Below are 54,930 nucleotides of genomic sequence, written 5' to 3' on the forward strand. Positions count from 1 at the left end.
GAGCGCAGCGAAGCAATCCAGAAATGTATCCGCAGAAAAATTCTGGATTGCTTCGCTGCGCTCGCAATGACGACCTCGGACGTCATTGCTTTGCCGCGAAGAGCAATTCACCCTGTGAGCAGAATGATTTGGGAGGAGATCCGATGACGCCGCTCGAGAAAATTAAAGCAATGAAGATGCCGTTTGCCGAACTCAAGGGCGTCGAGTTCGTCGAGGCCGGGAAAGATCGCGTGGTGGCGCGGATGACGGTCAGGCCTGATCTCTGCACGCTTCATCACACCATCCACGGTGGCGCCGTGATGGCGCTGGCAGATTCCGTCGGCGCAGCGGCCACCGTGATCAATCTGCCGGAGGACGCCAAGGGCACAACCACGCTCGAGAGCAAGACCAATTTTATCGGCGGGGCCAAGGAGGGAACAACGGTGATCGCGACCGCCACCCCAGTCCACAGAGGCCGGCGGACCCAGGTCTGGACCACCCGGCTGGAGACCGAGGACGGCAAGCTGGTTGCCGTGGTGACGCAGACCCAGCTGGTCCTCGTGTGAATACGGGGGCTTGATTCCATTAACGAATTAGTGGCCCCCGTGCCCGAAACTTTGGGCAGGTTCCGGTCTTGAAAAGTTTGTTGCGATGCACAATATTGGAGGCCTAGGGATTCGAACGCCTCCTCGAGGGACACCAAGAGGAGTTTTGACTTGTCACTCGCAGCAGATTTTGGACTTGAAGTAACCAACCGCCCGAAGTCCGTTCAGGGCTACGTGCGGACCTTGAGCCAGCAGGAAGAATTGCCGCTTTTGCGCGATCACCTGCTGAGGCTCGATGCCGAAAGCCGGCACGACCGCTTCAACGGTTTTCTCGACGACAGTTTTATCGAGCGTTACGCCGCCCGCTGTGCCGAGGACGGCACCGTTATTGTCGCCTATATCGTCGATGGCGTGGTCCGCGGTGCGGCCGAGCTGCATCCGCCCGAGGGCGATTCGCTGCCCGAGGTCGCCTTCAGCGTGGAAGCTTCGGCGCGGCGCCAGAACGTCGGCACCGTGCTGTTCAGCCGCCTGATCGCGGAAGCGCGCTGGAAAGGCTACAAGCGCCTGCGCATCACCACCGGCGCCGAGAATCACCCGATGCGCGCGCTCGCCAGGAAGTTCGGGGCGCATCTGCAATTCCGTCATGGCGAATCGACCGGCACGATCGATCTCGCCAAGGCGCCTGAGGACGAACTCGCTGATCTCGCGGCCTCGCCATTCAGGGCCGGCCGCGCTCTTATCAGCTTCAACTCGACCTGCTGGAAGATCATCTCCAGCATCTACGGCAATCGCGCCGCCTGACCTGAAAAATCCGATTGGAATCAAAAAAGCGGACCGGCAAAACCGGTCCGCTTTTGTATTGTATGTAGGGACTAGGCCGTCAGGTGCCGGTGCGCTTGTCGTTGCCGAAGCGGCGCACGACACGGCGTTCGACCACCACCGAGCGCTGCGCACCCTGTTCGCCGGCGATCACGCGGGTCGAGGTGATGCGGCTGTTGGTGCGAACCTGCTTCTTGACCTCGGCCTGGACGACATCGAGCGGCATGCCCATCAAGGCTGCGGCGATCTCGGCCTGCTGCTCCTGATCATCGGTGATGCCGACGGCGGCGAAGATCGCCTCGTCTAAGGTCGGGGGATCGTGGCGCACGCGCCGCGTGCCATATTTGGTATTCCAGTCTGCGTTCATAACGGCCTCGTTTCGATGCCGGGATACCTAGTGCCGTCTATGTTGCATTGCAATATGAAATCGGTGTGGCATCTCAGCTATGCACCGGTTGGGTGTCAGGGTAGTGACGGGAGACCGGCAACATCCGCAACCCGCTGTTGTGGCCAGCGTTTCAGCGCCGCCTGGCCAGCTTCCGTCAGCCCGTAGATTCCCCGCTCGGTGCGTTCGAACCAGCCATACACATTGTTAAGCATGATCTTGCCGGCATCGGGACAGCGCCGGCGCAATTCGCTGACCCGCCGCGGGCCTGCCGCGAGCTCCGAGGCGCAGGCCAGTGCCTGCTGCCGATAGGCCGTCATGATCGGCGCGCGCGTGCTGCCGCCCAGCGCCGGATCGCCCTGGCGGCGCTGATGCTCTGCGACCAGGCGCGAACGGACCTTCGGCTCCCGGCGTGCGGCTGCCGTCGGCGGCTTCACCAGCACCTCGACCTGACCGCGGTCGGTCACCCCGAGCATGCCGAAGCCGAGGCGGCGACAGAGATTGCGATAGCGTGCGTCGGTCTCGCGTCCCTTGCCGCGCGCTGACATCTTTGCGGCAATCCAGACCTCATCGCCGGCCGGTGCACGATCGACCGCCTGAAGGATCAGCTCGAGATTGAAGGTCAGCTTGAGCTCGCCGATCACCACCACCGGAGGATCGCCGGCGCTGAGGCCCACGAGATCGCAGCCGCCGATCTCGCCCTTGACCGTGAAGCCGAGCTCTTCGAGGAAGCGTTTGACAGGCAGATAGAGCGTGGTTTCCAAAGGAAGCTTCCGAATGTCACGTTCGATCGGAGAATCAGTCTGCGTCAGTTTAGCCCCGGAATGGACTTAGAGCTCTGCGCCATTTGATCGGGAACAGATGATCCGGCTATCCTGCGGGTGGGACAATCGGGCGCTTCACGAAGATGACCATCAGGAATGGGCTCTATCATATCCGCATCGAAATGCTGGATGCCGTCCAGGGCGGCAACCAAGGCGTCATGGTGATGCGCGACGGCACCATGCGGGGCGGGGACTCATTCTTCTTCGCCTACGGCAGCTACACCTCGGCCGATGGCAAGTGGAAGGGCGAGCTGACCAACGAGGAGCATTCCCCCTCGTTCGACGAGCGCCCGGTGTGGGGCCGCAAGGTCGTGACCATCGGCTTCAGTGGCACTTACAATGGCGAGACCGCGTACGGCGAGGGCATCGCGCTCGCCGGCAAGCAGAGCATCCGTTTCAGAGGCCATCTCCGGCTCTTGGTGCCGGATTGATTACACCCGCCCGCCAACCGGGATCAGCGCGCCGGTGACGCCGCTGGCGGCATCGCTGGCGAGGAACAGAATGACTTCGGCGAGTTCCTGCGGTGTCACCCATTTGGCGAAGTCGGCCGTCGGCATGTCGGCGCGGTTGGCCTTGGTGTCGATGATCGAGGGCAGCACCGCGTTCACGGTCACTTTGCCTTTCCACTCGCTCGCCAGCGCCTCGGTGAGCCGGTGGACGCCGGCTTTCGACGCCGCATAGGGGCCCATGCCGGAGCCGGCCTGAAGCGCGCCCATGGCCCCGATATTGACGATGCGGCCGGCCTTGGACGCGGCCAGATGCGGCAGGGCCGCCTGCGAGGCGTTGAGTGCCGTCAGCACGTTGAGCGCATGCATGCGCTGCCATGTCTTGACGTCGCCGTCGCCGACGGTCTCGAAGACGAAGCCACCGGCGATGTTGACCAACACGTCGAGCCCGCCAAAGTGTCTCGCCGCCGCCTCGACCGCCGTCTTTGCTTGTGCTGCGTCGGACAGATCGACGCCGCCGATCTCGATGCGCTCAGGCATCGCGGAGATTTGCGATGGCGCATGGTCGATGCCGGCCACGCGCGCGCCGCGTGCCAGCGCGGTCTCGGCGACCACCTTGCCGAGCGCGCCGAGTGCGCCGGTCACGATCAGAACCTTGCCTTGCATCATTGTTCTCCCGGCACGGCCGCTTAAGATTTACGGCCGCCTACGATTGCAGATAGCGCGCCTTCAGTGCGATCCGCTCCGGTGTGCCGAGCTCGAGACCGTCGCGCAAGTAGGTTTCGAGATCGCCATACTCGCTACCGACGGCCTCGAAAGCAGCCGCAAGATACGAGGCCTCGACCTTGCCGATCGCGTCGAGAACATCGGCGGGAAGATCGGAGACGTTTGATGCGTCGCGCTTGTAGTGCTGGTTGGTCAGCAGATAATCCTCGGCAATGACGTCATCAGATACGCCGAGCGCATGCAGGATCAGCGCGCTGGCAAAGCCGGTGCGGTCCTTGCCGGCGGTGCAGTGGATCACGAGCGGCGCGCGGTCCTCCAGGAGATGCCCGAACAGGTTGCGAAAACTGGCCGTGTTGTGGCGTACATAGTTGCGATAGGATTCGCGCATGAGTTCGAGCGCGACCGGCGCGGTCAACCTGCCCCTGCCGAGCTCGGCGCGCAGCGCAGCCACGACTGTCGGCTCGATCGGCAGCGAATGCACGGCGATCTCGTTGACCACGCAGACACCCGCCGCGCGTTCCTCGACGCCGCGAAAATCGAAGGCGCTGCGCACGCCCAACGCGCGGACGATCTCGATATCGGCAACAGTGAGCTGGCCGAGATGGTTGGAGCGGAAGATCTGCCGCCATCGCGTGATACGGCCATCTGCGGTCGGATAGCCGCCGAGGTCGCGAAAATTGCTGGCGCCTTGCAGGGCGAGATGGCGGGCAGGGAAGTCTTTCATGGAGGTGTCTTGTCAGGCATCTGAAACGGTCTGTGATCACCTGCGCGACCATATAATCCCGCAATCAAGTCCGGAATGGAAAAGGGCCGAAACACCGTTGTTTCGACCCTTTTTCGAACTGACGCCGGGCATCGAGAGACCGCGGCGGTATTGAACCGAACGCAGGCATCAGCGATCCCATTTCGGCTTGGCTTCATCGACTGCTTCCTGATGGTACCAGCTGCCGCTGCAAATCGTCTCGTTCACGGGGAGCGAGGCGTGGTTGGCGGGAAGGCGGGTCTCACCGTTGCGGCGCCCCCCGAGAGCCGAGCGGCCCCCGACCGGGAATTGGTAGATCTGTGCAGATCCGTGACTCAGTCCATTGTTCATCATTGCGGTATCTCCCGAGATCGCAGCGCTGGGCCTCCATGGTGCGCCCGACTCGTTGGCTTGTGGTTACTGGAATCCCCATATCGGCCGTGCATTCCGAAATGCAAAGTGCTGAAAAGGAAATCACCCTTGGCCTATTTTGTAGGCAGACTGCATTCTGCTTCCTCTAAGGCAGCGCTCGGGTGGCTAACGCGTGGGCCGTTGCGAAGGTTGCGGGCGACGGTCGCAGTCTTGGCGAATATTGCCCGACGTTGATGCGCGTTTAGCCGGCAACCTTAAACCCGGGTCGGCCTGCTTCAGAATCGGGCGATTTCCGCGGGATTTTTGCGATGCAGCTTCACGCAAAGGTGCGCCGCTATGACGCACGGCGCACTGGCCGATCCGCCGGGAGGGAAGAGGGGGCCGGCGGCGGTGTAAAACCTCCCGCGCTGCGGCCTTTTGGCACGTTAAATGCTTGGAAAGGGTCGGCCGATGTTGGCCGGGTAAACAATCGTGCGGGGGCCTGCGGCCCCCACCTTTCGCATCATCTACAGAGAGGCTCAATGACCAAGTATAAGCTCGAGTACATCTGGCTCGACGGATATACGCCGACTCCGAACTTGCGCGGCAAAACTCAGATCAAGGAATTCGCGTCGTTCCCGACGCTCGAGCAGCTTCCGCTCTGGGGCTTCGATGGCTCCTCCACCCAGCAGGCTGAAGGCCACAGCTCCGATTGCGTGCTGAAGCCGGTCGCGGTGTTCCCGGATGGCGCCCGCACCAACGGCGTGCTCGTGATGTGCGAAGTCATGATGCCCGACGGCAAGACCCCGCACCCGACCAACAAGCGCGCCACCATCCTCGACGATTCCGGCGCCTGGTTCGGTTTCGAGCAGGAATACTTCTTCTACAAGGACGGCCGTCCGCTCGGCTTCCCGGCCTCGGGCTATCCGGCGCCCCAGGGTCCGTACTACACCGGCGTCGGCTTCTCGAACGTCGGCGACGTCGCCCGCAAGATCGTCGAAGAGCATCTCGACCTCTGCCTGGCTGCCGGCATCAACCATGAAGGCATCAACGCGGAAGTCGCGAAGGGCCAGTGGGAATTCCAGATCTTCGGCAAAGGCTCCAAGAAGGCCGCTGACGAAATGTGGATGGCCCGCTACCTGATGCTGCGCCTGACCGAGAAGTACGGCATCGACATCGAGTTCCACTGCAAGCCGCTCGGCGACACCGACTGGAACGGCTCCGGCATGCACGCCAACTTCTCGACCGAGTACATGCGTACGGTCGGCGGCAAGGAGTACTTCGAGGCGCTGATGGCGGCCTTCGACAAGAACCTGATGGACCACATCGCCGTCTACGGCCCGGACAACGACAAGCGTCTGACCGGCAAGCACGAGACCGCGCCCTGGAACAAGTTCAGCTACGGCATTGCCGATCGCGGTGCTTCGATCCGCGTGCCGCACTCCTTCGTCAACAATGGTTACAAGGGCTATCTGGAAGACCGTCGTCCGAATTCGCAGGGCGACCCATACCAGATCGCTTCGCAGATCCTGAAGACGATCGCCTCCGTGCCGGCCGACAAGAAGGCCGCCGCCTAAGATCCTCCCGGCCCGGGCTGGGGGGCTGGCCCGGGTTGGACTTCGATCCGCCGAAGCCGAAAGGCTTCGGCGGATTTTTCATTTTGCTGACAGCCGTTGCGGAGACTCATCGGACCTCATGGCCGGAAACTTGTCCATCGCCGCCGAAAGCGGGATAGAGTGCGTCTGGGTGCGCGCAGGGCCGGGGACGGCTGGTGTTTGAAGGCTTCTACAAGGTGAGATTTCAGCTCGGCGACCGGGTCGGCCGGAGCGTGATGCATGCCGGCAACGGCAAGATGCTCGGCGGCAATTCGGCCTTCGCCCATATCGGCACCTACGTGAAGACCGAAGCCGGCGTCGACGTCGTGATCAACACCGTCCGCCACAACCCCGATCCGAACTATCGCGCCATGGCGGGCACGGACGATGCGACGTTGCTTGCCAAGGGCTGGGCCGACGGCGATCTCTATCGCTTCAAGGGCGAGCTCAAGGAGCTGCCCGGCGTACCCTTTCAGTCGTTGATGACACCGATCACCGAAGACGAGATGCCGATCGCCGGCGGTGTCGGCGAGGCCGGTATCGCCGACGGGCTCTACTCGGTGCATCTGCGCATGCTCGATGGCGTCGACGGCGGTCTCACCGGCGTGATGCTGCTCAACAAGGGCCGCATCCTCGGCGGCGATGCATCGTTCTATTATCTCGGCAGCTACACCGCCGCCAACGGGCGCTGGAAGGGCCAGATCCTCAATCAGGAGCACACGCCGGCCAAGGACGATCCGATCTTCGGCGGCCACGAGGTCGGCATCGGCTTCTCCGGCACCTATGATGCCGAAGAGGCGGTGGTGGAGGCAACGGCGCTCGCCGGCAAGCGCAGCCTGCGCCTGACCGCCGCGCTCAAGCTGATGCACCGCGCCTGATCGTCACGGGAATCGCTGATGGAAACAATTCGCATGCTCTCGACGCTCGGCCTGATGGGCGCGATGCGCAGCCTCTCCTCCGCGTACGAGACCGCGACCGGCGTCCACATCGATGCCGATTTCGCGCCGACGCTGGCGCTGCTCAAACGGTTGCGCGACGGCGAGGCCGCCGATCTCGTCATCCTCACCCGCGAAGGGCTCGACGAGATGATCGGCGAGGGCCGTGTGATCGCCGAGAGCGCTGCCGATCTCGCGCGCTCCTTCGTCGGCATCGCGGTGCGGGCAGGGCAGGCACATCCCGACATCGCCACGGCATCCGCACTGCGCAACACGCTGCTCGCGGCGCGGTCGGTGGCCTATTCGCGACTGGGGGCGAGCGGGGTCTATTTCGCCCGGTTGATCGCGCAGATGGGGATCGCGGAAGAGATCAACGCCAAGGCCACCATCGTCGAGCAGGGCTTTACCGCGGAGCGGCTCGTGAGCGGCGAGGCCGACCTCGCGGTGCAGCAGATCAGCGAGCTGAAGCAGGTCGAAGGCATCGAGGTGGTCGGCCCGATCCCGCACGATCTGCAAACGCCGGCCGTGTTCTCCGCCGGTCGGATGACAAACGCCGAGAACGCCGACGCCGCTGACCGGCTGCTGCGCTATCTGGCATCGCCCGAGGTGGTCCCCGTGCTGCGCCAATCGGGACTCGAGCCTTGAATTTGCCGAGACTGCGACGCAACCTGGCGTCCATGCGGACTTTCCTCGTTGCCATCCTTCTCACGCTTGCGGTGCCGTTGTCGGGGCATGGGCAATCGGCCGACCTCGTGCTGTGCGACCGGGTCGCGGCCGATCCCAGCGATCCCGACAAGCCGGCCGACGTCAGGGGCGCGACCGAGATTGCGGCCTCCGACGTTGCGACCGCCATCAAGTTCTGCAAGCAGGCCGCGTCGTCGTCGCGGCGCGCGATGTTCGCGCTCGGCCGCGCCTATGCGGCCAACCGGCAACCGGCGGACGCGATGGCAGCCTGGCGCAAAGCTGCCGACAAGGGATCGAGTGCGGCGATGGTCGAGCTCGGCGTGGCCTACGGTACCGGCTCCGGCGTCGCCAGGGACGAAGCGCAGGCGCGGAAATTGTTCGAGAAGGCGGCGCAGGCCGGCAATCCCCGCGGCATCAGCAATCTCGCCGCGCTCGGCGGCAGCGGCGGTGCCGCGCCGGCCGATCCCGCACAGGCGCGCGCATTGCTGGGCAAGGCCGCCGAGACCAACGCGGAGGCGCAGTACCAGCTCGGCATGATGCTCTCCGAAGGCACGGGCGGGGCGAAGGACGACGCCGCGGCGCGCGCGCTGTTCGAAAAGGCTGCCGGGCAAAACCATCCCGGCGCGCTGGAGCGGATGGGCGCCTTCGCGCAGGAGGGCCGCGGCGGGCCAAAGGACAAGGACGCCGCGAAATCCTACTACGAGCGCGCCGCAGCGCTCGGCGACGAGGATGCCAAGCAGGCGCTGGAGCGGCTGCGCTGTCCCTATGCGATCAAGGACAAGCAGGGCAAGCTCGTCACCACGCTGTGCTTCTAAAGCCCGATGAACGCGCTGTAGATTTATTTGTGAGCATGATCTTTTCGGGAAACCGCTGCGCATTTTTCCGGATCATGCCGTAGCGCCTCGGCCGGCGGGTTCGAAGCCGGCTTTGGTGAGTGCGCAAGGACCGTTCGCGACCGGCCAAACAAAAAAACTCGAAAAACAACCCCATGCACAGTAGCCAAGTGGTTGAAATCACAGGCCTGCAAATGGTGTGAAATCGCCATATGCGGAATTGCCGAAATTGCTTGCGCCGTCGGGCAAAACAGGCGCATGATGGCATCATGGCAGGGCGTGGCTTCGCGAATGGCCCTGCGCGAAAAAGCCCGATGGTCTTGATGCGATGGCAGTGCTAGGTAGCGCGTGCTTTCCTTATGATTTTGCGGGTCACTTGCGTTGCTGGACGGGCTCTACAAGGTTGAATACGGCGTCAACGATGCCTTCGGCCGCAGCATCATGTGCATGCATGATGGCAAGCTGCTGGGCGGAAATTCGGCCTTCGCGCATCTCGGAAGCTATTTCGAGCGCGACGGCGAGATCATCGCCGAAGTCATCACCGAACGGCACAACGACGATCCCAACTACAAGCCGCTGATGGGGGCTGATGTCGCCGCGATCGGCGCGCGCGGCCGACTCGTCGGCAACCAGATCCGTCTCGCGGGCAGCGCGGACACGATGCCGGGCGCCGGTTTCTGGGCCAATCTCACGCGGCTCGATGACGAGGGGTTGCCGCCGCAGGGGACGATCGGTCCAGGCGGGGTGGTGAACGGGCTCTATGCGATCCATCTGCGCGCGCTCGACGGCGTCGATGCCGGGCTCTCCGGCGTCATGCTGCTGATGGACGGCCGCATCCTCGGCGGAGATGCGTTCTTCTACTATCTCGGCTCCTATTCCTCGGCTGACGGCCGCTGGAAGGGCGAGATCCTCAACCAGGAGCATACGCCGGCAAAAGGCGAGAACCCCGTGTTCGGCGGCTATGAGGTCGGGATCGGCTTCTCCGGAACCTGCACGGCGGACAGCGGCGAACTCGAAGGCATCGCGCTCGCCGGCAAGCGCAGCCTGCGGCTCGCGGCCTCGCTCAAGCTGATGCGGCGGGCGTAGGGCGGTTACTCAAAGATTTGGGATCTCCGCTCGAGAGGCTCAACAGGCCTGACGTCCGAGCCGCGGCAATGTCGGCAAGTGACCCCCAAGCGGACATATCGAAATCAGGACAGATCGAAACGGCCGAGACGAGAAGCACTGCGGCTCAGCTAGGGAAGTCCTTTTGTCATCGTAAAGGGATTCAACCCACGTTCCGCAAGGGCAGCCCACGAAGCTGCGCCAAGATGTGACAATCGGAAATAGTTTCGCGGCTTGGTCGGGTCGGTGTCCAACACGAACCCCGTCGGTAACGCGCGGACAGTCGTGGCATAGAACCCACCATCGGGCGACCTCTGGGATTCGATGACAGCGATCAGCGATTCTGCCCTCTTCGTCTTGCCGAGCAATTTCATCAAGAGAGCCATTTGGCTCGTACCTTCGGTCCACACACCGTCTCGGTCTTCACCGTAAGAAAAGCCTCCGCCGACACTCATTCGCTGTTCGGCGGTCGTCATTGCCGATGCAAATTTCCCGGCCGCTCCGTGAAGCGCTGTTAAAGGCCAGATCTGGGCATCCAGAGCCAAAATCGGATTATGCGTGACACCGTCTTCAGCGGTTCCTGCGGCGAAACAGACGCACCCCGGATCCCACATCGTATTTACAAAGTACTCGGCAACCGTTGCCTTATCGCGCCAGCGCGAATCGCCTGTGCGGATCGCAAGAAGGCCAAACGCGGCGGCGAGGTCAGTATTATGTTCAGTCGATTTCCACGTCCGCACTTCCGGCGTCGGTTCGTGCCCAAACGTACCTCCCGTGAAACCGCCAGTACCGCGCGTATCGGCCCATTGCGCGACCCAAGCGCCAAGCCGCGCTGCACCATCGCGAAACGGGGAGCCGGTGTTCACATCATCAATCGACAGCAACGCCAACATGGCCCATGCCATGTTACCAACATCGCTTCCCACCTGATATCGATCCTCCAACCATTCGTTCCGATTATTGTCCCACCAACCCGGAAGTTTGGCGGAGCCATTCGCCACCACACCCGCGGCGTAAGCGTTTCGGAGCCGTCCATCATGCCAGGTCCGGTCATTATCGACGGCCCAGAGGATCGCCGCGCCCATCCGACTTGCTTTGTCTCGCTCACCGCAACCGACCAACGCGATGACGGCCACCGCATTGTCATAGAGGTATGCGGCGCCATGGAGAGGCCCCGATTCCACGGTCGGATAGCTGGGCAAAAACAACGGCCCTGGCTGCGCCTTATCAATTTGACTAGCGAGGTACCCGCATGCAGACGCTTCCGGTGTTGCCAAAGCCCGTAGTGGAGCGGTGGCTAAAATGATTATGAAGGTCGTTACGATCCATACGAAGGTTTCTATTCGGGCCACTTGGCCGTTCTCCAGGGTGGACGATGATTCTATATACCCATCGGCGAAGTCTGGAAGTGGCCCCATCGCAATCGCGCTTGCGGTGCCCGCTCATGTCCGAAGTTGAGGGTAGACCGCCCGCCCTGACTGCCCACGGCCGAAACCGGCGCTATTGACCCACCGCGGAGTCCGACGCATCGAGCTCCCCCCGAGGGTGTGGACGGTCGGGTTCCGATACTCGGAACTCATCGGGATCGCAACGGGATTCACATGCCTTAATGAAGCCGCGCACGACCGCTGCTTTAATTCGCGGTTCGGTAGCGAATTTGAGTAATGGGGGCGATCATGCAGGACTTTCAAGCTGAGCTGGCCTCTCGGCTCAACGACCTCTATTGCCGGCTCTCAGAACTGGAAAATCTTCGACTTCAGATCGAAGATGCGGAGCGATGCCATCGGGCTGTGATTGCACCGCCGCCCCTCGCAACTATTTCGCCGTCAAGCTCGAAAAGAGCCTGCACTTCGCTGAGGGAGCGGACGCGCTTTTGACCACCCGTGGCGGACATCGCTGTGTTGAGCTATAAGCGCAGGAGCGAACGTCCTTTTGGCATCATCTGATGGAGCAGCAAGGTCAGTGGCAGGTCGCTGGTAGTGCGCCCGAAGTGTACGAACGGGAGTTGGTCCCGGCTGTGTTTGGGCCATGGGCCCCCGTCCTGATAGACCTCGCTCGGCCGAAGCTGGGCGAACGCGTAGTCGATATTGCTTGCGGCACTGGAATAGTGGCGCGCCTCGCGGCGGTGAAGGTGGGCCCTACCGGGATCGTGACGGGCATCGATCTCAATCCTGGCATGTTGAACGTGGCACGATCGCTCGGGATGGCCGATGACGCTGCCTCGGTTCAATGGCAGGAGGCCAGTGCAGACAAACTGCCGTCCGCTGACAGCGCGTTTGATATTGCGTACTGCCAACTCGGCCTCCAGTTCTTCGCCGACAGACCAGCTGCTTTGCGCGAAATGCGCAGAGTTCTATCTTCAAGGGGAAGGCTCGCCCTCATGGTGTGGTGCGGCATCGATCAAAGTCCCGGGTTTGAATCTTTAGCCAAAATACTGGAGCGCCACATCGGTCCAGCGGCGGCCACAATCATGCGAGCTCCATTTGGACTCGCCGATGCCGATGAGCTGAGCCGACTTGTCGCTGCTGCGAACTTTCAGGATATCACGGTTCAACGGAGGGTCGGTGCCATCGAGTTTCCATCCGTCGAACGATTTGTATCTAGCTATGTTGCGGGTTCGCCACTGGCCAGTCATGTATCGCAAGCAAGCGAGGTGGCTCGCGAACACCTAGCCGAAGATACCAAGTTGGAGTTGGGAAAATACGTGGGTAGTAGCGGGTTATCGTTCCCGATAGCAGCTCACCTACTCACCGCAACCGCTTGATACGTCCGCTGCTGGCATGGCCCTTAGCGGACCGCTGGCCTAGCCGCGCGGCCCCCGAGGGAGTGGATGATCCGCCGGTTTGCACGGGAACTTTTGTGCACTTTTGCACTTATCAGTCCTGCCGCGATGGTCGCGCTGATCAAGCGCTCCATCGAACTCCTCCAAGCATCAGCTCCTAAAGTTCAAAGCCGAATGCCATCCGGTCGTCGACCTCCGAGCGATGCACCGTCCTGAGGGGAGTGAACTTCATCCATCCTTGCACGATGAGGCTTGAGCGGGGGGCTCATTTGGCGATGCCCGCTTCTGGCCCGTGGCTGACCTCAGCCCAGAGCGCGGCGATGTCCGCTTCGTGCAAGTGACCCGACCAAGGTTATGCTGGCTGAAGAGGGCAGCCTTTGACCCCTGGCAGACCTAGGCTGGGCGCTTGCTCGAGCTGGTCAGCCGATCATGACACATCGGCTGCAGTATGCCGTACATCAGTGTCCGCCATAACCATTCGACCGGGCCGTACCTGTACCGGTCTAACCACCAACCGCTGACAAATACCTGGCAGACGTAGACGAAAAGCCCGATAGCCAGTGCTTCGGCCGCCCCGAGCTGCCCAAATAGCCCGAGGCCGTATCCGTAGAAAATCCAGCCAAAGATCATGGACTGAGCGAGGTAATTCGTGAATGCCATGCGCCCTAGCGGCGCAGCCCAGCCCAGCAATCGCTTGCCGTTCGCCAGATCGGCGACGGCGATGATCATTGCACCGTAGCCGAAAGCCAGCAGGATCGTGCCGGTGGGAGTGGCCAGTGCGCCGAGACCGACGCCCGCTACGACGCCGCTTACTCTTAGGAGGATCAAGACTGCGCCTAGCCCAGTACAGCTGATTGCTGTCAAGAACAGGAGTGGACGATCTCGCTTCCTCAAGGCATTGCTGCGCCAGACGAGGGCACCAATCAAAAATAGCCCTATCGTCCGCGGGAATACGTAGATGTGGAGAGGAACGATCACGGGGATTTCGCTGACCCGGAACGCCAGCACCTGCCCGAAGCTGCCCCCTGCATAGACCTGATTGGCTTCAAGCACATGGCGTTGCAACGAAGCCAAGCTGGGAAACAATCCAGGAGGGGACCACACCTGCATGCCCAAATACAGCGCCAGGAATGTCGCCGCGCCGCATGAAAGCAGCCAGCGGGGGCCAAACAGGAATGGTAGGACGACTAACCCTGCGATCGCATATTCGGTAAGAATGTCACCATTCCAGATCAGGAAAAGGTGAATCAGTCCAAACGTCAGCAAGGCGATCAGACGGCGAAACAACAGAAGCGCGCGATGCGGGTTCGTCGAGAGGTGCTCATCTTGAATGGCAAGTCCAACTCCGAATAACAGTGAGAACAGGGCAAATGCCTTCATATCGACCGCGAGCATCAAGACTGTCTCGACCGCGCGGTCAAACGGAGGTCCCGGTCGCCCGGCGGGTAAGAACTGCTCGAAGATTGAGACGCGGAATTCAGTGACGACGTTAATAGCAAGGACGCCGAGCAACGCCAGGCCGCGAAGCACATCGATAGTTTCGATGCGCTGCCTTGGGTTTACAGGGCCGGAGCGGCTCTCACAGCTTATGGCGACCATTGCACGAGCACTATAGGTTGGGGGAGGAGATTGGGCCAGTTCAGTTCTGGTATTGGCCTGCAGCGGACTTCGGTGCATCGGTACTAGAGAGCCTATGGTCGTGGATTCCGGGAGGAGAGCTTGAAGAACATTCAGATTATAGATCGCGCGGTCAACGCGACGTTCAGCTTGTTTCAAGCGACCGATGATGAGTTCGCTGCTATCTTTCCCGGCCCGGGCCAAGACATGGAGTTGATTGAGGACTTTACCGAACGCGCTGGGGAAGAGCAGGCTTTGCGAATATTGTCGCCCGTATGGGAGCGCCCCATTTTGAAGCGCGATGCGCAAGGTGTCCACGGGACGCTGTACTTCGAGTATGCCGACCGGAGGCAATCTCTTCCGGAATCTAAGAGAGAGGTCGATTGGCCCGATTCTTACGTTAATCTTGCGCAGCGCAAGCTGTTTGCCAGCAAACGTTAGGGCCTGTATCTGGCCCTGCGACTCGCGGCGATGTCGGCTTGTAACCCGTTGCAGACGTTCGGACGACCAGCCAGATTATAATTGTGAACAACGTCACAGAGCCGAAGCTTGCCTTTTGGCAAGCTCTACCTACGCTGCGCACATGTTGTTCGAGGCTGCGATGCGCGCGTTTCCCTGCGTTCTATTGGTCTTTTTCATCTTGCTTGCTTGCGGCTCAGCGGGAGGCGGACCGACGTGCAAGCTGCGCGAGGCTGGTAGCGGCAGTCAATGCGGCACAGTTCGGCCAAGTTTGATCCGAGAGTTCGCTGGCGAATGGGGGCACTGACGGCCAAACTGTATTGGATCTGTGCTGCCGTACTCGGCTGCTTGATGTCGCCTGTGCAAGCTGCCGGTGTTCAGCTTCTGGATACCGATCCAAATCTGGCTGGCGCTATATGGTACCCTTGCGCAGCAGCGGCGCAACGAGTGCCCCTCGGCAAACTCACTGTCCAATTCATTGATTCGATTGAAGGTACGAAGGACTGTCCCGTCACAGGAACGAACTTGCCACTCGTGATCGTCTCGCACGGACGCGGCGGTTGGTTCGGACAACACGATGACACGGTGCAGGCCCTGGCAAACGCTGGATTTGTCGTCGCCTCGATCAACCTTCCGGGTGACAATGGAAACGATTCCTCGCAACGAGACAGCCTTTCCATTCTAGCAACCCGGCCCGCCAGCATTATCCGATTGCTTGATTTCATCTTGAATGACTGGAAAGACCGGGCTGCGATTGATTCCTCCAGGATCGGCTTCTTTGGGTTTTCGCTCGGCGCCTATACCGGATTGGTGTTGGCGGGCGGCAATCCCGATCTCCGGAGATTTGCGCTCTACTGCTCGGACGCGAACCGAACGCGGGCATGCGAGCAACTCCGTAGCGGCGACATACCCAGCAGCTTGCCTCACGAACCTCGTATCCGAGCCGCAGTGCTCGCCGATACGGCAATTAACTTCGCCTTTCCCGCCGACCGCTTGGCAGACATCACAATCCCGCTTCTGATCTGGCGATCAGAGTTTGGCGGCGCAGGCGTAGACCCGAAAAACTCAGCGCTCGTTGCTCAGTCGCTGCCCGGCAAAAAGGAAGTGCGCGTGGTGCCTGCCGGTCATTTTGCTTTCCTGTCGCCATGCACGGCAGAGTTCGCGGAGAAGCTTCCTCGCTTCTGTACTGACCCGCCGGGTTTCGACAGGACGGCATTCCATCGCGAGTTCAACGCCAGCATCATCAATTTCTTTCGAGAGACTCTCGTTCGCCAGGGCGAGAGCCGTTAGCAGCCGATCTATGAGCGCGATGGACGGCCGCATCCTGGGCGGCGATGCGTTCTTCTACTATCTCGCGGCGAGCTCGAAGGCATCGCACTCGCTGGGAAGCGCAGCCTGCGAGCATCGCTCAAGCTGATGAGGCGGGCCCAGAACGGTTACTCAGAGATCTCGGATGTCTGCCGAGAGGGTAACGCAGGCCTGACGTGCGACCGCGGCGAGGTCGGCAAGTGAGCCCAAGCTGACGTTTGGCCCAATATCATCACGTTTGACGAGATCATTAGTTTATGCTTATCATTAGTTATGGCTAATGATAGATCCGCTACCGTAACGGCAACCCTTCGGCGAAGCATGGCGAAAGACAGCGTGCAACTGGCCGCTCTGGGCGATTCGACCCGCAGACGAATATTCGCATTGCTGGGCGCGCGGCCGCGCACTGTCGTTGAACTCACCCGTGAACTGACTGTCTCCCAGTCAGCCGTCTCTCAGCATCTGAAGGTGCTGCGCGAATCTCATTTGGTTCGTGCCGAGCCGAAGGGAGCCAGCAACATTTATCACATCGATCCAGCGGGGCTCAGCCAGATGCGCGCCTGGCTTGACCGGTTCTGGAGCAGCACACTGGCTGCGTACAAAGTGGCCGTAGAAAAATCAGTGGAGGACCAGAAATGAGCATCCGTGTATCGGCGGCACCCATCAAACAATCGATCGTGGTTGAGGCGCCTATCGAGCGCGCGTTTAAGGTCTTTACGGAAGACTTCGGCAGCTTCAAACCACGCGAGCACAATCTGCTCTCCGTGCCCATCGCAGAGACCGTGTTCGAGCCCCGGGTCGGCGGTCACATCTATGATCGAGGTGTCGACGGCAGCGAATGCCGCTGGGCGCGTGTGTTGGCTTTTGAGCCGCCGAATCGCGTGCTTCTAAGCTGGGACATCAGCCCGCGCTGGCAAATCGAAACCGATCCAGACAAGACCAGTGAATGGGAGGTGCGGTTCATTGCCGAGACGCCAAGCCGGACTCGATTGGAACTTGAGCACCGTCACCTCGAACGTCATGGCCAAGGTTGGGAAGGCGTGAGCGAAGGCGTTGAAGGCGATCAGGGTTGGCCGCTCTACCTGAAACGGTTCGCCGAGCGGATAGCCCGCGAGGCTTGATATCCGCGTAACCTATGCGACGTGATCGCATTTGCGGAGGTCCTTATGACAGCCTACTGGCTTAGCATTGTCGGGGTGCTTGCCCTTTGCCTCCTGTCAATTTTGCTGGCGGTCTATTCAGGATTCTCCAAAGGCAGGGCCGGGGCACTCTCCGGACCTGTCTTGCCGTTGGATGACGATAACCTGCTGTACCGGATCGATCGCGTCCACATGAACGCAGTGGAGGCGCTGCCGCCTTTTGTCGTCCCGACAGTCCTGGCTACGTTGGTAGGGGTAAGACCCGTCACGCTTGCAACGCTTGTATGGGTCTATGTCGCAATTCGTCTGATCCACGTTGCGGTCTATTTGCGCGGCGGTAACGCGGCCAAAGGCGGCAGCGTCAGAACCATTCTCTATGTTTCAGGTGCCCTCGTAACGGTCATCCTCATTGTCGTAACCGCCCTGGCAGCCATCCACTAGGGTATCAACGCTGGCCGCCTGACGACAGCGGCTTTTGGCCCGAAGCGAGTGATCTGTGCAATTCGCAAGTTGTGGCCCTGCAGACGTGGGCTGCAGCGTGAAATTCAGCATGATCTGATGAAGCTGCTGAACTGGAAATTCTGTACCGATTGCCACGGCGTCGCGTGCTTATGACGCCGATGATCCGTCAATGTGAAGCCGGCGCCGAGCAGTGCGGTGATGCTGTCAGCGGTGTGACGTGTCACGGGCAAGCCGCTGCATTTCTCCGGACCATCGATTGCGAATGTGCCGATGATGACATGACCGCCAATTTTTACGGTTCTTCGGACGCACGCGACATAAGCCGCTTGTTCTTCCGGCGCGGTGAGAAAATGGAACGCTGCACGGTCGTGCCAGATGTCATAATGGCGCGCTGGCTGCCATGTCGTCACATCGGCGACGATCCAATGCACGGCGTCGCCAGCGGCACCGAGCCGTGCACGCGAGGCCGCGAGCGCCGCGTCGGACAGATCAAGGACGGTCAGATCTGCATATCCAGCCGCCAGCAGCGCATCGACCAGCCGAGCCGCCCCACCGCCGATGTCAACAATCGGTGAGGTAAGCTCTGCGGCGGCCAGTGCGATCAATTCGAGCGAAGGCGACGGGCTCTCCTGGAACCAGCTTAACTCGCGTTCGCCCTTGCTCTCGTATACGTTCTCCCAATGGGCCGCCCGGCCTGAAATCGTCATGAAACCCGATCCCTTCCATGCTGACCCCGCCAATACTCGACCGCAAGCATTACTCCATCCCTTCAGTGTTCTCGCCCTCGGCGCTCCTGCGTGAAGCGCGGCGACAGCGCGGCCTGCCACGGCAGGATGTCCGGAGGTCTGCATTCTAGACCCGGACGGCGATCTCGTCAGGTGACCCAAGGCGGACCATGACCTGCAAATTCCGAGCTGGCGATCACTTCTAAGATTGCCTCGTTGAGCCGGTTTCCCACGCTACCGGCCCAAATTGATTTAGAAGTGGCCCAAATTCGTTCCTGTATCTGGAACTGAGTATCTGGTTTAGAGTCTCGTGATCGCCGCCCGGTCCTTGGCTTTTATCGGTGACAGAGAGTCCTGCACGCTCCCGCCTTTGACAATCGCGGTGAGCTATGTGTGAGAAATGTGACGAGATCGACCAGCGCATTGCGCGGTACAAGTACATAGCATCACGTATCACCGACCGAATTACGCTCGATGGCATAACCGAATTAATCGAAGCTGCGCCTGCCAAGAAGGCCGCTTTCCATTGCAAACCCGAGCAACAGTGAGGCCGCGTTGAACCTAAACGCCGGCGGTCCGACCAATGTCTACTGGAGGATTGCGGTTTCCAGTTCCAACGTGGCGCCACTGAGCATTATTGGGCTTGGTGGCGTTTTCGTTTAGGGGGAATTTCGAAACTCAGAGCGGCCTATTTCGACCTCGATAGGGGCGCTGGCCTGTTTCCCACCTCAGTGGCCCGGTTTGATTTTAGCCCCGTCCTGCCTTTCTTTGTCGCAATCGCTCAGCTTGTCCAAGGCATCAGTGGCTTAACCCACATATAGGGCGTAGACTCAGCCGATCACCGCCCCGCCATCGGCATCTATCGGTGACTGAGAGTATCGCGCTCCCGCCTCCTACCCGGAGAGCACTATGCGCACCAAAGCCGTACAACCCACATTGTCGTTGCAGAATAGGCTTATGCTCGAGGCTAACCGCCTCGAAGGCGATGCAAACAGGCTGCCCCCATGGCCCCCTTCGGGAAGCCATGATCCGCGCAGCGGGACTAACCGAAAGTGCGCATCGAATCGAGAATTGGCTGTCCTCGGCAACGTTTACGAGCGCCAACGTGACCAACGATCGCTGTCGTATTCATCTTCCTGCATCTCAGCGAGGTCCGAGACGAGCCAGAAAGGGAAGGGCATCCAGGGCGGCCCTGCGGCTTCAGCCGTTATCGCAGCCTGCCGAGCCACAGCGCGGCGAGGGACTGGCGACTGCGCACGGCGAACTTGGCGTAGATCGACTTGACGTGGAAATGCGTGGTGTTCGGACTTTGCTCGAGCTTCTGCGCGGTCTGCCTTTCCGTGTCCCCGGCGAGCAGTCCGAGCAACACGCGGCGTTCAGCGGGTGTGAGGGGCGCGTTGGCGATGAGCAGTCCGTGGCTGAGCAATTGTTGACGGTGAAACCATCTCAAGGCGCGCATCACGAAGCCCAGACGCTGGCCGTCCTGTGCCGTAAAGCGGGGTTGCTGCGCATCACGAAATACGAACAGGCGAATCCTCAAATCGTCATTGAGCGCAATGCGCACGGAGATGCTGTCGGCGAAGCCGACGTCCAGATAGTGGCGCCGATAGTGCTTGCCCTTGAACCATTCCGGCGGCAGCGTTTCGAACAGCAGGCGGACGCGGAACGGCTCGTCGCCCGACATTGACAGGATCTGGGACAGATCGACGTCGTCGGACCAGAGCGTATCGTACTGCTTCTGCACGGATGCCGCCACCGCCGGTATCGGGTCCAGCACCCTGACGAGACGCGGACGCCAGCCGAGCAGGGGATCGGTCCGCTTCGGCGAAGGCAATCGCACGACCACGCCCCACAGCACATTGCGTGCCGACAACATGGTGCGCAGTGCGGACAGCAGGTGGGTCAGCGCAGCGTCACTGTCGGCGACCGAGAAGTCGGCCAGCTGATCCCAGAGCGCATAGACGTCTTGATTTAGCGGATCGATGGGATCCGTGGAGAGATGCATGTCATTTCCAGATTGTGCCGGCCGCCGAGCTCAGAGGCGACCCCAGAGGCCTCCGACCTGCGCGAGCATACATAAAGTACAGCGAACCACCTTTCCAGGTAGTTCTCAGATGCACAAAATGGCGCGATATCGGCCCGGTTACCGGGAATACAGATTCTCTCAGCGTAACGACATTGGGAGATCGACGACGCGTACAACGACGGGCGCGCGCCGGCCTAAAAGGCCTGGCGAAGGCCGGACGGAGAGGCGACGGCGGCGCGGTTTTTTCCTCGCCCTGTCATCCGCGGTGCTGATTACACCCTCAGCCTTTGCGCAGCATCCACCGGCAAGGGTGTCGATCCGCCCCGGGCGTTAGCGTTCCCTGATCAAGCCGCTTTTGCACGCGTTTCCGTCGCTCTCGGAAGTCGATTGGCATGGAAATCTCATGATCCGGCCAGCCTGCCGGGTTTCTGATCGGCTCGTCGAGCCAGAAGAGCACGGCATCGTCGCTTTCATCATCTCGGCACTGCATGCGTCGCGGCGCCGCCTGGCAAGCCGCGTCATACGCCAATGTGAGCATTTGCTCGGAAACGAAGCCAAAAAACGTCCGGAGAACAAGAATGGTGACGAGCAGAGCGACGCAAACAAGATTGGCGGCCCGATCCCATGCCCACAATGAAACGGGCTGGCTGCTGGCAGTCGCCGCCGCATTCCTCATCGTGCACGCCGCCGCCTGGACCATCTGCGGACATGTTTCGAGCAACGAGGGCGCGCATTTCCAACCTGAGCCGATATGCCTGTCGTGCGATTGACGGCGCTCCTGGATTGCAAACCGATCCGCGGAGTCGATACGCCGGCTCAGAAAGCACAGCGAACCACCTTTCTAGGTAGTTCTCAGACCCCTCGGGTGGCGCGATATTCGGCACGGTGACTGGGAAAACGGATTCTCTCTGCGTAACGACATAGTTGAGCGGGCCTCCGCAGAACTTAAGCGCGTGCAGAACACGTTGCCGATATACCACCCCGCCTCGCAATCGTCGCGCCGTGACGATTGTTCGCCGTTTTCAAGGATGCAGCCATGGAACGCCTATCTGTTTCGCGCTCCCGTCGCGAGACATTTCCTGTCGTCGACACGGCAAACACGAGCGTTTCTGGAGTTACGTCATGAAGGTCAAGCTCGGTTCGACGACGCGGCTGCAAAACAGCAGCAGCATTCACAACAAGATGTCAGGTGGGGCAATGTCGGGCTTTGGACGGTTTTCGAACGGACGGGCCGCGCTGCTGGCTTTGGCATCAACCGGATTGGTCGGGATCGCGGTCCCGGCGTTGGGACAGGATGCGACCTGGCTGGCCAACCCTGGCACTGCCGATTACAACACCACCGCAAACTGGGCCCCGGCGACGGTGCCAGTCGGCACCGCATTTTTTGGCAGCTCGAGCACGACCGCGCTGACGCTCTCGGCCGACACCACGGTCGGCGGCTGGACCTTCAGTCCAGGCGCCTCGAACTATGTTCTCGACAACCACAACTTCCTTCAAACTCTCACTTTCAGCGGTGCCGGCATCAGCGTTCAGGGCGGCAGCGCCACGATCACCAACAGCGGCTTCCGGAGCTCCATCGCTTTCAACGGCAGCAGCTCGGCGGGCGGCGCCACCATCACTAACACTGCAAACGGCATCACGATCGGTTTCAACGACAGCAGCACGGCCGGCAGCGCCACCATCACCAACAGCTTCAGCAGCACCATCAGTTTCGCTAACAGCAGCACGGCCGGCAGCGCCACGATCATCAACCGCAATGGCTCGCTCGTTTTCAGCGACGGCAGCTCGGCAGGCAGCGCCGCCATCACCAGCATCGTCGGCGGCTCCGTTGCCTTCAATGGCACCAGCTCGGCGGCCAGCGCCACGATCAACGGGGCAGCCGGTAGCGTCGTCATTTTCCGCAACAGCAGCACGGCCGGCAGCGCAGCCATCAGCGCTAGCGGGGTACTGCAATTCCGCGACAGCAGCACGGCCGGCAGCGCCGGCATCACCAATAGCAATCTACTGCAATTCCGCGACACCAGCACCGCCGGCAGCGCCATCATCGCCAGCAGCAACGGCCTTACATTTGCCATGAGCAGCACGGCGGGCAACGCAACTATCGCTATCAGTGCCGGGTCGTTGGTGTTCTCGAACACCAGCACGGCCGGCAGCGCCGCCATTACCAACGGTGGCGGGTTCGACTTCCTGGACGCCAGCACCGCCGGCAGCGCCACCATCATCAACAACAACGGGCTGCAATTCGCTGACACCAGCACAGGCGGCAGCGCCACCATCATCAACAACGGCAGCCTGGAATTCGCTAACTTCGCGACGGGCGGCAACGCCGCCATCACCAACGGCGCTTCGAGCGTTACGGATTTCAGCGACTCGACAGGGCCCAACAATGATCACAAGCTCAGCGCCGGCTCGATCAATGGCGCCGGGCTCTTCAGCCTTGGTCAGAACGAATTGACGGTCGGCGGCAACAACCTCTCCACCAACGTCACCGGTGTCATTGCCGACGGTGGCGCTGTCGGCGGCACCGGCGCCTCACTCGTCAAGGTTGGTACCGGCACGATGACGCTGTCCGCTATCAACACATACACCGGCGCGACCACCGTGAACGGCGGCACGCTGGCGGTCAACGGCGATATCACCTCGGCAAGCGGCGTCACCGTGAATCCCGGCGGCACGCTCGGCGGCAGCGGCATCGTCGGCAACACCAACGTCAACGGCGGCACGCTGGCGCCGGGCAATTCGATCGGCAAGCTGACGGTGAGCGGCAGCCTGACATTGACGGCGGCATCGACCTATCTGGTGCAGATATCGGGCGCATCGAGCGACATGACGGTTGTGACCGGCACCGCCAACCTTGCGGGCAAGGTCACGGTCGATCCGCTGGCGCGCATAAGCGCAACCACCACCTACACCATCATGATCGCGGGCACCGTCAACGGCACCTTCGACACGGCGGGCGTTCTCGCCGGCAACAGTTTCGCCCGCAATGCGCGGGTGAGTTATGTCGGCAACGAGGTATTACTGACGGTCGATCCCGGCCTGCTGTCGCCGAACCTGCCCGCCAATGCCAATATCAACCAGAAGAACGTCGCGGCCGGAATCGACAATGCGCTCCTGGCCGGCGCCAACATGCCGGCGGGCTTCAACGCGCTGTTCGCTCTGACCGGCTCCGGTCTCGCCAACGCCCTGACGCAGGTCTCCGGCGAAACCGCGACCGGGTCGCAGCAGTCCACCTTCAATGCGATGAACCAGTTCATGGGGCTGATGACCGATCCGTTCATCGCCGGGCGCGGTGACGGTGCAACCGCCGGCGGCAACGCAACCGGTTACGCCGACGAGCAAGCGCTCGCCTATGCCGCGAGGAAGCGCAGCCCGAACGACGCGCTGGCGGCGATCTATACCAAGGCACCAGCTGCGGTGCCGTTCCAGCAGCGCTGGAGCGTGTGGGCGGCGGGCTTCGGCGGCTCGCAGAAGACCGACGGCAACTCGATCGCCGGCTCGAACAACACCAGCAGCAGCCTCTATGGCACCGCTGTCGGCGCCGACTATCGCATCTCGCGCGACACGCTGGTCGGCTTTGCACTTGCCGGCGGCGGCACCAATTTCAGCGTCGTCAACGGTGGCGGCGGACGCTCCGACCTGTTCCAGGCCGGCGCCTTCGTGCGCCACACGCTCGGCGCGGCTTATCTGTCCGGCGCGCTCGCCTATGGCTGGCAGGACGTCACCACCGATCGCACCGTCACCATCGCCGGCATCGATCGCCTGCGCGCACAGTTCAATGCCAATGCCTATTCGGGTCGCGCCGAGGGCGGTTATCGCTTCGTCGCGCCCGTGATCGGCGGGATTGGCTTCACGCCGTACGCCGCAGGCCAGTTCACCACCTTCGACCTGCCGGCCTATGCGGAAGGTGTCGTCTCGGGCGCCAACACCTTTGCACTCGCTTATAATGCGAAGAGCGTGACCGACACGCGCAGCGAACTCGGCGTCCGCGCCGACAAATCCTTTGCCATGCAGAGCGCGATGCTGACGCTGCGCGGCCGCGTGGCCTGGGCGCATGATTTCAATCCCGACCGCGGCATCGGTGCGACGTTCCAGACGCTGCCGGGCGCCAGCTTCTTCGTCAACGGCGCGGCGCAGGCTTCCGACTCCGCGCTGGTCACGGCATCCGCCGAAACCAGATGGATGAACGGCTGGTCGACCGCCGCGACATTCGAAGGCGAGTTCTCCAACGTGACGCGCAGCTACGCCGGCAAGGGCGTGGTGCGATATGCGTGGTGAACCCCTCGGGTGGCAGCGGTGCCGTTGGAAACGATCAAGCAGCGCCATGACTTGATGACGCTCGGCGTGAACTACAAGTTCGACTGAACTCCGTTCGCGGGACGGACCGCTTCGACGTCACGGCGCCGGGCAGGCCGCTCCGGTCTTCGCCCAAGCCTCGACCAGCGCGCCGGCCTGCTGTTGCGTGCCCGGCACGGGCGAGCGGCCGAAGCCGGGCTTCCAGGCCCAGCCGACGAGGGTGTCCTTGCCGATATGGTTGATCAGGTCTTCCACCTTGCGTCCGCCATTGCGCGCGGGATCCCTGATCTGCTCGCAGATCTCGCCGACGGTCCTGCCCTCCCAAGCCATCTCGCGCGGGGCGAGATGCCAGTCGGGATGGCCGGGCATGCGGCCGGGCTCGAAATTGGCCTTCTGGTGGCAGGTGTTGCAGCGCATCGCCTCGAGCCCATGGCCGTCAGCGCCGCGCGCGACCGGCGGCTGATGCAGGCGGGCATTGTCGCCCTGGTGCGGCCTGTCGCCGGCCGGATGGCAATTGGTGCAACGCGGATGCGTCAGCACCTTGCTGAGCTCGGTGAAGATCGCGGCCGAACGCTTCTCTGCGTCGCCGATCGAGGCAAAGCTCTCGGGCGAGGCGAGGGCGTGACCTGCCGCCTCCGACGCCGCGTAGCCCGCACCGAAACTGCCGGCGAGGGTGGCGACCACGGCAATCATTTTGAACCGCACGTCGGAGGTCATGATGCGCGTCACTTGGTGGCCATGAGGTAGCGCTTCGAGTCGGCGAGGATCACGTCGCGCACCGCCTCGTGATATTTGACGTAGCCGGTGCAGCGACAGAGATGACCGTCGAGCGCATCCGCGATGGTCTGCTCCAGCGCCTCGCGCGCGACCGGTGTCCGCGACAGGCGCTCCAGCAGGACCTGGCCCTCATTGAGGAAGCCGGCGGTGCAATAGCCGCACTGAAAGGCGAAATGCTCGATGAAGGCCTTTTGCAGGGTCGAGAGCTCGCCGTCCCGCGCGTGCCCCTCGACGGTGCGGATCGACTTGCCGTCGAAATTCACGGCCGGCGCGACGCAGGTCGGGCTGGTGGTGCTGGTGCCGTCGGGCGCGTCGATGATGACGGCGCAGCTCAGGCATTGCGCGGCGCCGCAGCCGAACTTGGTGCCGGTCATGCCCAGCATCTCGCGCAGAAAATCGTTCATCGAGAGATCGTCGCGGACGTCCATCGGGCCGTGCTTCTGGCCGTTGATGGTGAGGCTGAGGGTCGTCACGCGAGCACTCCCTTCAATAGGCTTGCGGTGACCGGCAGCGCACGGAAGCGATGGCCGGTGGCGTCGTGGATGGCGTTGATCAGCGCCGGCACGATCGGGATCATCACGACCTCCGCCATGCCCTTCGGCGCTTCGTCTGGTACTAGCGGCTTCAGCATCTCGATCTCGAGATCGCGGAGCGGCAGGTCGGAGCCGCGTGCGACCAGATAGCGCCCGAGATTCCATTCGCCGTTGCCGGGGCCGCCCTCGAACGGTGGGAGGGTTTCGAGCAGCGCGTAGCCGACGCCCATGGCGAAGCCGCCCTGGGCCTGGCCCATCACGACCTCGGGCACGAGCGCGGTGCCGCATTCGAACACACTGTAGGCCTTCGCGATGCGCAAGCTCCCGGTTGCGCGCTCGATCTCGACGCGGACGACCGTGCCGCACATCGAGGTGTAGGCGGTGCCAATCCGGTTGTTGTCGGTCGGCGGAAACTTGACGCTGGTGCGGTTGATCCGCTCGAATTTGCCGTTGCCTTTGCGGATCGCCAGCGCATCGATCTCGGCGCGGTATTGCTCGCCGGACACTGGGAAGCGTGCCCGCGACCACGCCCAGCGCGAGAAGCTGTGCGCAACCGCACCGGTGACGAAGCCGCGCGCGTGAGCTGTTGCGGCCAGTACCGGCAGCGCCAGCGGTTCGAGGCCGGGCATGGTGAGCTGGCCGTTCTGCCAGCTTGCGGCGTCCCATTGCCCCGCGCGCCGATCGGTCTTTGCGACGCGCCACAGCTCAAGCGCCGCGGGCCACAGGCCGAAGCGGAAAATCACGCGGGCGGCTTCCGCGGCCGAATGCGTGCCGACATGCGCGCCGATCGAGGAGCTCGTCGGCGAGCTGATCGCGGGCACCCAGCGCGGATTTTTCTCCGCGGCGTCCTGGGTCTTCTGGTCCATGGTGGAGGGATCGCCTGATGTGACCAGCCCGAGCATGTCATAGCTGTCGACGCGAGCGACCGAGACCTCGTCGGCGATGGCGCCGAGATGGCCGGCGACCCGGTTGGCCAGCGCCGTCCCGATGCCGTTGCCCATCTCGACGTGATCGCAATAGATGACGATCCTGCCGTCGGGGGCGAGCTCAACGCGTCCGAGCGAGCCGTCCGCACCGGAGCCATAGTCTTTCGTCACGCAGGCAACGCCGGTGCCGACCAGCCGATCCGACGAGGTCTGCTTGAACTGTGCCCGCTGCTGCCAGATCGGGTGCTTCTCGAGCTTGTCGAGGATTTCGGGCGTGCGCACCGAGACGATGTAGGGATTGCCCGTCATGGTCCGACCGTTCTGCGGCAGCGCGTTACGCCGCCGGAATTCGATCGGGTCGCGCTTGAGCTCGGAGGCGGCTTCGTCGATCAGGACCTCCAGCGCCGTCATGGCTTGCAGGATGCCGTAGCCCCGCATCGAGCCTGCGCTCACGCCGCGCGAGTGCACCGCGACGGTCCTGACGTCGACCTTCGGAATGTCGTAGATGCCGATCGCGCCGGTGGCTGCGACGACGGCGACGCTGGCCGAGAAATGGGCGAGCCCGCCGCCGTCGAGCACGTGATCGGCAGCGAACCCCTTGATCTTGCCGGTCGCGCGATCGATGCCGATGCGCGAGCGCATCTTGATCGCGTGGCGTTTGATGCCGGCCTGAAACTGCTGGTAACGGTCATGCGCCAGCCGCACCGGCTTGCCGGGAAAGCAGACCGCCGCGAGCGCCACATACAGAATGAAAGGCGTGTGATCGCGGCCACCAAAGCCGCCGCCGACATGGGCGAACTGCGCGTTGATGTGTGCCGGCTTGTAGGGCGCGCGGGCCTTGCCGAAGAGATGCGCGATCGACTCCGCCGCTTCGTAGGGCGACTGGACGCCGAGCAGCAGTTCGAGATTGCCGCCCTTGCCGTCGTACCAGGCGAGCCCGCATTCCGGCTCCAGGAACATCGGGTCGACCGATTGCGTCTCGAACTCGCGGTCGAGCACCAGCATGGATGGGTCATCCGCTGCAAGCTCGGCGCGGATCTGCTCGCCATATTTCGCCGCCTTGGCGTAATCCGCCGGCGTGTCCTTCGCGAGCGGCGACCACACCGGCAGCGCCGCGCTCTGCACCTTCTTGGGCGAGACCCAGCCGGCCTGGAGCGGCGAATAGACGTCCGGTTGGTCAGGCGAGGGACCTGCCACGCGGGTGAAGCGGAAGGCCCCGTAGTCGGGCACCACGACAGGCCCGGTCTCCTCGCCGAATTGGACGAACGTGCCGTCGCGCAGCGCGAGACGCGCCTGGTCGAAGGCATCGAACTTTTCGAAGATCAAAAGCGCGACCGGCTGCCCGAGATAAAGCGGCGTCTTGCCGATCGGACAGAACAGGTCGCCCGCATAGAATTCCGGCACCTGCGTCCCGATCCGATCGAGATCGGCGGCTGTCACTACCACCGACGGCTTGAGCGCGCCGCCGAGGCGGCCGAGGTCCAGCCCGGTATAGACATGCGTGGCGTCATTGGCGCGGACCAGGATGCCGTGCGAGGTGGCTTGCGGCCAGCCCGGCAGGTCGTTGGCGCGGAAGTCGGACGCGTAAAGCTTCGCACCGGTGACCTTGGCGACGCCGTCGACACGGCCGGCGCCCGTTGTCGCGGGATTGAACTTGCCGCGTCCAGGCAGCGTTTCGTGCGCTGCGAAGGGAACGCCCGCCGCGGACGCCAGATGTGACAGGCTGACCGAGATGCCTCCCGCCGATAACCACTTCACGAACTCACGTCGCGAAGGCGTCATGATCAGATCCTTGGACAGAGTTTCGAGAACATCGGGATGCTGGCAGCATTCGATGCACGCAGGCCACGCACCAGCGCGAGCGCCGAATCCGTTACGATTCATTGACGATAGAACGGGCGAGGAGGTTTACAACCAATGAATGTGATACGCTTACGGCTCGAATTGCGGTTTCGAGCTTGCTTTAAAATCGAATCGAACGGAAGACCGTCAGGCAACAGGGGGCGAAACGCAAATGCAGCACGATTCGAACGGTGCAGCTTCAGTCACCAGCGTGACAGGGACTATGACATTGTCGCGTCGCCAGTTGCTCGATTGCGGTCTCAAAGCCGGCGCGTTGTCGCTGTTCGCAGGTGCCGCGAACGCCCAGCACGCCGTGCACGACCATGCTGGCATGTCCCACACCGCGGACATGTCGCCGACCATGGGGATGGTCGCTGAAACGCCCGTTCCTGCCATGGACCAGGCGCTGGTCGAGCCCGAGGTGCGGCGGTCCGTCAATGGCGTGCTGAGCACGACGTTGCGGGTCGGCTACGCCTATCGCCAGATCGGCGGCGTCCGGCTCTATGTCAGATCCTATGACGGCGGCAGCCCCGGCCCGACCTTGCGCATGAAGCCCGGCGAAACCCTGCGCATCAAGATGATCAACGATTTGCCGCCGAACCGCGACGGATTGCCGGCCGACATCAGCCATCCGCACCAGTTCAACAACACCAATTTCCACTTCCACGGCGCGCATACCAGCCCGAGCGGGATTTCCGACAACGTCATGCGCTCGATGGCGCCGGGCCGCAGCTACAACATCGAAATCACCCTGCCGGCCGACCACACCAGGGGCACCTACTGGTATCACCCGCATCACCACGGCAGCGCCGACATCCAGATGTCCTCCGGCATGGTCGGCGCCGTCGTCATCGAGGGCGATTTCGTCGACGTCCCCGAGATCGCGACAGCCCGCGAACGCCTCATGGTGCTGACCCAAGTGGTCTACGATGCCAACGGCATGGTCGAAAATTTCGAGACGCTGTTTCCCGAGACTGCGACGCGCTTTCTCGCCATCAACGGCCAGCGCCGGCCAATGATCGAGATGCGGCCCGGCGAGGTGCAGCGTTGGCGCATCCTCAACGCCGCCTATCAGGACGACATGCTGCTCGACCTCGAAAAGCACGATCTGCATGCGATCGCCTATGACGGCATCCAGCTCGGTGCCATGCAGCCGCTCAAGCAGGTCCTGATCGCGCCGGGGCAGCGCGCCGATATTCTGGTCAAAGCAGGCAGCCCCGGCACCTACGCCTTCAACGCGGCGCCCTACGACCAGGGGCATCCTTCGCCGGTGGGGCCTCTGGCGCGGGTCGTGGTGTCAGGCGCGCCGATGGACATGCAGCTGCCGCGCGCCCTGCCACCAGCGCCGCTCGCGACCATCAAGGACTCCGAGATCACCAACCGCCGCAAGGTGGTGCTGTCGGCCACCGCGCCGGAGGCCGATGCCGCCGGCCATTGGCAGGAATTCGAGTTCTTCGTCGACGGCAAGAAGTTCGACCCCGGCCGCATCGATCAGCGGGTCAAGCTGGGCGCGGTCGAGGAGTGGACCATCGTCAATACGCATGAGCATGACGACCACGTCTTCCACATCCACACCAACCCGTTCCAGGTGATCTCGGCCAACGGCAAGGCGCTGGCGGTGCCGGAATGGCGGGATTCCGTGATCGTGGAGCGCAAGGGCGGCGTGGTCGTGTTCCGCTCGCGCTTTATCGATTTCACCGGTGTCTACATGCTCCACTGCCACATGATGAACCACGAGGAGATGGGCATGATGCAGACGGTCGAGGTCTACAAGCCGTAAGCTTCTGGGAGGACGCCTCTCACCAGGCGTATCTGACCACGCCCTTGCCGGCATAGGAGCGCGTGACCTCGGAGAACTCGCCCTCGAAGGTGCCGGCCGCAGACCAGCCGTTCATCCATTTCATTTCGAGGGACGCCGTCGTCAGCGCGGACTCGCTGGCCTGTCTTGCGCCGTTGACGGTGAAGCTGGCGCCGGGCAGCGCCTGGAAGGCGGAGTTGATGGCGTGATCCGGGTTGAAGTCGTGCGCCCAGGCCGCACGGCCGCGCAAGGTGAGGATCGCGTTCGGCATCGCCCAGGATTTGTCGGCGCGGATGCCGAGTTCGCTCCTGCTGTCCGTGACGCTCTTGGAGCCATAGGCCAGCGCAAAGGTGTTGGTGCCGGAGACGACGGACTCGGCATAGGCAGGCAGGTCGAACGTTGTGAACTGCCCGGCCGCATAGGGCGTGAGGCCGATGCCGCCGATCCACGGCGTCACGAAGTGGTAGCCGCCTTCGAGGCGACCCGAATAGGCATTCGCGTTGAACCCTGCGCGCAAACGATCGACGCCGGCAATCGTCACGGTGCGGTCGGTGGTGACGTCCTGCCAGCCATAGGCCAGCGCGCCCGAGACATAGGCCGCGCCGATGGTGTGACGCACGAAGGTGCCGGCCTGGAATAGGTCGGAGCGACCGCTGCCGCCATTGACGACGCTGAAACTGGTGCCGCCACCAGCGAGCGCAAAGCCTGCGACGGTGTTGGGTGAAAGGATATAGTCGGCACCGGCCGCCATGCCGAAGATGCGGCTGGTGCTGGTGTTGGAGCCTGCCGCGAGGTTGCCATCGGTGGTTTGCGCGCCGCCGAAGCCGGCCGCCCACACGCTCCAGCGCGGATCGTAATTGCTCCGCAGCGGCGCCTTGCTGTAGATCGCAGCATAAGCGTCGCGCTCGTTCTTGCTGCGCGGCTTGCCTGACGAGGCGTAGGCGTTGGCGGCAACATTATCCTCGGCATAGGCCGGCGCATGGACGCCGTCGCCGCGTCCGGGCGTGAACGGATCGGTCATGATGCTCATGAACTGGGTCATGGCGTTGAAAGTGGTCTGCTGCGACCCCGTCGCGGTCTCGCCCGAGGCCTGGGTCAGGCCGGCCGGTGTCAGCCCGCTATAGACCAGCGGAATGCCGCCATTGGTGTTGAAGTAGCCGACGATGGCATTGCCGACCCCGTTCTGGTTGCCAGTCAAACTGCCGCCTGGCGGGACGAAGTTCAGGACCAGGTTCAGATAGGCGTGGGTGGGATCATAGCTCAGCGTCGTATGGAAGTTCGTCGGCAGGTTGGTCTCGACCACCGATCCGAAGGTGCCGCTGACGCTGCCTGCTGTGAGGATCGTGTACTGCTTGGCGACGTAGCTGCCATTCGCGTAGGTCGCGTTCACCGTGGCGCCGCCGAGCGTGGCCGAACCCGTCACGCCGATGAAGCTCGAAGTCGTCGGATTGATCTGCACCATGTAGATGGCGCCGGACTGAAGGGCGAGACTGCCGGTTACGTTCAGCGACGTGCCTGCGGCGCCGTTGCCCGCCGCCAGGGTGCCGCCGGTGTTGATAACCGTATTGCCGACGGTGCCGACGCCCGACAGCGTGGCGCCGCTGCTGACGGCGGTCAGCACCGACGATGCGATCGAGCCGTTCACCACAAGCTCGCCTGCGTTGACAGTCGTGCCGCCGGTGTAGGTGTTGGCGCCCGACAGTGTCAGCGTGCCGGTGCCCTGCTTGGAGACCAATCCGCTGCCGCCGATGGCGCTGCCAAAGGTGACCGCATCCGAGCGGTTGAAAATTAGCGCCGCGTTGTTGGTGATGTTGCCGAGGACCGAGCCGGTGGTGCCGCCATCGCCGATCTGCAAGGTTCCTGCGGAAATCCTGGTGCCGCCAGCGTAGGTGTTTGTGCCCGACAGCGTCAGCATGCCGGTGCCGGTCTTGACCAGCGCACCGCCGATTCCTTCGATCGTACCAGCAACTGTGGTCGACTGGTTGTTGCCGCCAACCGTGATCGTTTTCGTGCCAAAGTTGAACGTGCCCGTGCCACTGATCGAGCCGGCAGTCGTCCCCGCGGATGTTAGGGTCGAGAAATCAACGACACCGCCCGCAAAAGTCCTCAGAGTTGCATTGCCGCCACTGCTCGTGTCGAAAAACTGGACCAATTGCAGGGTGACATCGGCGCTGCTGGCTGTGCTGTTATTGAAGAATTGCAGAACGCCACTGCCGTTGAATGCGGCGCTGCCGGCGCTGCTCGCGTTGCTGAACGTGGCGGTGCTGTTCACCAAGATCCTTGCAGTGCCGGCTGAGCTGGTGTCCTTGAACACCACAGCGGGGCTGCCGCTGAAGGCGTTGATTTGCGCGTTCCCGGCCGTGCTAGAATTGTTGAAATAGATCCTGTTGGCAGCGCCACCGCCGCCTAAGCTAATGCGGGAATTACCGGCCGTGCTGGTGTCGTAAAAGTTGACGCTGCCGCCGTTCTGGATGTCAAATTGAGTTGCAGGAGCAACTCCTGCGCCGGCCGTGCTGCTGTTGTAGAAATTCAGAGCATTTGTGTCGTTGCGTATAAAGGCTTGGCCGCCCTGGGCATTGATACCAGCGTCGATGAAGGAAAGAGACCGGCTATTGGTGAAGTGGTAAGTCGACGCGCCGCTGTTGAAGGTCCAGCCGCCGAAGCTGGCGTCGGCCGAGAATGAAACTGCCGTCGTGCTGGAGGTGCCAAAGAACGCGGTGCCAGTTGGCACCACGGCCGGGCTCCAATTGGCGGCGGTGTTGAAGTCGCCCGTGCCTGGGCTGGTCGACCAGGTCGAATCTGCGGCCTGCGCCGCCGCCGTACCGGCCAGCGTCGCCGCCAAGGCAGTCGAAGCCAGCCACGCTGCCCGCTTGGTTGAAATCCGCCGAAATCCCGACACTTGCCCACCTGACGTCTTGTTGACTGCCAGGCCATTGGCGGCACGACATGGCGACGCTATCGGAGTGGAACCCCTGGAACAATGAACCGTTGTTCGCAGCCGAGGCCATTGCTGGCGGCGTGCGTCATTTCAGCCACAGGCAGCAACTTCGGCGTGCGGCCAAGGTCTCTCCGAGCAGACAACACGGGCTCGGCCGGGCTTCCCCTGGCGGCCTGCATGGCCTATGACGCTGCAACGCAACAATCCCCCAAAAAGACCTCATGATCCGCCTCGACAACGTCAGCAAGCAAGCCGGCCACCAGATCCTGTTCATCGAAGCCTCCGCCGCCCTCAACAAGGGCGAGAAGATCGGGCTCGTCGGCCCGAACGGCGCGGGCAAGACCACGCTGTTCCGGATGATCGCCGGCGAGGAACTGCCCGATGAGGGGCAGGTCTCGACCGATCGCGGCATCACCATCGGCTATTTCAACCAGGATGTCGGCGAGATGGCCGGCCGCAGCGCCGTGGCCGAGGTCATGGACGGGGCGGGACCGGTGAGTGCGGTGGCCGCCGAGCTGCGCGAGCTCGAGACCGCGATGGCCGATCCCGACAAGGCCGACCAGATGGACGAGATCATCGCGCGTTACGGCGAGGTGCAGCACGCGTTCGAAGAGCTCGATGGCTATGCGCTCGACGGCCGCGCGCGCGAGGCGCTGTCCGGCCTCGGCTTCAGTCAGGAAATGATGGACGGCGACGTCGGAAAACTCTCCGGCGGCTGGAAGATGCGCGTGGCGCTGGCGCGAATTCTCCTGATGCGTCCCGACGTCATGCTGCTCGACGAACCCAGCAACCATCTTGATCTGGAAAGCCTGATCTGGCTGGAAAAGTTCTTGCACGACTACGAAGGCACGCTGCTGATGACCTCGCACGACCGCGAGTTTATCAACCGCGTGATCTCGAAAGTGGTCGAGATCGATTCCGGCTCGCTCACCACCTACGCCGGCAATTACGAGTTCTACGAGCAGCAGCGGGCGCTGAGCGAGAAGCAGCAGCAGGCGCAGTTCGAGCGCCAGCAGGCCATGCTCGCCAAGGAGATCAAGTTCATCGAGCGTTTCAAGGCGCGCGCCTCACATGCAGCTCAGGTGCAGAGCCGAGTGAAGAAGCTCGACAAGATCGAGCGGGTGGAGCCGCCGCGCCGCCGCCAGACGGTGGCGTTCGATTTTCCGCCGGCGCCGCGCTCCGGCGAGGACGTCGTGGCGCTCAAGAAGGTATTCAAGGGCTACGGCAGCAAGCGGATCTATGACGGGCTCGATTTCATGATCCGACGCAGGGAGCGCTGGTGCGTGATGGGCGTCAACGGCGCCGGCAAATCGACGCTGCTCAAGCTCGTCGCCGGGGCGAGCGAGCCGGACGAGGGCACGGTAGCGGTCGGCGGCAGCGTCAAGATGGGCTATTTCGCGCAGCATGCGATGGATTTGCTCGACGGCGAGCAGACGGTGTTCGAGTCACTCGAATACGCGTTTCCGACCGCGGGGCAGGGCTCGTTGCGCGCGCTCGCAGGCTGCTTCGGCTTCTCCGGCGACGACGTCGAGAAGCGCTGCCGCGTGCTCTCGGGCGGCGAGAAGGCGCGCCTGGTGATGGCCAAGATGCTGTTCGATCCCCCGAACTTCCTGGTGCTGGACGAACCGACCAACCATCTCGACCTCGCCACCAAGGAGATGCTGATCACGGCGCTGTCGGATTTCGAGGGCACCATGCTGTTCGTCTCGCATGACCGGCATTTTCTCAGCGTCCTGTCGAACCGCGTGCTGGAGCTGACGCCGGAGGGCATCCACCAGTTTGGCGGTGGCTACACCGAATATGTCGCGCGCACTGGGCAGGAAGCGCCGGGATTGCGGTCGTAGTGATCGGCGGTAGCCCGGATGGAGCGAAGCGTAATCCGGGTTTCGTGCCGCGTGGCTAGTCGTGCGCTGCGGATGGTCCGGCCCCGGATGTCGCTTCGCTCATCCGGGCGACAGGAGTCCGTGGAAATCTCGTAGCCCGGATGGAGCGTAAGCGTAATCTGGGTCAGTCTTCGCGTTCGCCGAAGCTACCAACTATCTCTCCAGCTCCTCCCCAATCGGGCGGAAGCACGCCTTCGCGGACGTAGCGGTGAAGCGATGAATGCGGCCAGTCTGCCGGCGAAGAGACATACCCGTGCTTGGCCGGGTTAAAGTGGATGTAGTCGGCGCAGCGTTCGAAATCGGCGTCGTCACGAATCGTGTGCTCCCAAAACCGCCTTTGCCACAGAGAGAACTCCCCCCGACGATTGCGGGAGATGGGGGCACCTGAAACAGCCAGTTGATGCGTGAAGGAGCTCTTGATCCGCCGCCATCGGCCGGAAAAATCAGCGTCATTGTCCGGCAGCGTCATGATGACGTGCAGATGATCAGGGAGGACCACGATTGCTTCGATCGTGAATGGCCTTTCAGCGCGCGCCACCCGGAATGCGTGGCGCAGCTTGTCCACATGATCGACCAACACGGATGATCTTCGATCATCCAGCGTCACGGTGAAAAAGAAGGTCCCACCAGGGAGAAGATTGCGCCGATAGCGAACCACGCGAGCACCTTCCCGGATTACGCTTCGCTCCATCCGGGCTACAACCAGATCGAGAGATTTGCAATCCATTCGCTTGCTTGCACGTTTCAGGGGCTCTCGCTACGCTGTTTCAAAAAAGCGGAGCGAAATAGCCATGAAGCAACTCCGGATCGGCGACATCACCATCGATGCGGTGATCGAGCGGGAGGGGCCGTGGCGGCGGCCGCAGGATTTTTTCCCGGCTTATGACGAGGGTGTGTTCAGGCACCATCTGCCGACCATGGAGCCGGAGGTGTTCGATGCCGCGCGCGGCATGATGGTCATCACCTATCAGACCTTCGTGGTGCGCACGCCGCGCTATACCATCCTGGTCGACACCTGCACCGGCGAGGACAAGGGCCATCCGCCGCCGTTCGATTTTCCCGGCAAGGAACGCTGGCGCAACGAGCTGTTCGCGCTCGGCATCGGCTTCGAGCAGATCGACTACGTGTTCTGCACGCATCTTCATATCGACCACACCGGCTGGAACACGACCTTGCGCGATGGCCGTTGGGTGCCGACGTTTCCGAATGCGAAATACGTCTTCCACAAGGGTGAATATGCGGCCTGGGAGGCCGAGCATGCCAAGGGCCGCAACCCGCCCGGCACCGTGTTTCGCGACAATTGCCTGCCGATCGTCGAGGCAGGCCAAGCGCTGCTGGTCGATGACGATTACGCGCTCGACGACACCGTCACGCTAACGCCGACGCCGGGGCATTCGCCCTGCCATTGCTGCGTGAACATCTTTTCGAAGGGGCGCCGCGCGGTGGTCGCCGGCGACCTCATGCATCATCAGATCCAGTGCCGCGAGCCGGACTGGTCGGCCAAGCCGGATTGGGATGCGAAGCAGTCCGCGGTGTCGCGGCGAAAGTTTTTTGCTTCCGTCGCCGACACCGACACGCTGATCCTGCCGATTCATTTCCCGGCGCCGACGGTCGGGCTGATCAAGCCGTTCGGCGCCGCCTTTGATTATCGTTTCAAGCGGGATTGACCACTGGGTCGCCGTCATGGCCGGGCTTGTCCCGGCCATCCACGACCATGGCTGCACGAAACAAGAACGTGGATGCCCGGGACAAGCCCGGGCATGACGAGTTCGTGGAGCGACCGCGCGTCGAATGCTCTAGTACGTATAGAACATCCGCTGGATTTCCTTGGTGTCGGTCGTCTTGGTCAGCGCCAGCATCAGCAGAATACGCGCCTTTTGAGGATTGAGCGTATCCGAGACGACGAAGTCATGCTCGTCGTCCTTGGCCTCGCCGTTGCGCGCGACGATGCCGTTGCCAACCCGGCTGCTGCGCACGATCACGACACCCTTCTTGCGGGCCTCGTCGAGGGCTGGCTCGACCGCGGGGCGAGCCAGGCTGCCGTCGCCGACGCCGGCATGCACGATCCCCTTGGCCCCGGCGGCGACAAACGCGTCGATCGCGACCCGGTTCATGTTGGCGTAGCCGTACACGATGTCGACTTGCGGCAGGACATCGAGGCTGGAGACGTCGAATTCGGAGTCCGCCGTGTGCCGGCGCGTCGATTGACGATAGAAGTACGGCTTGTTGCCCTGCATGTAGCCGAGAAAGCCGAGTTCCGGGGTACGGAAGGTGTCCGCCGTCGAGGTGTTGTTCTTGGTGACATCGCGAGCCGCGTTGATCTGATCGTTGAGAGCAACGAGCACGCCCTTGCCGACGGCCTCGTCACTGCCTGCGAGGATCACCGCATTGAAGAGGTTGATCGGCCCATCCGCGCTGATCGCCGTCGACGGCCGCATCGCGCCGACGACGACGACAGGTTTCTTGCTCTTGACGACGAGGTCCAGAAAATAACTGGTTTCTTCGATCGTATCGGTCCCGTGCGTGATCACAATGCCATCGACGTCGTCCTGCGCGAGCAGCGTGTTGACGCGCTTGGCAAGCTTGAGCCAGTAGTCATTGTTCATGTTCTCGCTGGCGATCTGGAAAACCTGCTCGCCCTTGACGTTAGCCACCGTTTTCAGTTCGGGGACGGCATTCAGGAGCGTCTCAATGCCCACCGTGGCGGCGGTGTAGCCGACCACGGTGGTGCTGCTCGCCCCGCTGCCGGCGATCGTGCCGCCGGTTGCGAGCACCATGACGTTGGGCAGTCCCGGGCCCCGCGCGTTCGCGGCTTCAAGTCCGATGAGCAGCGCGAAGAGCAAGCTCATTGCCGCGATGAAGTGATGACGCACTCGAGGTTGCCACATCTTGACGTTCCCTTTGCTAGAAAGCCTTGTCGATGCGCCCCGTTTCGCTCAGCACCGCATGATCGGTCAGTCGAGAGCTCCTGTCTAGGGCGACGCTGCTTTCGGATGATTTGGTCTGGAAGCCGGCACACGGAAACACACACGCGAATGGCCGGGACAAGCCCGGCCATGTGGCAGTTCGTCTGGCGATTGCTCGCTAAAGCAGCAGCGAATTTGCGGCGCCTTACGCGCCCATCTCGCACTTCTTCATAAAGCTGTTCTTGGCGGCGCCGGCGAGCGGCTTGCCCTCGGCGCTGACGGCCTTGGGCGCGCAGGCTTCGGCTTTGCACTTCTTCATGAACGAGGTCTTGGCGGCACCAGCCAGGGCCTTGCCGTCCTTGCCGACCGCCTTGCTTTCGCAGGTGTCCTCCGCGAGGGCCGAACCCGCTGCGAACGTGGCAACGATCGCAGCCAGGAAAATCCGCTTCATCATGATTGTCTCCCTAAACCAGAAATGGCACGCGGATTGGAGCCGGAAATCGTGGCGCAATCAAGCTGGATGAGCGCCTGCCGCCCGGTCTTGCTGGCGATTTCCGACCGCGGGTACGAAAGGGCCGACGCCTGCTGCACTGCTCGCTGACCGGGACGGGCGATCCTGCTAGCTTCAGGCGAGTTTAGCCGAAAGGGAGCATCGTAATGGAGACCCTGATTGCGAACATGCCGGATGCCGCTTCTGACCGGCATTCTCACCTGGTTCGGCCGCAAGAGATGGAATGGCAGAAGACGCGCTTTCCCGGCTGCGAGGCCAAGACGCTGCTGTTCGATCGCAGCAGCGGTCTGATGACGGCCTTGATGCGCTTTGCGCCGGGATCGGTGCTGCCCGATCACGAGCATGTCGGCGTCGAGCAGAGTTATGTCATCGAGGGCGCTCTCGTCGACAACGAGGGACCGGCCAAGGGGATTACCTGCAAGGCCGGCGAATTCATCTGGCGCGAGGCGGGCAGCCGGCATGCCGCCTGGTGCCCGGAGGGCGCCCTGATCCTGGCGATCTTCCAGGTGCCGAACAAGTTCTTCGAAGCCGACGGCCGCGTCGTCGATGCCGCCGGTCAGGATTGGGACCAAACTTGGGGGCACACCGACGCGCAGCGGGCGGGGAAGGCGCGGTAGGCGGCTCTTCGAAGCTCAAGTGCCGTCATTGATGCTTCTGACGAGCGTGGTGACCTGAACGGCGATCAGCCGCCGCATCTCCTTGCCGTTCCTGGCGGTTTCGCGCAGTCCCCGCATGCCGAACACCAGGCATCGCGCCAGCACCTCCGGCTCAACCGCTATCCCGGCGGCATTCACCTGATCGCGGATGAGGTCGGCGACCAAACACTGGAAGTTGTCGTAGACCTTCCGAACTGCGGGGAAACGGAGGTCGAACAGATCTGCCGAATCGGGATGCGCCTCGATCAGGTCGAAGCCATGCGATCCCCAGGATTTACAGGCGTGGAGCAGCCTGGCGTGAAGGCCGTCGAGGCGCGCGATTGCGGCCCTGATCTCCCGATGCTTCTGCTCGTCCATTCGCTGGATCACCGCCGCGAACACGGCGTCCTTGTCGGGGAAGAGCAAATACAGCGCCGGCCGCGACATTCCCGCCCTGGCGGCGATGTCGCCCATCGTCGTGCGGGCATGGCCGTAGCGGGAGAAGACCTCCGTCGCAGCCTCGACGGCGAGCTCTTCTTTCGAAATGCTGGAACGAGCCATGAGCCTCACAAGCGTCGGAACTGAACGTCGGGTCATATTGACAAAGTATCAATAATTGTCAAAATGACCGAAAGCGGCATGAAGCCACGAGAGGTTCTGCGAGATGGACGATGAAGCGCGACTGAAGACCTGGAACACCTATCAGGCGGCGTGGGGACCCATCGATGAGGACGAGCGGCGTCGGCTGCTCGAGCAAAGCGTGGTCGCGGACTGCGTGTATACCGATCCGGGCTCGCAGGTTGAGGGACGCGACGCCTTGATGGCGCGCATCGGTCAAACCCAGCTCAAGTTTCCTGGCGCGCATTTCAGGAATGACAGCTTCCTCGAGCACCATGATCAAGGGCTTTTTCGCTGGACGATGTATGACGGCGCCGGTCGCGTGTTCGTCACGGGCGAGAGCTTCGGCCGTTTCGGCGACGATGGCCGCCTCGTTCAGGCGACGGGCTTCTTCGAGGTGCCCGCTGCCAAGTCCTGAACGCCGGCCGGCGCGGCGGTCGATCCTGCCGCTCCGGATATCGCCCTCAGGCGCCGCGCGCGAGAAGCGCCTTGAAGTCCGCGCGTGCGCGCTGCGCTTCGGCTCGCGCCACCTCGGAGGCGTCGCCGAGGCCGAAATAGCCGTGGATCAGGCCGGGGCCTTCATGATGCTTCACCGGCACACCGGCTGCCTCCAGCGCCCGTGCGTAGGCTGCACCTTCGTCGCGCAGGGGATCGAACCAGGCGGTGGTGACGATCGCGGGCGCGACGCCGGCGAGCGAAGCCGCGCGCAGCGGTGAAACGCGCCAGTCGGTCGCATGAGAGGGATCGGCGAGATAATGACCGCAAAACCACTCCATCACGGCGCGCGAGAGGAAGTAGCCTTCGGCATTCTCGGCGCGCGAGGGGAAGCGTGCGTTCTCGCGCGCGTCCGCATAACTCCCGAGGACGTCGGTCACGGGGTAGACCAGGAGTTGCGCCGCGAGCTTGATGCCGGCGTCGCGGCAGGCGATCGCGGTGGTGGCGGCGAGATTGCCGCCGGCGCTGTCGCCGGCAACGCCGAAGCGTTTTGCATCGCCGCCAAATTCCGCGACGCGGCCAAACACGTCGCTGACCGCGGCAAAGGCGTCCTCGAACGCGCCGGGAAAACGCGTTTCGGGCGGACGGCGATAATCGACGGAGACGACGACCGCGCCCGTCTCGATCGCAAGGTTGCGTGCCTGCCGGTCGTGGGTCTCGAGGTCGCCCGCGACCCAGCCGCCACCATGGAAGAACACCACGGTCGGCGCCGGCGTGGTGCCGACGCGGTAGACCCGTGCATCCAGCGGACCGGCGCCGCCTTTCACCTTGATATCCGCGATGATGTCGACCGGTGGTGGCGCTATGGCCGCGCGTGAGGCAGCCAGTGCACGCAAGGAATCGCGGGCGCTCTGTGGCGTCATCGTCGTGGCATCGCGCATCGGCAGCAGCGGAATGATCTGGGCGATGACGGGATCGAGCGGTGCAGCCATGTTGGCTTTCATGGGATCCTCACAGGGTTCTTGGTCTTGCTTGCGGGTTAGCATAGATATTGCGCGCCGCATCGGCAACCGCTCGCGTGTTGGCGCGCCAGGGGATGAACGGGCAGGGAGGTCTTGAGGTGGAATTCGAAACGCTGGTTCAGTCGCGCCGCAGCGTGCGCGGCTTCAGGAACGAGCCGGTGCCGCGCGCGGTGATCGAAGCGATCATCGACAGCGCCAAGCGTGCGCCCTCGTCGATGAACACCCAGCCCTGGCACGTCCACGTGCTCACGGGCGGTCCGCTGGAACGGCTGCGCCGACGCAACATGGAGGAGATGGTTGGCGGCGCCAAGGTGAAGCGCGACATCGTCAGTCACGGCGAGTATCAGGGCGTGCACCGGACCCGGCAAGTCGACGTCGCCAAGAAACTGTTCGGCGCGATGGGGATCGCGCGCGACGACAAGCCGATGCGGCAGGACTGGGTGCTGCGCGGCTTCCGCCAGTTCGATGCGCCGGTGTCGCTGGTCTTGACCTATGACCGCGTGCTCGATCCCGGCGCGGTCTGCCATTTCGACCTGGGCGCGCTCTGCTACGGCATCGTGCTCGCGGCCTGGGACCGCGGTCTCGGTTCGGTGATCAACGGGCAGGGCATCATGCGCTCTGACATCGTGCGCGAGGTCGTAAACATTCCGGAGGACGAGGTGATCATGACCTGCGTCGCGATGGGCTATCCTGACGACAACTTTGCCGCGAACGCGGTGCGCTCCGATCGCGAGGGCAACGACGATTTCGTGCGCTACGTCGGATTCGCCGAGTAGTGCGGGCAGAGGAGATTATTCTCTCGCCGAAATTTTTGGTGCGGACCGCTTGGCGGCCTCTTGCAATCTCGATCGTGCAGGAGGAACAATGTGCGGACTGAAAGGTTTGATGCTGGCGCGAGGGAATTGACATGCGGCGGCTCGCTAGCCTGGTTCGACGGTTCTTCGGCCCGCGAGTGCGGCGTCCGATCGATGATGATCCAAGTCTTCCTTTCACACCCGAAGAGTTCGGCCGGCTGATCCGCAGCGGCCGGCACGAGGACATGAAGCTGCTGGCCGAAGGGCTCGCCTGCCGGACCGTTCCGCGCCGCACCAGACATCGCGCCGCGCACTAGACTGGGGTCGAGACGGGTTGCTGCGCTTACCTCGTGAGAGCGACCTGCCTGAACGCGGTCAGCAGCGCCTTCTCCAACTTTCCGCTCATCCCGCATAGGATGTCATAGGCTTCGCTGCGTGGCAGCGTCGGCTTGTAGTGCCGATACTCGATCAGGGCCGCGAAGATGTCCGAGATCGTGAGAATCCGCACGATGTCGCCAATACTCTCGGCCCCGAGTGCATCCGGATAGCCGCTGCCGTCAAGAAATTCGTGATGATGCCGCACGGCATCGAGGATCTCCGGTGAGATATTGTCGTGGTCTTTCAGGAAATCGTAACCCGCAATCGGGTGAGTCTCGATCATGGCACGTTCGGCCGGATCGAGACGGCCGGGCTTGTCGAGGATGGCAAGCGGGATCCGGGCCTTGCCGAGGTCGTGGAACATGGCCGCCGAATACAGCCGCTCGAGATCGGCGCGGCCCACACCGAGACTCAGTCCGAAGTCGATCGCAACGCCGGTCACGAGCAGGCAGTGCTGGTAGGTTCCCTCGTGGTGGCGCCGCACAGTGGTGAGCCACTCGGACAAGCCATGCTGGGTGATGCGATCAGCGATCTTGCGGCCGGCTTCCTTCGTGCCGTCGACATCGATGGGCTCGCCGAGCGCGACGGCCGTGAACATCGACGCGATCGCCGTCGCCGCGGCCTCGACGGCATTGTCCTGCTGCGGCGCCTGACCTGAGGAAGCAGACGCCTCTTCGGCGGAATCAGCCAGCGCTGCCAGCAGCTTGATCTTGTCGATCGTCCCGGGAAGGACGAGCGTGGCCCCGAGCGCGTAGGCCTGCGAGATACTCATGTGAGAGGGGTGCTCGACCAGGAAGATGCGCTTCGTTGCCTTTGCGAACTTTATGGCTCGTTTCTTGATGGCCGCGATGGTGTGGACGTCACGCAATTCCGCACGGATGACGATCGCGAACGGCATCTGGGACAGCTTGGCTTCTGCGTCGAGCCGTTCGCCTGCGACGGCAAACCGTTGCTCGAGAATCGAACAGACGCTCGACAATTTTTCCGAGGAGTCAGCCAGCACATGCACGAATGGGCGTGCCGCTTCCTTCTCTCGGATGCCGCCGTCGCCTTTGACGGGGCGGGATATAGTTCGCGCGTTCTGCACGGTTGACCTGAATCATGCTGGAGTTGGATCGGGCTGATGAATCCTTGGGCCTATGTGTTCTGAGCGGCAGCCTGCACAGAGGCTGCCGGTTTCTTCTTGCCGTCTGCGGTGACGAAGTGCACGCCGGCCGTGGTGCCGTCGATCCAGACCAGTTCGCAGCGCCGGTAGGCGAGCCCCGTCGAGGACAGCAGCAGGAAGAATTCCTTGGCCTGGAGCACGTCGAGCGTGCCCTCGACCTCGATCTTGGCACCGCTTTGCGATATGTCGAGCAAAACGCAACTGCGCCGCCAAGTGCCGTCCGAGCCCATTAGATTGACAGGCTGCTTGTGATCCATTTTTACGCGCATCGCTTTGCGACCGTCGAACTTCATCGGCTAACCCCCATCTTCGGGCTGCAATTTCCCGGGTCGCCTGTGCTGGCGTTTGCTACTATTTGCCCCCATCGCACTGTCCATTGGCTGGTGGACAGAAGCAGCGTCTCGAAGATCCGTTGCGCGCGCTCGCGCTCGGAATAGGAGAGCCTTTTTCCGCTGCGGTTGCTCAGGATGGTAAGGGTGGTCTGCCAGTTTAGCCGCGACGCCCGGCACGCCATGACCAGCCCCTCGCAATCGTCATCGCTCGCGACATGCTCGATAATTTCGAGCGGCGCCCCTGAAAGCACCGACAGCGCCGTGAACAAATTGGCCGTCTCGCCGCGGATCGCAAAGCGGTTCACCGTGGAATCGTTGAGCTTGCCGACGCGGTTGAGGGCGACGATCTCCGGCCTCGCGCCCGCGTAGTCGGCCCGGCAAGGCCGCTTTGGCGGAGCCGGCTCCGCTTCCGGCACCGGCGCTGCGACGGACGGGGCGGGTGCCTTCCGGGCTGGTGGGGCGGAGAGCAGCTTGCGCACGACCAGATCGGGCGTGCCGGGCCGGAGCACCAGCGCCTTCGCGATCTCGCCGTCCTGGTCGGCCTTGGCAATTAGCGCTGCATAGGCTGCGTCGGAGAATTTCGTTCCCTGGTTCTTGATCAGGTCAAGGCAGATCGGGCCGCCGTGCTTGATCAGCGCCTCAGTCACCGTCGGCGCGATGTCGCTGCGCGCGGCGATCGCGCGTCGATGCCACTCGCCACGGGAGTCAATGACAGCCTCGAGATCGGCTGCGGAAAGTGCACGCGACTTGAGCAACACAGGACATGCCACGTCCGGACTATCGTGCGAGGCGAGACGCCACAATGTTTCGGGAGGCGCGATGTCAAGTTCCGCGAGCGCCGTGCTGAGCTGAACCAGTGCGCTGGCCTCGACCCGTTCCGTCAATCGCAGCAGAACACCGTCGACCACGTTGACGAGCAATTCCCGGCAGTGGCCGCGGCTGCCAGTGAGCAACTGCACCATGCCGGCGAGAATGCGTGCGCAACGGTGCGGTGGGTAGGTTGCGACCACCTCTTCCAATTCAGCAAGAACATCAGCAGGCGAATTTGCCATCATGGCAGGGGCCTGACCTAAAATTAATTTGGACTATCGAACTGCACCTATTCCGCCCGACAGACGTTAATTTGAAGTTTGGATTTTGCTCGTCTAGGTATATCTGCACCGCTGGCCACACGGAAAACGCTATCGAAAATTGGCGAGATTTGATGCGCCGCCTTGTCCTTGGACTTCGACGCTCGCCAACTGGTCGGCATAGTTCGAAGTGATTCTTTCAGACTTAAGGCACACGGAGCGCAGAAGCGGGCCGGCATCGTCGCCGGACGCGTGTGTTGCGACGCGAAGTTCACATTGCCATGAATAGAAGTGATGATCCGCCGACGCTGGCGCCAAAGGTATTTCGCTTCACCGACGTCGATGAATTTCGAAACGCCATACGAGGGCTCGACTTCGAGTTCACGCCTTTTGTACGGAGGATTTCGGCCGAGCAGAGTATTCTGTCGCTACCCGGCTGCGACGTGAATTTGACGCGGGCATTTCCGCGGGTCGTCGACGCACAGCTCGTCGAGAATTGTACCGCGATCGGATTCACGATGGACGATTTGGACGTGACCGTTCGATTCAACGGCGCGCGGCGTATACGACCCGTTATCGTCATCGGCAGCGGCGGCGCGGCTTACACCATCATCGAGGAGGTGCAGCGGCAAATCGCCTCGGTGGTGTTCAGGCCGGAGGTGACGGATCGCGGCTGGCCACAAGCAACCCTCTGCTTCAACATCTTCGAAACGACCGCTGCGGGCTTGAGCCGGCTTCGCGGTGTGGTCCGGGAAGTCTTGGAAGCCGCGTCGGAGCCCGTCGCCTCGCCCGACTTGCCGCTGAAGGCGGCCGGCATGAAGGAGACCCTGCTCGGCGCTGTGGACGCAATTTTCGAAAGTATCGTTCCCGCGCGATGGACCCTGCGCCCCAATGACGAGCGCAACTTCAAAGTCTTTCAGGACATCCGCGCGCTGCTTTCCGACGACCTCTCGCTGCCCATCTACAGCGACGAGATCGCGCGCAAACTCGGCTTGTCCGTTCGCACCATGCACGACGTCGCCCGCCGCTATCGTGGAATGAGCCTGCACCGCTACTTGCGCCTGCGGCGGCTGTGTCTGGTGCGTCAGCGGCTGCTCGCGGGTGCCGATAGTGTCAAGGCCGTCGCGCTGGCGTTCGGCTTCTGGCATCTCGGCGACTTCTCCAGAAGCTATCGCGACCAGTTCGGCGAGACACCGTCGCAAACGCTTGAATCCGGACGGCGAACTTAGCGCGTCAAAACGTTGAGGGCCGGCCTGATGATCTGTGCTAGACTGCTGCCCATGAGCAATCGCATTCTCGTCCTCTACGGTTCCTACCGTTCCGACCGCATGGGCATACGCCTGGCGAATTTCGTCATCGATCGCCTGCGCGCCCGCGGCGACGACGTCGTGTTTATCGACGCCAAGGCGATCGGCCTGCCGATGCTCGATCGCATGTACAAGGAATACCCCAAGGGCTCCGCACCCGAGGCGCTGGAGAAGCTCGCCGGAGAGATCCGCGGCGCCGATGGTTTCGTCTTCGTCACCGGCGAATACAATTGGGGCATCCAGCCGGGCCTGAAGAATCTTACCGACCACTTCCTCGAGGAGTGGTTCTGGCGCCCAGCCGCGATCGTGAGCTACTCGGCCGGCCGCCTGTCCGGCGCGCGTGCCTCGACCGCCTGGCATGGCACGTTGTCGGAGATGGGCATGGTGGTGGTGTCGAGCACCATCGGCGTCGGCCCGATCGCACAGACGCTGTCGGAAGCGGGTGAACCGATCGGCGAGGGCGGCAAGGCGCTGGAACGCTCGTTCCCGCGCTTCGCCGACGATCTCGCATGGTGGATCGAGGCGGCCAAGGCGCAGCGGGCGCGCAAGGCGCCGCCGTACTAAGCCCTTACGCCGACCTGACCTCACCGAGGAAGCGGTCGAACTGTCCGGCGAGATCGCGTGACTGGGACGAGAGCTGCTCGGCTGCGCCCAGCACCTCCCGCGCGGCCGTACCGGTGTCGTCGGCGGCGCGCTGCACGCCTGAAATGTTGGTGTTGACCTCCTGGGTGCCGCGCGCGGCTTCCTGGACGCTGCGGGCGATCTCCTTGGTCGCCGAGCCCTGTTCCTCGATCGCGGCCGCGATCGCGGTGCCGATCTGGTCGATCTCGCCGATGACGTCGGCGACGTTGCGGATCGCGGTGACGGTCTCGTCGCTCGCGGCCTGGATCGCCGAAATCTGCTCGGAGATTTCGGTGGTGGCCTTGGCGGTCTGGCCCGCCAGCGATTTCACCTCGGCAGCAACTACCGCGAAGCCGCGGCCGGCGTCGCCGGCGCGGGCGGCCTCGATGGTCGCGTTCAACGCCAGCAAATTGGTCTGCTCGGCGATGCTCTGGATCAGCGTGACGACGTCGCCGATCTTCTGCGCGCCCTCGGCCAGCGCACGGGCGGTGTCGCCGGTGCGGCGGGCGTTGTCGACGGCGCGGGCCGCGATCTCGGTGGACTGGGCCACTTGACGGCCGATCTCCGAAATCGAAGAGGTCAGCTCCTCGGTGGCGCTCGCGACCGTCTGCACGTTGCTCGATGTCTGCTGTGAGGCGGCGGCGACGACGGCGGCCTGGCTGTTGGTCTGGGCAGCCGTCGAGGTCATCGACTGCGCCGTGCTCTCCATGGTGGCTGAGGCGCGGGACAGTCCGCCGACGAGCTCGGTGACCTTGGCTTCGAACGCGCGGGTGATCCCGTCGAGCGCCTGTGCGCGGCGCATCTTGCCGTCGTTCTCGGCTTGCTTCTCGGCCGCGAGGCTGTCGGCCCTGATCATGTTGTCCTTGAAGACCCGGACCGCCGCGGCCATGGCACCGATTTCATCGGAGCGCTCGGCGCCGGGAATCTCTTCCGTGACCTCGCCTTCGGCAAGCCGCGACATCCGCGTCGTCAGGTTGACGATCGGGGCGCAGACGCGGCGGCGGACCGTTACGATGAGGCCGGCGCTGGCGATCAGCGCGGCGAGGAGTCCCGCGAGTGCGATGGTGAAGCTGGTGTGGGCCGCAGTGGAGGCACCGGCGAGAATCTGCTCGGCGTTGTCGTAGAAGGCGTCGCGGACCTCGATAATGGTGCTGAGGCCGCGCTGCGTGGCGGTGTAATAGGTGTCCATGTCGTGTTCGTACTTGCCGGTGACCGCACCCTCCTTCACCAGCTTGAGCTCGCGGCCGAACTCTTCGATGTAGATCGCGTTGAATTTTTCCAGCGCGGCGGCGACGTTCGCCGGCGTTGCGGGATTGCCGCGCAACTCCAGCAGCGACATCACGATCTGATCGTTGCGGCCCTGCGAGCGGCTGATCTCGGCCTTCTCGGCATCGGTCGCCGGTTTCTTGCCGCCGACGAGATTCTTGTGCAGGCTGGAGTTGAAGCCGCCCACGTCGCGCAATGTCATCGCGATGTTGGCGTAGCTTGCCTGCCGGTAGGCATCGCCGTTGAGGATCGCCATGCGGCGAACCTGCTCGTTGAGCAGCGCGGTCACGCCGGCGTTGAGCACGGCGTTGTCGGCGACGATCTTCTTGGCGGCATCCTTGCGCGCCTCCGGCGGGCCTGCCATCGCCTTGTCGATGGCTTCGCGCAGCGCCGTGAACTTCGAATTGATGGCGTCGATGTTGCCGCCGGTGGTGTTGCCGTCATCGAACGGGCCGGGCAGGTCCTTGCGCAGCGCGTTCATCCTTTCGCGGGCGGCATCGGTCTGCTTGCGCAGCTTGTCCTGCTCGGCAAGCAGCGCCGGGTCGACCGCGGGAGGGCCGTAGAGGATGTTGGTGGAAAAGCCGCGCTCGGGATTGAGGTAGCGCGGGATGTCGCTGACGGCGCGGACGATCGCCAGCCGCCCCTGCGCTTCGGTGATCCGTTCCATCGTCTGGTATTTCGTCACGGCGACGTAGACGGCGAGGCCGCCGCCCACTGTCGAGAGCGAGACGATGGCGGTGGTCAGGAGCGTACCGATTTTCATGATTCTGTCCGGCAACTGGCGCGGGAAATTATTTGCACGGACAATAGGCAGGCGATGTTAATCCCGGGTTTACGCTGGTGGCTGCGGTCACTTGGGCTGTCGCTCAAGGGCCGCGAGGATATCGAGCGTTGCCTGATCGCGCTTGCCCGAAAAATACCGGGCGAGCGCCTCGTCGAAAACGGGCTCGTCGGACACCGCGTCGAACAGCGTCATCGACGAGCGGAATTTGGCATCATCGGGCGCGCCGAGGATGGCGTTGATGGTCCGGCCCTCGACGGCGAGCACGAGCCGCGTGCATTCGATCAGGCGCGGACCGAGGATGGGGTGGGCGAGGTAGGCCTGGGCCTCGGCGCGGGAGGTGATGGCGTAGCGCTGGGACATGGCGCTGAAGCCGAGACCGGCGACCTGCGGGAAGACGAACCACATCCAGTGGCTCTGCTTTCGGCCCCGGGTCAGCTCCCCCTGGACGTCGCCATAGACCGGGTCCTGGGCCCGGACAAAGCGCTCTAGATCGAACGGATCGGTCATAAGATACCTTGGGATACCCTGGAATGGCTTGCCGGGGCCCTTGCCGGCCGCGATTATGCCTAACTTTTGGCTCCCAATGTGGTAGCTGGTAGAGAATCTCCGGGTGGGGGTGGGTCCCCTCGGGGGTCGATTTTGGGGATCTGATGGTTTCCGACCGGGCACGAGCCGAGGGGCTATTGTCGCGCCGCCGTATTGGGCGAGCCGAGACCATATTGCTGTCTCTGGCCGCCGTCGCGCTGGCACTGGGCGCTGCCGCCTGGGTCGCGGATATCGGCGGTTCGGCCTCGCTGGTCACCGCCGCACTGCCGCCGGCCAATGCGCCTTCGTTCGATGATCGATTCGCTTCGGCTTCCAGCAGTCCGCCCGCCCGCGAGCTCGGCCTGCGAACGCTGGAGCGCTCCGCGGTCAATGCAGTCCAGCTCAAATTGCGCGATGCCAAGGCGATGCTCGCCCAGAAGCTCCAGGGCGACGACTGGCGCTCGACCCTGACCGATGACGACCGGCATATGTCCGAGGAGACGAGACAATCGCAGCGTGCTGACGCCATCCCGATGCCGCGCTCGCGCCCGCCCCAGGCGGACATCTCCGCCCAGATTGCCTCGAGCCAGGCTTATGCCGAGACCAACCCCCGGGTCGACAACCGCAATTTCTTCGAAAAATTCACCGACAAGATCAGGCTGGCCTCGCTGACGCCCGACAGCGGCCTGTTCGGCAAGGCGCCGGATCTCGCCGCGCTTGGCTACGATTCGCGCACCGCGGTCTACGACATCTCGGCCAAGGCGCTTTACCTGCCGAGCGGCATCGCGCTGGAAGCGCATTCCGGCATGGGCGCGCTGATGGACGACCCGGAGCACGTCGACCAGCGCATGGTTGGCGCGACCCCGCCTGCGACCTACGACCTGAAGCCGCGCGAAAAACTGTTTCACGGCGTCCGCGCACTGCGCTTGACGCCCGCCGAGGGCACCAGCGCGCTCGGCCGCGTCGGCCTGCTCACCCACAATTACATGCTCGGGCCTCGTGGCGACTCCAACGGCTGCGTTTCGATCAAGGACTATGATCGATTCATGAAAGCCTACGACAACGGTGAGTTCAACCGTCTGGTCGTGGTGCCGAGGCTGACCCCATCGGCGACCGCCTCGCAGCGCGCGAGCACCGAGTCCTGATATCTGCTCCGGATATTCGCCTGCTACGGCGGGGCTGCCGTTTTCCTTTCGTTAAGCCGTCATCGTCCAGAAGCAGCCCATGAGTGATCCGCAAAGTTCCGAGACCCCGCTGCGCACGACGTTCAAGATCAAGCTGAACGGCGACACGCTGGCGATCGCGACCGTCGGCCAGGCCTATCAATTCCTCACCAATTTCAAATCGGTCGAGTGGATGGAATTCCGCTCGCTGCATGAAGACGCGGTCGCGGCGCTCGAAGGTGCCGCCGAGAACGCCATGCTCGTGGTGCAGGCGACCAACGCCGTGCGCGCGCTGTTTGTGAGCGCCAAGCTGCTCTGAGAGCGACACGGGAAATTTGGGAAGATTCCCGGATTGCGCTGCGCTCCATCCGGGCTACCGCTCACTAGTTGAACTCCGCTATAGCAACAGGCCATGGTCTGCGAAGATCGCGCTCAAGCCGATACGTTGAAACATAGTTCAGGGAGAGACCATCATGAAACGCCGTACATTCCTCAAGGGCGGCGCGGTTGCCGGCGCGACGACGCTGGTTGCCGCACCTGCGATCGCGCAAAGCGCGCCCGAGATCAAATGGCGCCTGACCTCGAGCTTCCCGAAGTCGCTGGACACTATCTACGGCACCGCTCAGACTTTTGCGAAATATGTTGCCGAGGCCACCGACAACAAATTCCAGATCCAGACCTTCGCGGCCGGCGAGCTCGTTCCCGGCCTGCAGGCGCTCGATGCGGTCAGCACCGCTTCTGTCGACATGGCGCAGACCCCGCTCTATTTCTACATCGGCAAGGAGCCGGCGCTGGCCTATGTCACCGGCGCGCCGTTCGGCATGAACCATCGCCATCAGGAATCCTGGTGGCATTTCGGCGGCGGCGCCGACCTCACCAATGAGGCGCTGAAGCCGTTCAAGGCGCATGCCATCCTCTGCGGCAATTCCGGCACCCAGATGGGCGGCTGGTTCCGCAAGGAGATCAAGACCGTCGACGATCTCAAGGGCCTGAAATTCCGCATCGCCGGGATGGGTGGTCATGTGCTGGCGCGGCTCGGCGTGGTCCCGCAGCAGATCGCGGGCGGCGACATCTATCCGGCGCTGGAGAAGGGCACGATCGACGCAGTCGAATTCGTCGGCCCCTATGACGACGAGAAGCTCGGCTTCCAGAAGGTCGCCAAATATTACTACTTCCCCGGCTGGTGGGAAGGCGGCGCCATGCTGCACATGATCGTCAACGACGAGAAGTGGGCGTCGCTGCCGAAGCAGTACCAGGCGATCGTCAACCAGGCCGCGTCGGCCGCGGGCGCCTGGATGCTCGAGAAATACGACAGCGTGAATCCGGCGGCGCTGAAGCGGCTGATCGCCAATGGCGCGGAGCTGAAGGCGTTTCCGCAGCCGGTGCTGGAGGCCTGCTACACCGCGACCCAGGACCATCTGAACGAGCTCGCCATCAAGAGCGACCTGTTCAAGCGCACCAAGGAAAGCCACGACGCCTATATGAAGGAGCTGCTGTTCTACACGCAGATCGCGGAGAATTTTTACGACAATTATCTGCTCGGCAAGATGCGCAACAAGGCTTGATCGCGCAAACTCCCGTAGGGTGGGCAAAGGCGCACTTGCGCCGTGCCCACCACTGCTTGCTTGCCTCGCCATGGTGGGCACGCTTCCTCCTTCGCTCTTCGAGCTACGGCGGACAAGTCGCTTTGCCCACCCTACAGCATCTATCGTGCGGTGAATTAAGCCGCGCCCAAACCCAGCTTCTCGTAAATCCGCCGCGCATAGGCGCCGAACGCGTCCGTCGTTTTCAGCGGCAGAGCCCGTGGGAAGGGCAGGTCGATGGGGAAATAATCGGCCATCTTCGCAGGTCCGGCCGTCAGCACGGCGCAGTGCGAGGACAGGAACACGGCCTCCTGGATCGAGTGCGTGATGAAGATGATGGTCTTGCCGCTCTCGCGCCAGATCCGCAGCATCTCCAGATTCATCTGCTCGCGCGTCAAGGCGTCGAGCGCGCCGAACGGCTCGTCCATCAGGATCAGTTTCGGGTCGTGAATGAAGGCGCGCGCGATGGCGGTGCGCTGCTGCATGCCGCCGGACAGCTCGCGCGGATATTTCTGCTCGTAGCCGGCAAGACCCACCAGATTGAGCAGATCGCGCGCCCGCTCGCGCGCGGCCTTCATCGGAAGACCGACGATCTCTGCCGGCAGCAGCACGTTGTCCAGGATGGTCCGCCATTTCAGCAGCAACGCCTGCTGGAACACCATGCCAATGTCGCGGGTCGGATCGAACGGGCTTTTGGCGTTGCCGATCTTGACCGTGCCGCCGTCGGCGTCGTGCAAGCCGGCCAAAATCTTCATCACGGTGGTCTTGCCGCAGCCGGACGGGCCGACCAGCGAGACCAGCTCACCCTCCTGCACGTCCATGGTGACGTCGGACACCGCGAGGAATTCGGCGCCGCCGCTGCGATAGACCTTGCGGACGCCGTGCAGGCTGATGAAGGGGCTTGAGCTCATGCCAGCCATTTATCCAAGTTTGCGGCCACGAACGCGTCGTCGCTGAGGTCGGAATGCTCGCGGTACACGCGCTCGATCTCGTCCTTCTGGCCGGGGCTCAGGCCCTCGTTCGGATCGAGGCACCACAGGCCCTGCATCAGGCCCTGCCGTCGCAGCACCTCATGGCAGCCGGCGATGCAGCCGTGAAAATCGTTGGCGACGTCGAAGAAGGCGCTGTTGCAATCGGTGACGCGGGCATCGAGCGCGAGCAAATCGGCCGGCACGCTGTCCTTGTGCCGTGCCGCTTTGCAGCGCTCGAACTGTTTGATCGCGCTCGCCGTCCACACCGACCAGTGGCCGAGCAGGCCGCCTTTGAAATAAGTGCGCGTGGTGACGCCGTTGTCGCGGAGGTCGAACGGCAGCATCAAATCGAGCAGGATGTGGTCATCATTGCCGGTATAGAGCGCAACGCGGTCGAGCGCGCCGGCTGCTGCGACGCCGCGCAAAACATCAAGGGTCCGGTAGCGGTTGAACGGCGCGATCTTGATCGCGATGACATTGTCGATCGAGGCAAAGCGCTGCCAGAACCGGCTCGACAGGACCACGCCGCCGACCGCCGGCTGAAGATAGAAGCCGACCAGCGGAATTTCGGCTGCGACCGCTGCGCAATGCGCGATGATCTCGTCCTCCGACGCGCCCTTCATCGCAGCGAGACTGAGGAGCCCTGCGTGATAGCCGATGTCGCGCGCGGTGCGGGCTTCAGCGGTGGCCTGCCTAGTCGGACCGGCGAGGCCCGCGACCAGCGCCAGCGGACGCTTGGTCCAGTTCGCCGCCGTCTCGGCGGCGAGCTCGAGCACGGGACGATAGAGGCCGACGTCACGGATCGCGAACTGCGTGGTGTGCACGCCGACCGCAAGGCCGCCGGAGCCGGCGTCGATGTAATAGCGCGTCAGCGCGCGCTGATGCTTTTTGTCGAGCTGGCGTTCGGCGGTGAGCGCGAGGGGATGCGCCGGCAGGACGGTGCCGTCGGCGATCAGCTTGCGGATCTCGCTGTTGATCTGGCTGTGGTGCATGATGTCCTATCCGAATTCAGGGCCGGCGACGGCGAATGGCATGTCTTCACCCGCGGTCTTAGCGGGGCCGAACCGCATGCGCTGGAACGGGCGCTCGATGATCCAGCCGGATGCGGTCAATCCTTCAGGGAACGCGGCTTGCGACGCGACGGCATCGAGCAGCAGCGGTCCGGTCTCCGATCGCGCGATGGCATCGACCAGGGTCAGCGCGGCTGCCGCGTCGTCGGCAAGCAGCGGGCCGATATGGCGCGCGGTACGTCCGTCGCGAACCAGCGCGATGGCGCCGTTCGCGGCGACGATGCGCGAGCCGGAACGCTGCGCGAAGTTGGAGAGCAGGGCGGTTCGATCGAGGCCCGTGGCGCGCCGGTCGCGC

General features: G+C 63.0%; 57 protein-coding genes (1 of these 57 only partly in view). 30 read left to right on the top strand and 27 right to left on the bottom strand.

The window, feature by feature from the left end; genetic code table 11:
• Positions 1-143: 143 nt before the first annotated feature.
• Positions 144-545, top strand: coding sequence for a PaaI family thioesterase (locus ACFQX9_RS21935; protein ID WP_085352975.1), 402 nt, complete (start codon positions 144-146; stop codon positions 543-545).
• A 150-nt stretch (positions 546-695) separates the two neighbouring features.
• Positions 696-1,325: a GNAT family N-acetyltransferase gene (locus tag ACFQX9_RS21940; RefSeq protein WP_085352977.1), complete on the top strand. Its 630-nt coding sequence runs from the start codon at positions 696-698 to the stop codon at positions 1,323-1,325.
• Between the two features lie 79 nt (positions 1,326-1,404).
• Here the strand turns inward: ACFQX9_RS21940 and ACFQX9_RS21945 are convergent, their stop codons facing one another.
• Together ACFQX9_RS21945 and ACFQX9_RS21950 are read right to left on the bottom strand one after the other, a co-directional pair.
• Entirely contained in the window at positions 1,405-1,710 is a 306-nt protein-coding gene (locus tag ACFQX9_RS21945; protein WP_007591844.1) for a hypothetical protein, read from the bottom strand.
• 95 nt (positions 1,711-1,805) lie between these two features.
• The gene (locus tag ACFQX9_RS21950) at positions 1,806-2,492 is read right to left on the bottom strand and encodes a DUF2161 domain-containing phosphodiesterase (protein ID WP_377790447.1); all 687 of its coding nucleotides are present in this window, start codon (positions 2,490-2,492) and stop codon (positions 1,806-1,808) included.
• A gap of 143 nt (positions 2,493-2,635) precedes the next feature.
• On the opposite strand from ACFQX9_RS21950, the gene ACFQX9_RS21955 reads away from it, so the two are divergent.
• Positions 2,636-2,983, top strand: coding sequence for a hypothetical protein (locus tag ACFQX9_RS21955; RefSeq protein ID WP_377790449.1), 348 nt, complete (start codon positions 2,636-2,638; stop codon positions 2,981-2,983).
• Here ACFQX9_RS21955 and ACFQX9_RS21960 read toward each other — a convergent pair whose 3' ends face one another.
• From ACFQX9_RS21960 to ACFQX9_RS21970, 3 genes are all read right to left on the bottom strand, one after another.
• Positions 2,984-3,664, bottom strand: coding sequence for an SDR family oxidoreductase (locus tag ACFQX9_RS21960; RefSeq protein WP_377790451.1), 681 nt, complete (start codon positions 3,662-3,664; stop codon positions 2,984-2,986).
• Positions 3,665-3,704: 40 nt separating this feature from the next.
• On the bottom strand, positions 3,705-4,448 hold the full coding sequence (locus ACFQX9_RS21965; protein ID WP_377790453.1) for a tyrosine-protein phosphatase: 744 nt from the start codon (positions 4,446-4,448) through the stop codon (positions 3,705-3,707).
• Positions 4,449-4,616: 168 nt separating this feature from the next.
• Entirely contained in the window at positions 4,617-4,820 is a 204-nt protein-coding gene (locus tag ACFQX9_RS21970; RefSeq protein ID WP_007591835.1) for a DUF2735 domain-containing protein, read from the bottom strand.
• 539 nt (positions 4,821-5,359) lie between these two features.
• On the opposite strand from ACFQX9_RS21970, the gene ACFQX9_RS21975 reads away from it, so the two are divergent.
• From ACFQX9_RS21975 to ACFQX9_RS21995, 5 genes are all read left to right on the top strand, one after another.
• Complete coding sequence (locus ACFQX9_RS21975; protein ID WP_018456321.1) at positions 5,360-6,394, top strand: glutamine synthetase beta-grasp domain-containing protein; 1,035 nt, start codon at positions 5,360-5,362, stop codon at positions 6,392-6,394.
• 194 nt (positions 6,395-6,588) lie between these two features.
• Positions 6,589-7,290, top strand: coding sequence for a GrlR family regulatory protein (locus ACFQX9_RS21980; protein WP_085352980.1), 702 nt, complete (start codon positions 6,589-6,591; stop codon positions 7,288-7,290).
• Positions 7,291-7,308: 18 nt separating this feature from the next.
• Positions 7,309-7,992, top strand: coding sequence for a substrate-binding domain-containing protein (locus tag ACFQX9_RS21985; RefSeq protein ID WP_085384882.1), 684 nt, complete (start codon positions 7,309-7,311; stop codon positions 7,990-7,992).
• A 32-nt stretch (positions 7,993-8,024) separates the two neighbouring features.
• The gene (locus ACFQX9_RS21990; protein ID WP_377790457.1) at positions 8,025-8,846 is read left to right on the top strand and encodes a tetratricopeptide repeat protein; all 822 of its coding nucleotides are present in this window, start codon (positions 8,025-8,027) and stop codon (positions 8,844-8,846) included.
• 399 nt (positions 8,847-9,245) lie between these two features.
• On the top strand, positions 9,246-9,950 hold the full coding sequence (locus ACFQX9_RS21995; RefSeq protein WP_018456325.1) for a GrlR family regulatory protein: 705 nt from the start codon (positions 9,246-9,248) through the stop codon (positions 9,948-9,950).
• Between the two features lie 149 nt (positions 9,951-10,099).
• Here ACFQX9_RS21995 and ACFQX9_RS22000 read toward each other — a convergent pair whose 3' ends face one another.
• Positions 10,100-11,320 (bottom strand): hypothetical protein, encoded by a 1,221-nt coding sequence (locus ACFQX9_RS22000; RefSeq protein ID WP_377790459.1) that lies wholly within the window; start codon positions 11,318-11,320, stop codon positions 10,100-10,102.
• Positions 11,321-11,913: 593 nt separating this feature from the next.
• On the opposite strand from ACFQX9_RS22000, the gene ACFQX9_RS22005 reads away from it, so the two are divergent.
• Positions 11,914-12,732: a methyltransferase domain-containing protein gene (locus tag ACFQX9_RS22005; RefSeq protein ID WP_377790461.1), complete on the top strand. Its 819-nt coding sequence runs from the start codon at positions 11,914-11,916 to the stop codon at positions 12,730-12,732.
• 411 nt (positions 12,733-13,143) lie between these two features.
• Here ACFQX9_RS22005 and ACFQX9_RS22010 read toward each other — a convergent pair whose 3' ends face one another.
• Positions 13,144-14,349, bottom strand: coding sequence for a DUF418 domain-containing protein (locus tag ACFQX9_RS22010; protein WP_377790463.1), 1,206 nt, complete (start codon positions 14,347-14,349; stop codon positions 13,144-13,146).
• A gap of 120 nt (positions 14,350-14,469) precedes the next feature.
• On the opposite strand from ACFQX9_RS22010, the gene ACFQX9_RS22015 reads away from it, so the two are divergent.
• The 5 genes from ACFQX9_RS22015 to ACFQX9_RS22035 all read left to right on the top strand — a co-directional run bounded on the left by ACFQX9_RS22015 (position 14,470) and on the right by ACFQX9_RS22035 (position 17,714).
• On the top strand, positions 14,470-14,808 hold the full coding sequence (locus ACFQX9_RS22015) for a hypothetical protein (RefSeq protein WP_085352988.1): 339 nt from the start codon (positions 14,470-14,472) through the stop codon (positions 14,806-14,808).
• 552 nt (positions 14,809-15,360) lie between these two features.
• The gene (locus ACFQX9_RS22020; protein ID WP_247821688.1) at positions 15,361-16,116 is read left to right on the top strand and encodes a dienelactone hydrolase family protein; all 756 of its coding nucleotides are present in this window, start codon (positions 15,361-15,363) and stop codon (positions 16,114-16,116) included.
• A gap of 339 nt (positions 16,117-16,455) precedes the next feature.
• A complete protein-coding gene (locus ACFQX9_RS22025; RefSeq protein WP_018456332.1) occupies positions 16,456-16,773 on the top strand; it encodes a helix-turn-helix transcriptional regulator in 318 nt (105 codons plus the stop codon).
• Complete coding sequence (locus ACFQX9_RS22030; protein ID WP_204511026.1) at positions 16,770-17,255, top strand: SRPBCC family protein; 486 nt, start codon at positions 16,770-16,772, stop codon at positions 17,253-17,255. The genes ACFQX9_RS22025 and ACFQX9_RS22030 overlap by 4 nt, the downstream gene beginning before the upstream one ends.
• A 45-nt stretch (positions 17,256-17,300) precedes the next feature.
• Positions 17,301-17,714: an MAPEG family protein gene (locus tag ACFQX9_RS22035; RefSeq protein ID WP_247368676.1), complete on the top strand. Its 414-nt coding sequence runs from the start codon at positions 17,301-17,303 to the stop codon at positions 17,712-17,714.
• Positions 17,715-17,818: 104 nt separating this feature from the next.
• Here the strand turns inward: ACFQX9_RS22035 and ACFQX9_RS22040 are convergent, their stop codons facing one another.
• Together ACFQX9_RS22040 and ACFQX9_RS22045 are read right to left on the bottom strand one after the other, a co-directional pair.
• Positions 17,819-18,442 carry a class I SAM-dependent methyltransferase gene (locus ACFQX9_RS22040; RefSeq protein ID WP_377790467.1) on the bottom strand — a complete coding sequence of 208 codons (624 nt, stop codon included), beginning with the start codon at positions 18,440-18,442 and terminating at the stop codon, positions 17,819-17,821.
• Positions 18,443-19,667: 1,225 nt separating this feature from the next.
• Entirely contained in the window at positions 19,668-20,465 is a 798-nt protein-coding gene (locus tag ACFQX9_RS22045) for a LuxR C-terminal-related transcriptional regulator (RefSeq protein WP_377790469.1), read from the bottom strand.
• A gap of 424 nt (positions 20,466-20,889) precedes the next feature.
• Here ACFQX9_RS22045 and ACFQX9_RS22050 point away from each other — a divergent pair, with 424 nt between their 5' ends.
• Complete coding sequence (locus ACFQX9_RS22050; RefSeq protein ID WP_368508166.1) at positions 20,890-21,123, top strand: hypothetical protein; 234 nt, start codon at positions 20,890-20,892, stop codon at positions 21,121-21,123.
• Between the two features lie 892 nt (positions 21,124-22,015).
• Here ACFQX9_RS22050 and ACFQX9_RS22055 read toward each other — a convergent pair.
• Positions 22,016-22,630 (bottom strand): hypothetical protein, encoded by a 615-nt coding sequence (locus ACFQX9_RS22055; protein ID WP_377790471.1) that lies wholly within the window; start codon positions 22,628-22,630, stop codon positions 22,016-22,018.
• Here ACFQX9_RS22055 and ACFQX9_RS22060 point away from each other — a divergent pair.
• Positions 22,611-24,764 (top strand): autotransporter domain-containing protein, encoded by a 2,154-nt coding sequence (locus ACFQX9_RS22060; protein ID WP_377790473.1) that lies wholly within the window; start codon positions 22,611-22,613, stop codon positions 24,762-24,764. The two genes, ACFQX9_RS22055 and ACFQX9_RS22060, sit on opposite strands and share 20 nt — an antisense overlap.
• A 117-nt stretch (positions 24,765-24,881) precedes the next feature.
• On the opposite strand, the gene ACFQX9_RS22065 is transcribed toward ACFQX9_RS22060, so the two are convergent.
• Genes ACFQX9_RS22065 through ACFQX9_RS22075 form a run of 3 tightly spaced genes read right to left on the bottom strand, consistent with a single transcriptional unit; the run spans position 24,882 to position 28,800 of the window.
• Positions 24,882-25,499, bottom strand: a complete 618-nt coding sequence (locus ACFQX9_RS22065; RefSeq protein WP_377790475.1) for an Isoquinoline 1-oxidoreductase subunit — start codon at positions 25,497-25,499, stop codon at positions 24,882-24,884.
• Between the two features lie 8 nt (positions 25,500-25,507).
• Entirely contained in the window at positions 25,508-26,032 is a 525-nt protein-coding gene (locus ACFQX9_RS22070) for a (2Fe-2S)-binding protein (RefSeq protein WP_018456342.1), read from the bottom strand.
• On the bottom strand, positions 26,029-28,800 hold the full coding sequence (locus tag ACFQX9_RS22075) for a xanthine dehydrogenase family protein molybdopterin-binding subunit (protein WP_377790478.1): 2,772 nt from the start codon (positions 28,798-28,800) through the stop codon (positions 26,029-26,031). The genes ACFQX9_RS22070 and ACFQX9_RS22075 overlap by 4 nt, the downstream gene beginning before the upstream one ends.
• A gap of 232 nt (positions 28,801-29,032) precedes the next feature.
• Here ACFQX9_RS22075 and ACFQX9_RS22080 point away from each other — a divergent pair, with 232 nt between their 5' ends.
• Positions 29,033-30,640, top strand: coding sequence for a multicopper oxidase family protein (locus ACFQX9_RS22080; RefSeq protein ID WP_377790480.1), 1,608 nt, complete (start codon positions 29,033-29,035; stop codon positions 30,638-30,640).
• A gap of 19 nt (positions 30,641-30,659) precedes the next feature.
• Here the strand turns inward: ACFQX9_RS22080 and ACFQX9_RS22085 are convergent, their stop codons facing one another.
• Positions 30,660-32,573, bottom strand: a complete 1,914-nt coding sequence (locus tag ACFQX9_RS22085; protein ID WP_377790482.1) for an autotransporter domain-containing protein — start codon at positions 32,571-32,573, stop codon at positions 30,660-30,662.
• Here ACFQX9_RS22085 and ACFQX9_RS22090 point away from each other — a divergent pair.
• From ACFQX9_RS22090 to ACFQX9_RS22100, 3 genes are all read left to right on the top strand, one after another.
• Positions 32,572-33,039 carry a hypothetical protein gene (locus ACFQX9_RS22090; protein ID WP_247338045.1) on the top strand — a complete coding sequence of 156 codons (468 nt, stop codon included), beginning with the start codon at positions 32,572-32,574 and terminating at the stop codon, positions 33,037-33,039. The two genes, ACFQX9_RS22085 and ACFQX9_RS22090, sit on opposite strands and share 2 nt — an antisense overlap.
• 261 nt (positions 33,040-33,300) lie before the next feature.
• Positions 33,301-33,642 (top strand): hypothetical protein, encoded by a 342-nt coding sequence (locus ACFQX9_RS22095; RefSeq protein ID WP_157642967.1) that lies wholly within the window; start codon positions 33,301-33,303, stop codon positions 33,640-33,642.
• A 175-nt stretch (positions 33,643-33,817) separates the two neighbouring features.
• Complete coding sequence (locus ACFQX9_RS22100; protein WP_204511036.1) at positions 33,818-35,440, top strand: ABC-F family ATP-binding cassette domain-containing protein; 1,623 nt, start codon at positions 33,818-33,820, stop codon at positions 35,438-35,440.
• Between the two features lie 163 nt (positions 35,441-35,603).
• Here the strand turns inward: ACFQX9_RS22100 and ACFQX9_RS22105 are convergent, their stop codons facing one another.
• Complete coding sequence (locus ACFQX9_RS22105; protein WP_026233149.1) at positions 35,604-36,137, bottom strand: transposase; 534 nt, start codon at positions 36,135-36,137, stop codon at positions 35,604-35,606.
• A 133-nt stretch (positions 36,138-36,270) separates the two neighbouring features.
• Here ACFQX9_RS22105 and ACFQX9_RS22110 point away from each other — a divergent pair, with 133 nt between their 5' ends.
• Positions 36,271-37,146, top strand: coding sequence for an MBL fold metallo-hydrolase (locus tag ACFQX9_RS22110; RefSeq protein WP_247368659.1), 876 nt, complete (start codon positions 36,271-36,273; stop codon positions 37,144-37,146).
• Between the two features lie 129 nt (positions 37,147-37,275).
• Here the strand turns inward: ACFQX9_RS22110 and ACFQX9_RS22115 are convergent, their stop codons facing one another.
• A complete protein-coding gene (locus ACFQX9_RS22115) occupies positions 37,276-38,367 on the bottom strand; it encodes a type II asparaginase (protein ID WP_275974687.1) in 1,092 nt (363 codons plus the stop codon).
• A 223-nt stretch (positions 38,368-38,590) separates the two neighbouring features.
• Entirely contained in the window at positions 38,591-38,839 is a 249-nt protein-coding gene (locus ACFQX9_RS22120) for a hypothetical protein (protein ID WP_018456350.1), read from the bottom strand.
• A 203-nt stretch (positions 38,840-39,042) separates the two neighbouring features.
• Here ACFQX9_RS22120 and ACFQX9_RS22125 point away from each other — a divergent pair, with 203 nt between their 5' ends.
• Positions 39,043-39,513 carry a cupin domain-containing protein gene (locus ACFQX9_RS22125; protein ID WP_018456351.1) on the top strand — a complete coding sequence of 157 codons (471 nt, stop codon included), beginning with the start codon at positions 39,043-39,045 and terminating at the stop codon, positions 39,511-39,513.
• A 15-nt stretch (positions 39,514-39,528) separates the two neighbouring features.
• Here ACFQX9_RS22125 and ACFQX9_RS22130 read toward each other — a convergent pair whose 3' ends face one another.
• Positions 39,529-40,092, bottom strand: a complete 564-nt coding sequence (locus tag ACFQX9_RS22130) for a TetR/AcrR family transcriptional regulator (RefSeq protein WP_018456352.1) — start codon at positions 40,090-40,092, stop codon at positions 39,529-39,531.
• Positions 40,093-40,195: 103 nt separating this feature from the next.
• Between ACFQX9_RS22130 and ACFQX9_RS22135 the strand changes: the two genes are divergently transcribed.
• On the top strand, positions 40,196-40,567 hold the full coding sequence (locus ACFQX9_RS22135) for a nuclear transport factor 2 family protein (protein ID WP_377790487.1): 372 nt from the start codon (positions 40,196-40,198) through the stop codon (positions 40,565-40,567).
• Between the two features lie 46 nt (positions 40,568-40,613).
• Here the strand turns inward: ACFQX9_RS22135 and ACFQX9_RS22140 are convergent, their stop codons facing one another.
• Positions 40,614-41,576: an alpha/beta hydrolase gene (locus tag ACFQX9_RS22140; RefSeq protein WP_026233151.1), complete on the bottom strand. Its 963-nt coding sequence runs from the start codon at positions 41,574-41,576 to the stop codon at positions 40,614-40,616.
• 128 nt (positions 41,577-41,704) lie between these two features.
• Here ACFQX9_RS22140 and ACFQX9_RS22145 point away from each other — a divergent pair, with 128 nt between their 5' ends.
• Together ACFQX9_RS22145 and ACFQX9_RS22150 are read left to right on the top strand one after the other, a co-directional pair.
• Complete coding sequence (locus ACFQX9_RS22145) at positions 41,705-42,382, top strand: nitroreductase (RefSeq protein ID WP_026233152.1); 678 nt, start codon at positions 41,705-41,707, stop codon at positions 42,380-42,382.
• Positions 42,383-42,513: 131 nt separating this feature from the next.
• Complete coding sequence (locus tag ACFQX9_RS22150) at positions 42,514-42,717, top strand: hypothetical protein (protein ID WP_018456356.1); 204 nt, start codon at positions 42,514-42,516, stop codon at positions 42,715-42,717.
• Positions 42,718-42,743: 26 nt separating this feature from the next.
• Here ACFQX9_RS22150 and ACFQX9_RS22155 read toward each other — a convergent pair whose 3' ends face one another.
• The 3 genes from ACFQX9_RS22155 to ACFQX9_RS22165 are packed head-to-tail and all read right to left on the bottom strand — an operon-like array spanning position 42,744 to position 45,330.
• Positions 42,744-43,865 (bottom strand): HD-GYP domain-containing protein, encoded by a 1,122-nt coding sequence (locus ACFQX9_RS22155; RefSeq protein ID WP_085353014.1) that lies wholly within the window; start codon positions 43,863-43,865, stop codon positions 42,744-42,746.
• Positions 43,866-43,915: 50 nt separating this feature from the next.
• Positions 43,916-44,236 carry a PilZ domain-containing protein gene (locus ACFQX9_RS22160; protein ID WP_377790490.1) on the bottom strand — a complete coding sequence of 107 codons (321 nt, stop codon included), beginning with the start codon at positions 44,234-44,236 and terminating at the stop codon, positions 43,916-43,918.
• A complete protein-coding gene (locus tag ACFQX9_RS22165; RefSeq protein ID WP_377790492.1) occupies positions 44,233-45,330 on the bottom strand; it encodes a DUF2336 domain-containing protein in 1,098 nt (365 codons plus the stop codon). Before ACFQX9_RS22165 ends, ACFQX9_RS22160 begins: the two co-directional genes overlap by 4 nt.
• A 296-nt stretch (positions 45,331-45,626) precedes the next feature.
• On the opposite strand from ACFQX9_RS22165, the gene ACFQX9_RS22170 reads away from it, so the two are divergent.
• Both ACFQX9_RS22170 and ACFQX9_RS22175 read left to right on the top strand, forming a co-directional pair.
• Positions 45,627-46,574 (top strand): helix-turn-helix domain-containing protein, encoded by a 948-nt coding sequence (locus ACFQX9_RS22170; protein WP_377790494.1) that lies wholly within the window; start codon positions 45,627-45,629, stop codon positions 46,572-46,574.
• 51 nt (positions 46,575-46,625) lie between these two features.
• Positions 46,626-47,216: an NADPH-dependent FMN reductase gene (locus tag ACFQX9_RS22175; RefSeq protein WP_085353019.1), complete on the top strand. Its 591-nt coding sequence runs from the start codon at positions 46,626-46,628 to the stop codon at positions 47,214-47,216.
• 4 nt (positions 47,217-47,220) lie between these two features.
• Here the strand turns inward: ACFQX9_RS22175 and ACFQX9_RS22180 are convergent, their stop codons facing one another.
• Positions 47,221-49,302 (bottom strand): methyl-accepting chemotaxis protein, encoded by a 2,082-nt coding sequence (locus tag ACFQX9_RS22180; RefSeq protein ID WP_377790497.1) that lies wholly within the window; start codon positions 49,300-49,302, stop codon positions 47,221-47,223.
• Between the two features lie 87 nt (positions 49,303-49,389).
• Entirely contained in the window at positions 49,390-49,830 is a 441-nt protein-coding gene (locus ACFQX9_RS22185) for a DUF1810 domain-containing protein (protein WP_204511040.1), read from the bottom strand.
• 212 nt (positions 49,831-50,042) lie between these two features.
• Here ACFQX9_RS22185 and ACFQX9_RS22190 point away from each other — a divergent pair, with 212 nt between their 5' ends.
• From ACFQX9_RS22190 to ACFQX9_RS22200, 3 genes are all read left to right on the top strand, one after another.
• Positions 50,043-50,993, top strand: coding sequence for a DUF2778 domain-containing protein (locus tag ACFQX9_RS22190; RefSeq protein WP_085354381.1), 951 nt, complete (start codon positions 50,043-50,045; stop codon positions 50,991-50,993).
• 79 nt (positions 50,994-51,072) lie between these two features.
• Entirely contained in the window at positions 51,073-51,330 is a 258-nt protein-coding gene (locus ACFQX9_RS22195) for a hypothetical protein (protein ID WP_007609546.1), read from the top strand.
• A 154-nt stretch (positions 51,331-51,484) separates the two neighbouring features.
• Positions 51,485-52,576 carry a TRAP transporter substrate-binding protein gene (locus ACFQX9_RS22200; protein WP_377790500.1) on the top strand — a complete coding sequence of 364 codons (1,092 nt, stop codon included), beginning with the start codon at positions 51,485-51,487 and terminating at the stop codon, positions 52,574-52,576.
• A gap of 155 nt (positions 52,577-52,731) precedes the next feature.
• Here ACFQX9_RS22200 and ACFQX9_RS22205 read toward each other — a convergent pair whose 3' ends face one another.
• The 3 genes in view from ACFQX9_RS22205 to ACFQX9_RS22215 are tightly spaced (at most 6 nt apart) and all read right to left on the bottom strand, a layout consistent with a single transcriptional unit that may run on beyond the window.
• Positions 52,732-53,514, bottom strand: a complete 783-nt coding sequence (locus tag ACFQX9_RS22205; RefSeq protein WP_018454552.1) for an ABC transporter ATP-binding protein — start codon at positions 53,512-53,514, stop codon at positions 52,732-52,734.
• Positions 53,502-54,557, bottom strand: coding sequence for a dihydrodipicolinate synthase family protein (locus tag ACFQX9_RS22210; RefSeq protein ID WP_247394912.1), 1,056 nt, complete (start codon positions 54,555-54,557; stop codon positions 53,502-53,504). Before ACFQX9_RS22210 ends, ACFQX9_RS22205 begins: the two co-directional genes overlap by 13 nt.
• Before the next feature lie 6 nt (positions 54,558-54,563).
• Positions 54,564-54,930, bottom strand: partial view of a GNAT family N-acetyltransferase gene (locus ACFQX9_RS22215; protein ID WP_018454550.1) — the end only. It continues 455 nt past the right edge of the window; 367 of the gene's 822 nt are visible here — the last part of the coding sequence; the start codon falls outside the window, past its right edge; the stop codon is at positions 54,564-54,566.

The organism is Bradyrhizobium sp. GCM10028915 (assembly GCF_042666195.1).
GTDB classification, from domain to species: domain Bacteria; phylum Pseudomonadota; class Alphaproteobacteria; order Rhizobiales; family Xanthobacteraceae; genus Bradyrhizobium; species Bradyrhizobium canariense_D.

Excerpts from the sequence above, each read along its gene's own strand:
- ACFQX9_RS22050 (WP_368508166.1), top strand. The coding sequence starts at position 20,890 with ATGATCCGGCCAGCCTGCCGGGTTTCTGATCGGCTCGTCGAGCCAGAA.
- ACFQX9_RS22035 (WP_247368676.1), top strand. The coding sequence starts at position 17,301 with ATGACAGCCTACTGGCTTAGCATTGTCGGGGTGCTTGCCCTTTGCCTC.
- ACFQX9_RS22200 (WP_377790500.1), top strand. The coding sequence starts at position 51,485 with ATGAAACGCCGTACATTCCTCAAGGGCGGCGCGGTTGCCGGCGCGACG.
- ACFQX9_RS22135 (WP_377790487.1), top strand. The coding sequence starts at position 40,196 with ATGGACGATGAAGCGCGACTGAAGACCTGGAACACCTATCAGGCGGCG.
- ACFQX9_RS21955 (WP_377790449.1), top strand. The coding sequence starts at position 2,636 with ATGACCATCAGGAATGGGCTCTATCATATCCGCATCGAAATGCTGGAT.
- ACFQX9_RS22075 (WP_377790478.1), bottom strand. The coding sequence starts at position 28,800 with ATGACGCCTTCGCGACGTGAGTTCGTGAAGTGGTTATCGGCGGGAGGC.
- ACFQX9_RS22170 (WP_377790494.1), top strand. The coding sequence starts at position 45,627 with ATGAATAGAAGTGATGATCCGCCGACGCTGGCGCCAAAGGTATTTCGC.
- ACFQX9_RS22150 (WP_018456356.1), top strand. The coding sequence starts at position 42,514 with ATGCGGCGGCTCGCTAGCCTGGTTCGACGGTTCTTCGGCCCGCGAGTG.
- ACFQX9_RS22010 (WP_377790463.1), bottom strand. The coding sequence starts at position 14,349 with ATGGTCGCCATAAGCTGTGAGAGCCGCTCCGGCCCTGTAAACCCAAGG.
- ACFQX9_RS22130 (WP_018456352.1), bottom strand. The coding sequence starts at position 40,092 with ATGGCTCGTTCCAGCATTTCGAAAGAAGAGCTCGCCGTCGAGGCTGCG.
- ACFQX9_RS22185 (WP_204511040.1), bottom strand. The coding sequence starts at position 49,830 with ATGACCGATCCGTTCGATCTAGAGCGCTTTGTCCGGGCCCAGGACCCG.
- ACFQX9_RS21945 (WP_007591844.1), bottom strand. The coding sequence starts at position 1,710 with ATGAACGCAGACTGGAATACCAAATATGGCACGCGGCGCGTGCGCCAC.
- ACFQX9_RS21985 (WP_085384882.1), top strand. The coding sequence starts at position 7,309 with ATGGAAACAATTCGCATGCTCTCGACGCTCGGCCTGATGGGCGCGATG.
- ACFQX9_RS22115 (WP_275974687.1), bottom strand. The coding sequence starts at position 38,367 with ATGTGGCAACCTCGAGTGCGTCATCACTTCATCGCGGCAATGAGCTTG.
- ACFQX9_RS22165 (WP_377790492.1), bottom strand. The coding sequence starts at position 45,330 with ATGATGGCAAATTCGCCTGCTGATGTTCTTGCTGAATTGGAAGAGGTG.
- ACFQX9_RS22110 (WP_247368659.1), top strand. The coding sequence starts at position 36,271 with ATGAAGCAACTCCGGATCGGCGACATCACCATCGATGCGGTGATCGAG.
- ACFQX9_RS22090 (WP_247338045.1), top strand. The coding sequence starts at position 32,572 with ATGCCGGTGCCGGTCTTGACCAGCGCACCGCCGATTCCTTCGATCGTA.
- ACFQX9_RS21935 (WP_085352975.1), top strand. The coding sequence starts at position 144 with ATGACGCCGCTCGAGAAAATTAAAGCAATGAAGATGCCGTTTGCCGAA.
- ACFQX9_RS22025 (WP_018456332.1), top strand. The coding sequence starts at position 16,456 with ATGGCGAAAGACAGCGTGCAACTGGCCGCTCTGGGCGATTCGACCCGC.
- ACFQX9_RS22180 (WP_377790497.1), bottom strand. The coding sequence starts at position 49,302 with ATGAAAATCGGTACGCTCCTGACCACCGCCATCGTCTCGCTCTCGACA.
- ACFQX9_RS22160 (WP_377790490.1), bottom strand. The coding sequence starts at position 44,236 with ATGAAGTTCGACGGTCGCAAAGCGATGCGCGTAAAAATGGATCACAAG.
- ACFQX9_RS21990 (WP_377790457.1), top strand. The coding sequence starts at position 8,025 with ATGCGGACTTTCCTCGTTGCCATCCTTCTCACGCTTGCGGTGCCGTTG.
- ACFQX9_RS21960 (WP_377790451.1), bottom strand. The coding sequence starts at position 3,664 with ATGCAAGGCAAGGTTCTGATCGTGACCGGCGCACTCGGCGCGCTCGGC.
- ACFQX9_RS22005 (WP_377790461.1), top strand. The coding sequence starts at position 11,914 with ATGGAGCAGCAAGGTCAGTGGCAGGTCGCTGGTAGTGCGCCCGAAGTG.
- ACFQX9_RS22205 (WP_018454552.1), bottom strand. The coding sequence starts at position 53,514 with ATGGCTGGCATGAGCTCAAGCCCCTTCATCAGCCTGCACGGCGTCCGC.
- ACFQX9_RS22140 (WP_026233151.1), bottom strand. The coding sequence starts at position 41,576 with ATGGCTGCACCGCTCGATCCCGTCATCGCCCAGATCATTCCGCTGCTG.
- ACFQX9_RS22100 (WP_204511036.1), top strand. The coding sequence starts at position 33,818 with ATGATCCGCCTCGACAACGTCAGCAAGCAAGCCGGCCACCAGATCCTG.
- ACFQX9_RS22085 (WP_377790482.1), bottom strand. The coding sequence starts at position 32,573 with ATGCTGACGCTGTCGGGCACAAACACCTACGCTGGCGGCACCAGGATT.
- ACFQX9_RS22065 (WP_377790475.1), bottom strand. The coding sequence starts at position 25,499 with ATGACCTCCGACGTGCGGTTCAAAATGATTGCCGTGGTCGCCACCCTC.
- ACFQX9_RS21965 (WP_377790453.1), bottom strand. The coding sequence starts at position 4,448 with ATGAAAGACTTCCCTGCCCGCCATCTCGCCCTGCAAGGCGCCAGCAAT.
- ACFQX9_RS22030 (WP_204511026.1), top strand. The coding sequence starts at position 16,770 with ATGAGCATCCGTGTATCGGCGGCACCCATCAAACAATCGATCGTGGTT.
- ACFQX9_RS22175 (WP_085353019.1), top strand. The coding sequence starts at position 46,626 with ATGAGCAATCGCATTCTCGTCCTCTACGGTTCCTACCGTTCCGACCGC.
- ACFQX9_RS21975 (WP_018456321.1), top strand. The coding sequence starts at position 5,360 with ATGACCAAGTATAAGCTCGAGTACATCTGGCTCGACGGATATACGCCG.
- ACFQX9_RS22125 (WP_018456351.1), top strand. The coding sequence starts at position 39,043 with ATGGAGACCCTGATTGCGAACATGCCGGATGCCGCTTCTGACCGGCAT.
- ACFQX9_RS22080 (WP_377790480.1), top strand. The coding sequence starts at position 29,033 with ATGCAGCACGATTCGAACGGTGCAGCTTCAGTCACCAGCGTGACAGGG.
- ACFQX9_RS21970 (WP_007591835.1), bottom strand. The coding sequence starts at position 4,820 with ATGATGAACAATGGACTGAGTCACGGATCTGCACAGATCTACCAATTC.
- ACFQX9_RS22195 (WP_007609546.1), top strand. The coding sequence starts at position 51,073 with ATGAGTGATCCGCAAAGTTCCGAGACCCCGCTGCGCACGACGTTCAAG.
- ACFQX9_RS22120 (WP_018456350.1), bottom strand. The coding sequence starts at position 38,839 with ATGATGAAGCGGATTTTCCTGGCTGCGATCGTTGCCACGTTCGCAGCG.
- ACFQX9_RS22040 (WP_377790467.1), bottom strand. The coding sequence starts at position 18,442 with ATGACGATTTCAGGCCGGGCGGCCCATTGGGAGAACGTATACGAGAGC.
- ACFQX9_RS22210 (WP_247394912.1), bottom strand. The coding sequence starts at position 54,557 with ATGCACCACAGCCAGATCAACAGCGAGATCCGCAAGCTGATCGCCGAC.
- ACFQX9_RS22045 (WP_377790469.1), bottom strand. The coding sequence starts at position 20,465 with ATGCATCTCTCCACGGATCCCATCGATCCGCTAAATCAAGACGTCTAT.